The sequence below is a fragment of the Novosphingobium sp. FW305-C-111 genome (assembly GCF_058783565.1).
Map to the genome: position 1 here is coordinate 1 of NZ_JBYSYP010000013.1, position 54,798 is coordinate 54,798.

Annotated in this window: 52 protein-coding genes, 1 tRNA gene and 1 pseudogene (1 of these 54 only partly in view); 35 read left to right on the plus strand and 19 right to left on the minus strand. The window is 67.1% G+C overall.

The genetic code is table 11. The features are described from left to right. Nucleotides 1–16: 16 nt before the first annotated feature. The gene (locus AC3WLD_RS14465) at nucleotides 17–1,210 is read right to left on the minus strand and encodes an acyl-CoA dehydrogenase family protein (RefSeq protein ID WP_492557678.1); all 1,194 of its coding nucleotides are present in this window, start codon (nucleotides 1,208–1,210) and stop codon (nucleotides 17–19) included. A gap of 213 nt (nucleotides 1,211–1,423) precedes the next feature. Here AC3WLD_RS14465 and AC3WLD_RS14470 point away from each other — a divergent pair, with 213 nt between their 5' ends. Together AC3WLD_RS14470 and AC3WLD_RS14475 are read left to right on the plus strand one after the other, a co-directional pair. Continuing rightward, nucleotides 1,424–2,317, plus strand: a complete 894-nt coding sequence (locus AC3WLD_RS14470; RefSeq protein WP_492557679.1) for an enoyl-CoA hydratase — start codon at nucleotides 1,424–1,426, stop codon at nucleotides 2,315–2,317. Between the two features lie 7 nt (nucleotides 2,318–2,324). Then, on the plus strand, nucleotides 2,325–3,662 hold the full coding sequence (locus tag AC3WLD_RS14475) for an MFS transporter (protein WP_492557680.1): 1,338 nt from the start codon (nucleotides 2,325–2,327) through the stop codon (nucleotides 3,660–3,662). On the opposite strand, the gene AC3WLD_RS14480 is transcribed toward AC3WLD_RS14475, so the two are convergent. Then, the gene (locus AC3WLD_RS14480; RefSeq protein WP_492557681.1) at nucleotides 3,644–4,324 is read right to left on the minus strand and encodes a TetR/AcrR family transcriptional regulator; all 681 of its coding nucleotides are present in this window, start codon (nucleotides 4,322–4,324) and stop codon (nucleotides 3,644–3,646) included. The genes AC3WLD_RS14475 and AC3WLD_RS14480 overlap by 19 nt on opposite strands. A gap of 149 nt (nucleotides 4,325–4,473) precedes the next feature. On the opposite strand from AC3WLD_RS14480, the gene AC3WLD_RS14485 reads away from it, so the two are divergent. Both AC3WLD_RS14485 and AC3WLD_RS14490 read left to right on the plus strand, forming a co-directional pair. After that, entirely contained in the window at nucleotides 4,474–6,855 is a 2,382-nt protein-coding gene (locus AC3WLD_RS14485; RefSeq protein ID WP_492557682.1) for a CaiB/BaiF CoA-transferase family protein, read from the plus strand. A 36-nt stretch (nucleotides 6,856–6,891) separates the two neighbouring features. Then, the gene (locus AC3WLD_RS14490) at nucleotides 6,892–7,893 is read left to right on the plus strand and encodes an LLM class flavin-dependent oxidoreductase (protein ID WP_492557683.1); all 1,002 of its coding nucleotides are present in this window, start codon (nucleotides 6,892–6,894) and stop codon (nucleotides 7,891–7,893) included. A 45-nt stretch (nucleotides 7,894–7,938) separates the two neighbouring features. On the opposite strand, the gene AC3WLD_RS14495 is transcribed toward AC3WLD_RS14490, so the two are convergent. Next, a complete protein-coding gene (locus tag AC3WLD_RS14495) occupies nucleotides 7,939–8,136 on the minus strand; it encodes a ferredoxin (RefSeq protein ID WP_492557684.1) in 198 nt (65 codons plus the stop codon). 16 nt (nucleotides 8,137–8,152) lie between these two features. Further along, nucleotides 8,153–9,388: a cytochrome P450 gene (locus AC3WLD_RS14500; RefSeq protein ID WP_492557685.1), complete on the minus strand. Its 1,236-nt coding sequence runs from the start codon at nucleotides 9,386–9,388 to the stop codon at nucleotides 8,153–8,155. Nucleotides 9,389–9,559: 171 nt separating this feature from the next. Between AC3WLD_RS14500 and AC3WLD_RS14505 the strand changes: the two genes are divergently transcribed. From AC3WLD_RS14505 to AC3WLD_RS14520, 4 genes are read left to right on the plus strand one after another with little or no spacing between them, the layout of a single operon-like run. Continuing rightward, a complete protein-coding gene (locus tag AC3WLD_RS14505) occupies nucleotides 9,560–10,009 on the plus strand; it encodes a Zn-ribbon domain-containing OB-fold protein (protein WP_492557686.1) in 450 nt (149 codons plus the stop codon). After that, complete coding sequence (locus AC3WLD_RS14510) at nucleotides 10,006–11,202, plus strand: thiolase C-terminal domain-containing protein (RefSeq protein ID WP_492557687.1); 1,197 nt, start codon at nucleotides 10,006–10,008, stop codon at nucleotides 11,200–11,202. The genes AC3WLD_RS14505 and AC3WLD_RS14510 overlap by 4 nt, the downstream gene beginning before the upstream one ends. A gap of 2 nt (nucleotides 11,203–11,204) precedes the next feature. Next, the gene (locus AC3WLD_RS14515) at nucleotides 11,205–11,750 is read left to right on the plus strand and encodes a nuclear transport factor 2 family protein (protein ID WP_492557688.1); all 546 of its coding nucleotides are present in this window, start codon (nucleotides 11,205–11,207) and stop codon (nucleotides 11,748–11,750) included. After that, complete coding sequence (locus tag AC3WLD_RS14520; RefSeq protein WP_492557689.1) at nucleotides 11,747–12,475, plus strand: SDR family oxidoreductase; 729 nt, start codon at nucleotides 11,747–11,749, stop codon at nucleotides 12,473–12,475. The genes AC3WLD_RS14515 and AC3WLD_RS14520 overlap by 4 nt, the downstream gene beginning before the upstream one ends. Before the next feature lie 169 nt (nucleotides 12,476–12,644). Here the strand turns inward: AC3WLD_RS14520 and AC3WLD_RS14525 are convergent, their stop codons facing one another. The 4 genes and pseudogenes from AC3WLD_RS14525 to AC3WLD_RS14540 form a co-directional block, all read right to left on the minus strand. After that, nucleotides 12,645–12,977 carry a DUF6572 domain-containing protein gene (locus tag AC3WLD_RS14525; RefSeq protein ID WP_492557690.1) on the minus strand — a complete coding sequence of 111 codons (333 nt, stop codon included), beginning with the start codon at nucleotides 12,975–12,977 and terminating at the stop codon, nucleotides 12,645–12,647. Nucleotides 12,978–13,051: 74 nt separating this feature from the next. After that, a pseudogene (locus AC3WLD_RS14530) lies at nucleotides 13,052–14,205 on the minus strand (IS3 family transposase). Nucleotides 14,206–14,396: 191 nt separating this feature from the next. Next, nucleotides 14,397–14,900: a T6SS immunity protein Tdi1 domain-containing protein gene (locus AC3WLD_RS14535; RefSeq protein ID WP_492557691.1), complete on the minus strand. Its 504-nt coding sequence runs from the start codon at nucleotides 14,898–14,900 to the stop codon at nucleotides 14,397–14,399. Between the two features lie 401 nt (nucleotides 14,901–15,301). Continuing rightward, on the minus strand, nucleotides 15,302–17,062 hold the full coding sequence (locus AC3WLD_RS14540) for a cation:proton antiporter domain-containing protein (RefSeq protein ID WP_492557692.1): 1,761 nt from the start codon (nucleotides 17,060–17,062) through the stop codon (nucleotides 15,302–15,304). A 94-nt stretch (nucleotides 17,063–17,156) separates the two neighbouring features. On the opposite strand from AC3WLD_RS14540, the gene AC3WLD_RS14545 reads away from it, so the two are divergent. The 8 genes from AC3WLD_RS14545 to AC3WLD_RS14580 all read left to right on the plus strand — a co-directional run bounded on the left by AC3WLD_RS14545 (nucleotide 17,157) and on the right by AC3WLD_RS14580 (nucleotide 26,097). After that, nucleotides 17,157–18,269, plus strand: a complete 1,113-nt coding sequence (locus AC3WLD_RS14545; RefSeq protein WP_492557693.1) for an S-(hydroxymethyl)glutathione dehydrogenase/class III alcohol dehydrogenase — start codon at nucleotides 17,157–17,159, stop codon at nucleotides 18,267–18,269. A gap of 113 nt (nucleotides 18,270–18,382) precedes the next feature. Continuing rightward, nucleotides 18,383–19,213 carry an S-formylglutathione hydrolase gene (gene fghA, locus AC3WLD_RS14550; protein ID WP_492557694.1) on the plus strand — a complete coding sequence of 277 codons (831 nt, stop codon included), beginning with the start codon at nucleotides 18,383–18,385 and terminating at the stop codon, nucleotides 19,211–19,213. Nucleotides 19,214–19,334: 121 nt separating this feature from the next. Beyond that, nucleotides 19,335–20,234 carry a LysR family transcriptional regulator gene (locus tag AC3WLD_RS14555; protein ID WP_492557695.1) on the plus strand — a complete coding sequence of 300 codons (900 nt, stop codon included), beginning with the start codon at nucleotides 19,335–19,337 and terminating at the stop codon, nucleotides 20,232–20,234. Between the two features lie 69 nt (nucleotides 20,235–20,303). After that, nucleotides 20,304–20,723 carry an NAD(P)H-dependent oxidoreductase subunit E gene (locus AC3WLD_RS14560; protein WP_492557696.1) on the plus strand — a complete coding sequence of 140 codons (420 nt, stop codon included), beginning with the start codon at nucleotides 20,304–20,306 and terminating at the stop codon, nucleotides 20,721–20,723. Then, nucleotides 20,720–22,234, plus strand: coding sequence for an NADH-ubiquinone oxidoreductase-F iron-sulfur binding region domain-containing protein (locus AC3WLD_RS14565; protein ID WP_492557697.1), 1,515 nt, complete (start codon nucleotides 20,720–20,722; stop codon nucleotides 22,232–22,234). The genes AC3WLD_RS14560 and AC3WLD_RS14565 overlap by 4 nt, the downstream gene beginning before the upstream one ends. Continuing rightward, nucleotides 22,231–23,055, plus strand: a complete 825-nt coding sequence (gene fdhD / locus AC3WLD_RS14570; RefSeq protein ID WP_492557698.1) for a formate dehydrogenase accessory sulfurtransferase FdhD — start codon at nucleotides 22,231–22,233, stop codon at nucleotides 23,053–23,055. The genes AC3WLD_RS14565 and fdhD overlap by 4 nt, the downstream gene beginning before the upstream one ends. Further along, entirely contained in the window at nucleotides 23,045–25,882 is a 2,838-nt protein-coding gene (gene fdhF, locus AC3WLD_RS14575; RefSeq protein WP_492557699.1) for a formate dehydrogenase subunit alpha, read from the plus strand. Before fdhD ends, fdhF begins: the two co-directional genes overlap by 11 nt. After that, nucleotides 25,879–26,097 carry a formate dehydrogenase subunit delta gene (locus AC3WLD_RS14580; RefSeq protein ID WP_492557700.1) on the plus strand — a complete coding sequence of 73 codons (219 nt, stop codon included), beginning with the start codon at nucleotides 25,879–25,881 and terminating at the stop codon, nucleotides 26,095–26,097. Before fdhF ends, AC3WLD_RS14580 begins: the two co-directional genes overlap by 4 nt. Before the next feature lie 27 nt (nucleotides 26,098–26,124). Here the strand turns inward: AC3WLD_RS14580 and AC3WLD_RS14585 are convergent. Then, nucleotides 26,125–26,201 (minus strand) — tRNA-Pro (locus tag AC3WLD_RS14585). Nucleotides 26,202–26,310: 109 nt separating this feature from the next. Here AC3WLD_RS14585 and AC3WLD_RS14590 point away from each other — a divergent pair. Next, complete coding sequence (locus tag AC3WLD_RS14590) at nucleotides 26,311–26,598, plus strand: putative quinol monooxygenase (protein WP_492557701.1); 288 nt, start codon at nucleotides 26,311–26,313, stop codon at nucleotides 26,596–26,598. Between the two features lie 13 nt (nucleotides 26,599–26,611). Here AC3WLD_RS14590 and AC3WLD_RS14595 read toward each other — a convergent pair whose 3' ends face one another. The 4 genes from AC3WLD_RS14595 to ypfJ are packed head-to-tail and all read right to left on the minus strand — an operon-like array spanning nucleotide 26,612 to nucleotide 30,825. Continuing rightward, entirely contained in the window at nucleotides 26,612–28,849 is a 2,238-nt protein-coding gene (locus AC3WLD_RS14595) for a TonB-dependent receptor (RefSeq protein WP_492557702.1), read from the minus strand. Between the two features lie 45 nt (nucleotides 28,850–28,894). Then, nucleotides 28,895–29,299: a DUF2946 family protein gene (locus AC3WLD_RS14600; protein ID WP_492557703.1), complete on the minus strand. Its 405-nt coding sequence runs from the start codon at nucleotides 29,297–29,299 to the stop codon at nucleotides 28,895–28,897. Nucleotides 29,300–29,342: 43 nt separating this feature from the next. Next, nucleotides 29,343–29,945, minus strand: a complete 603-nt coding sequence (locus AC3WLD_RS14605; RefSeq protein WP_492557704.1) for a hypothetical protein — start codon at nucleotides 29,943–29,945, stop codon at nucleotides 29,343–29,345. A 4-nt stretch (nucleotides 29,946–29,949) separates the two neighbouring features. Then, nucleotides 29,950–30,825 carry a KPN_02809 family neutral zinc metallopeptidase gene (gene ypfJ / locus AC3WLD_RS14610; RefSeq protein WP_492557705.1) on the minus strand — a complete coding sequence of 292 codons (876 nt, stop codon included), beginning with the start codon at nucleotides 30,823–30,825 and terminating at the stop codon, nucleotides 29,950–29,952. An 89-nt stretch (nucleotides 30,826–30,914) separates the two neighbouring features. Between ypfJ and AC3WLD_RS14615 the strand changes: the two genes are divergently transcribed. The 5 genes from AC3WLD_RS14615 to AC3WLD_RS14635 all read left to right on the plus strand — a co-directional run bounded on the left by AC3WLD_RS14615 (nucleotide 30,915) and on the right by AC3WLD_RS14635 (nucleotide 36,654). Continuing rightward, nucleotides 30,915–31,700 carry a 3-hydroxybutyrate dehydrogenase gene (locus AC3WLD_RS14615; RefSeq protein ID WP_492557706.1) on the plus strand — a complete coding sequence of 262 codons (786 nt, stop codon included), beginning with the start codon at nucleotides 30,915–30,917 and terminating at the stop codon, nucleotides 31,698–31,700. Nucleotides 31,701–31,828: 128 nt separating this feature from the next. Next, a complete protein-coding gene (locus AC3WLD_RS14620) occupies nucleotides 31,829–33,337 on the plus strand; it encodes a M28 family metallopeptidase (RefSeq protein WP_492557707.1) in 1,509 nt (502 codons plus the stop codon). A gap of 80 nt (nucleotides 33,338–33,417) precedes the next feature. Further along, nucleotides 33,418–34,875, plus strand: a complete 1,458-nt coding sequence (gene guaB, locus AC3WLD_RS14625; RefSeq protein WP_492557708.1) for an IMP dehydrogenase — start codon at nucleotides 33,418–33,420, stop codon at nucleotides 34,873–34,875. Between the two features lie 10 nt (nucleotides 34,876–34,885). Beyond that, nucleotides 34,886–36,067 carry an RsmB/NOP family class I SAM-dependent RNA methyltransferase gene (locus tag AC3WLD_RS14630; protein WP_492557709.1) on the plus strand — a complete coding sequence of 394 codons (1,182 nt, stop codon included), beginning with the start codon at nucleotides 34,886–34,888 and terminating at the stop codon, nucleotides 36,065–36,067. 80 nt (nucleotides 36,068–36,147) lie between these two features. Beyond that, a complete protein-coding gene (locus AC3WLD_RS14635) occupies nucleotides 36,148–36,654 on the plus strand; it encodes a tetratricopeptide repeat protein (RefSeq protein WP_492557710.1) in 507 nt (168 codons plus the stop codon). Between the two features lie 41 nt (nucleotides 36,655–36,695). Here AC3WLD_RS14635 and AC3WLD_RS14640 read toward each other — a convergent pair whose 3' ends face one another. Both AC3WLD_RS14640 and AC3WLD_RS14645 read right to left on the minus strand, forming a co-directional pair. Beyond that, the gene (locus AC3WLD_RS14640; protein ID WP_492557711.1) at nucleotides 36,696–37,181 is read right to left on the minus strand and encodes an RNA pyrophosphohydrolase; all 486 of its coding nucleotides are present in this window, start codon (nucleotides 37,179–37,181) and stop codon (nucleotides 36,696–36,698) included. After that, entirely contained in the window at nucleotides 37,178–38,122 is a 945-nt protein-coding gene (locus tag AC3WLD_RS14645; protein WP_492557712.1) for an alpha/beta hydrolase, read from the minus strand. The genes AC3WLD_RS14640 and AC3WLD_RS14645 overlap by 4 nt, the downstream gene beginning before the upstream one ends. 202 nt (nucleotides 38,123–38,324) lie before the next feature. Between AC3WLD_RS14645 and AC3WLD_RS14650 the strand changes: the two genes are divergently transcribed. Together AC3WLD_RS14650 and AC3WLD_RS14655 are read left to right on the plus strand one after the other, a co-directional pair. Beyond that, entirely contained in the window at nucleotides 38,325–40,205 is a 1,881-nt protein-coding gene (locus AC3WLD_RS14650; protein WP_492557713.1) for a 2-oxoacid:acceptor oxidoreductase subunit alpha, read from the plus strand. A gap of 10 nt (nucleotides 40,206–40,215) precedes the next feature. Next, the gene (locus tag AC3WLD_RS14655; RefSeq protein WP_492557714.1) at nucleotides 40,216–41,265 is read left to right on the plus strand and encodes a 2-oxoacid:ferredoxin oxidoreductase subunit beta; all 1,050 of its coding nucleotides are present in this window, start codon (nucleotides 40,216–40,218) and stop codon (nucleotides 41,263–41,265) included. 101 nt (nucleotides 41,266–41,366) lie between these two features. Here AC3WLD_RS14655 and AC3WLD_RS14660 read toward each other — a convergent pair whose 3' ends face one another. Beyond that, complete coding sequence (locus AC3WLD_RS14660) at nucleotides 41,367–42,095, minus strand: phosphatase PAP2 family protein (protein WP_492557715.1); 729 nt, start codon at nucleotides 42,093–42,095, stop codon at nucleotides 41,367–41,369. A 94-nt stretch (nucleotides 42,096–42,189) separates the two neighbouring features. Here AC3WLD_RS14660 and AC3WLD_RS14665 point away from each other — a divergent pair, with 94 nt between their 5' ends. The 4 genes from AC3WLD_RS14665 to AC3WLD_RS14680 are packed head-to-tail and all read left to right on the plus strand — an operon-like array spanning nucleotide 42,190 to nucleotide 46,842. Next, nucleotides 42,190–43,176 (plus strand): hypothetical protein, encoded by a 987-nt coding sequence (locus AC3WLD_RS14665; protein ID WP_492557716.1) that lies wholly within the window; start codon nucleotides 42,190–42,192, stop codon nucleotides 43,174–43,176. A gap of 6 nt (nucleotides 43,177–43,182) precedes the next feature. After that, on the plus strand, nucleotides 43,183–44,151 hold the full coding sequence (locus tag AC3WLD_RS14670; protein WP_492557717.1) for a metal-dependent hydrolase: 969 nt from the start codon (nucleotides 43,183–43,185) through the stop codon (nucleotides 44,149–44,151). A 10-nt stretch (nucleotides 44,152–44,161) separates the two neighbouring features. Continuing rightward, a complete protein-coding gene (locus AC3WLD_RS14675) occupies nucleotides 44,162–45,529 on the plus strand; it encodes a cryptochrome/photolyase family protein (RefSeq protein ID WP_492557718.1) in 1,368 nt (455 codons plus the stop codon). Between the two features lie 44 nt (nucleotides 45,530–45,573). Next, entirely contained in the window at nucleotides 45,574–46,842 is a 1,269-nt protein-coding gene (locus AC3WLD_RS14680; RefSeq protein ID WP_492557719.1) for a class I SAM-dependent methyltransferase, read from the plus strand. Nucleotides 46,843–46,975: 133 nt separating this feature from the next. Here AC3WLD_RS14680 and AC3WLD_RS14685 read toward each other — a convergent pair whose 3' ends face one another. The 3 genes from AC3WLD_RS14685 to purF form a co-directional block, all read right to left on the minus strand. Next, nucleotides 46,976–47,338, minus strand: a complete 363-nt coding sequence (locus tag AC3WLD_RS14685) for a PilZ domain-containing protein (protein ID WP_492557720.1) — start codon at nucleotides 47,336–47,338, stop codon at nucleotides 46,976–46,978. Between the two features lie 81 nt (nucleotides 47,339–47,419). Continuing rightward, complete coding sequence (locus AC3WLD_RS14690; protein WP_492557721.1) at nucleotides 47,420–48,148, minus strand: SDR family NAD(P)-dependent oxidoreductase; 729 nt, start codon at nucleotides 48,146–48,148, stop codon at nucleotides 47,420–47,422. Further along, complete coding sequence (gene purF, locus AC3WLD_RS14695; protein WP_492557722.1) at nucleotides 48,148–49,632, minus strand: amidophosphoribosyltransferase; 1,485 nt, start codon at nucleotides 49,630–49,632, stop codon at nucleotides 48,148–48,150. Before purF ends, AC3WLD_RS14690 begins: the two co-directional genes overlap by 1 nt. A 344-nt stretch (nucleotides 49,633–49,976) precedes the next feature. Here purF and AC3WLD_RS14700 point away from each other — a divergent pair, with 344 nt between their 5' ends. The 7 genes from AC3WLD_RS14700 to AC3WLD_RS14730 all read left to right on the plus strand — a co-directional run. Further along, on the plus strand, nucleotides 49,977–50,879 hold the full coding sequence (locus AC3WLD_RS14700) for a hypothetical protein (protein WP_492557723.1): 903 nt from the start codon (nucleotides 49,977–49,979) through the stop codon (nucleotides 50,877–50,879). An 11-nt stretch (nucleotides 50,880–50,890) separates the two neighbouring features. After that, complete coding sequence (locus AC3WLD_RS14705) at nucleotides 50,891–51,769, plus strand: SIMPL domain-containing protein (protein WP_492557724.1); 879 nt, start codon at nucleotides 50,891–50,893, stop codon at nucleotides 51,767–51,769. A gap of 148 nt (nucleotides 51,770–51,917) precedes the next feature. Beyond that, complete coding sequence (locus tag AC3WLD_RS14710) at nucleotides 51,918–53,159, plus strand: lipoprotein-releasing ABC transporter permease subunit (protein WP_492557725.1); 1,242 nt, start codon at nucleotides 51,918–51,920, stop codon at nucleotides 53,157–53,159. Continuing rightward, the gene (locus tag AC3WLD_RS14715; RefSeq protein WP_492557726.1) at nucleotides 53,152–53,826 is read left to right on the plus strand and encodes an ABC transporter ATP-binding protein; all 675 of its coding nucleotides are present in this window, start codon (nucleotides 53,152–53,154) and stop codon (nucleotides 53,824–53,826) included. Before AC3WLD_RS14710 ends, AC3WLD_RS14715 begins: the two co-directional genes overlap by 8 nt. Nucleotides 53,827–53,898: 72 nt before the next feature. Further along, on the plus strand, nucleotides 53,899–54,165 hold the full coding sequence (locus tag AC3WLD_RS14720) for a hypothetical protein (RefSeq protein WP_492557727.1): 267 nt from the start codon (nucleotides 53,899–53,901) through the stop codon (nucleotides 54,163–54,165). A 67-nt stretch (nucleotides 54,166–54,232) separates the two neighbouring features. Beyond that, nucleotides 54,233–54,466 carry a hypothetical protein gene (locus AC3WLD_RS14725; protein WP_492557728.1) on the plus strand — a complete coding sequence of 78 codons (234 nt, stop codon included), beginning with the start codon at nucleotides 54,233–54,235 and terminating at the stop codon, nucleotides 54,464–54,466. After that, nucleotides 54,463–54,798, plus strand: the 5' portion of a protein-coding gene (locus AC3WLD_RS14730) for a glutathione peroxidase (RefSeq protein ID WP_492557729.1). The gene runs 144 nt beyond the window's last position; 336 of the gene's 480 nt are visible here — the first part of the coding sequence; the start codon lies at nucleotides 54,463–54,465; its stop codon lies off the right edge, out of view. Before AC3WLD_RS14725 ends, AC3WLD_RS14730 begins: the two co-directional genes overlap by 4 nt.

The window sequence follows — 54,798 nt, forward strand, 5'->3', positions numbered from 1 at the left end:
CATCTAGTTGTCTCGCTCAGTCCGTCGGCAGGCCCAGCTCGTGCCGGGCAGTGATGTTGTTCTGGACCTCGGTGCTGCCACCGTAAATCGAGTAGCACTTCGAATGCAGCCAATGGCTGGACAGCTCGAGCTCCTCGGCGGTGTAGCCGTCGCCAGCCCAGCCGAGGCTGTTCATTCCGGCCAGCTCGATCGCCAGTTCGCCGCGCTGCTGGCCGACCAGGGCCCCGATGTTCTTGAGCGTGGAAACCGGGGTCGTGGGCTTGGCGCCGGCATCCGCCTCCGCGCTGCGCCGCTCCAGTGTCAGGCGGTAGGCGTGGTCCGTCATCAGGTGATCCGCCAGCGTGGCGCGAAGGTCGCCGTCGAGAAGCCGGCCGGCGTTGTCGGTGCCCTGATATCGCCGGGCGATGTCCACCAGATCGACCACGCTCTGCTTGCGCCCGCGCAGGCGCGAGAGTCCGGTCCGTTCATGCTGGAGCAGCCGCTTGCCGATCGCCCAGCCGCCGTTGACGTCGCCAACGAGGTTTTCCTTTGGCACCATCACGTCGGTGTAGAAGACTTCGCAGAAGTGCGAGATGCCGTTGATCAGCTTGATCGGGCGGACCTCGATCCCCGGCGTGGCCATGTCGCACAGCAGGAAGCTGATCCCGCGATGCTTGGTGGACGTGTCGGTGCGGGCCAGCAGAAACCCCCACTCGGAATGGTGGGCGTAACTGGTCCAGATCTTCTGGCCGTTAAGCAGCCAGTGATCGCCCTTGTCCTCGCAGCGCAGGCGGAGCGAGGCGAGGTCGGAGCCTGCCCCCGGCTCTGAGAAGCCCTGGCACCACTGCACCTCGCTTCGGGCTATCCCGGGCAGGTGCCGCAGCTTCTGCTCTTCGCTGCCAAATTCGAGCAGCGTCGGGCCAAGCATCATCAGGCCCATCGACATGATCGGCTGGAACGCCCCGATGCGCTCCATCTCCTCGATGATGACGTCACCCTGCTCTTCGGCAAGCCCGGCACCGCCATAACGCACCGGCCACGTGGGGACCCCCCAGCCCTTGTCCGCAACAGCGCGCTTCCAGCGGGCATGGTCTTCGGCCGGTCCGTGAAGCTCGTCGTGTCCGCTGATCAGCCACGGGTGACCCTTGAGGTTCGGCGGAAAGTTGGCCCGCAGCCACTGGCGCACTTCTTCACGGAAGGCGTCGGTTTCAGGGGCGGCGATGGCGTTCACGGTCTCTCCCGGCGGCAGTGCTGGGCGATCCTGTCCGTCACCCGGCGAACCCTCCCTCGATTGCTCCGGTGTTGCCGATCCCGCCTCTCCAAGTCAATTGAATTTTGCACTTGGGGATAGGTTTCGGCCGGATTCTCGTTGTGGAAATCTGCAAGCACGTGTAACGATGCAGCCGTGCCTGAAAACAGTGCAGACAGGATCGGGAGCCTTCAGATGGAAACCTCAGCCGCGACTCAGGAAGCCGGAGCCGCATCGGAACCCTCGTTCATCACCTATGAGGTGCGCGATGGCGTGGCCTGGGTGATGCTGAACCGGCCGGAGTACGCCAACACCCAGAACTACCGCATGCTCAATCAGCTCGACGAAGCGTTTCGCGATGCCGTGGAGGACGAGGCGGTCAAGGTCATTGTGCTGGGCGGTCACGGCAAGCATTTCTCGGCCGGCCACGACCTCGGCACCCCCGACCGCGACCGCGACATGCCGCGCGAACGCAAACTGCTGTGGTACAGTCACCTCGGCCTCCAGGGCGCGGAGGCGCAATATGCGCTCGAACAGGACGCCTATCTCGGGTTTTGTCGCCGCTGGCAGGAATTGCCCAAGCCGATGATCGCGATGGTCCAGGGCGCATGCGTCGCCGGCGGACTCATGCTCGCCTGGGTGTGTGACATGATCGTCGCCAGCGAGGACGCGTTCTTCCAGGATCCGGTGGTCCGCATGGGTTTCCCCGGCGTCGAGTATTTCGCCCACGCATTCGAGCTGCCCCCGCGTATCGCCCGCGAGTTCCTGTTGCTGGGTGAGCGCATGCCGGCCTCCCGCGCCTATCAGTTCGGCATGGTGAACCGCATCCACCCCCGCGAGGACCTGCAGGCCGAGGTCGAGAAGATCGCGGTCGAGATGGCGGAGCGCCCGCGCTTCGGCATGGCGCTGTGCAAGCAGGCGATCAACAACGTCGAGGAGTTGCGCGGCAAGCGCAGCGCGATGGATTCCGCGTTCGGCATCCACCACCTCGCCCACGCTCACAACCAGCTTGTTTCGGGATCGCTCGCGGGCGGGTTCGACGGGAAGAAGATGGCCGCCGCCAACAAGAAGCAGGCAGGCGAAAGCTGAGACCTTGATGCCGGGCGAACAGGCGCGGCCGACGCCCGCGCAGCCATCGCTGGCGATGGCGTGGTGGATGGTCGCCGCGCTGTTCGTCATCTATGTGCTGGCGTGGCTCGACCGGCTGACCGTGTCGATGCTGGTCACCCCGATCAAGGCCGACATGGGGCTGACCGACTTCCAGATGAGCCTCGTCCTGGGGCCGGCGTTCGCGCTGTCCTATTCGCTGTTCGCGATACCGCTGGGCTGGGCGTCGGACCGGTTTCCGCGCCGGGCGGTTATCTTCGGCGGGGTTATGGTGTGGGCGGCGGCGACGCTTGCCTGCGGTTTCGCTTCGACTTTCGGCGAGCTGATGACCGCACGTGTCTTCGTCGGGATTGGCGAGGCGGCGCTGCTGCCGGCGGCCTACTCGATGATCGCCGACGCGTTTCCGCGCGACAAGGTGACGCTGGCGACCTCCGTCTTCCAGGCCGCGGGCAAGACCGGCTCCGCCGCGGCGTTCGGCCTTGGCGGGTTCACCATCGCGTTCGCCCAGTCGCTGAACGGGGTCGACTGGCCGATCCACGGACCTGCGCAGTACTGGCAGGTGACCTTCGCGCTGATCGGCATCCCCGGGTTTTTGCTGATGTTCCTGGCGTTCAGTTTTCCCGAACCGCCGCGGCGCGGGCGCGAGAGTGCGGCCGTCGCGGGACGGGACGGCCAGCTGTGGCCGTTCCTGCGGGCGAACGCCGTGCTGCTCGGCGGCATGACCTTCGCCTTCACCTGCCTCGCGGTGGTCGGCTATTCGATGACATCGTGGGTCCCGACCTACATGGACCGTCATTTCGGATGGGAGCCGGACCGCTATGGCGTGGCGCTTTCCGCGATGAACATCTTCGGCGCCCTGGCGCTGATCGCGATGGGGCGGATTGTCGACCGGCTGTTCACCAGGGGCATGCGCGATGCGCACCTGCGGTTCTACACCTGGACGATCATCGCCCTTTCGCCGGCGATCCTCTATGCCTTCTTCGCGGCGAACCCGTTCGTGTTTCTTGCCTGCTATGCGCTGATCCAGCTCGCGACAGTGCCGTTCATCGTCTACGGCTCCGCGATCATCGCGCTGCTCGCGCCGCCGACGCTGCGCGGACAGCTGCTGGGCATGCTGATGTTCGTCTACAACATCGTCGGGTTCGGGGCCGGTCCGGCGGTGGTCGGGTGGCTCACGACATACGTCTTCGCCGACGAGGCCAAGGTCGGCCATTCGCTCGCCGTCGTGGTCATCGGTGGCTGCGCGCTTGGCCTCATAGCGATGAAAGCGGTGCTGGGGCGGCTCGACCGGGCCGTGGCGGAGCGGGCTCAGAGCGCGGAGACGTAAGCCTCAGCCCCGTCCTTCGCGATGCGCCCGAGCGTGTGCTCGACCGAGGAACGGACAGCGGGGCGGACCGACCCGGCGAGCTCGGTCAGGACGGCCATGGCCATGCGGTCGATCATGTCTGCGTCGGCGACCCTTCCCTGAATCCAGGCATTGGCAACAAGGATCGTCTGCCCGACCATCATCTCGGCCAGGGTGGCCGGATCGACCCACGGCAGAAGCGCTCCGGCTCCGTCCAGCGCATCGACCGCTGCACGGTGCGGCCGCGACGACACTTCGTGCATCGCCTGCCACAGGTCCGGCGAGCGGCCGTAGTAGATCGTGATGAGCGCTGCGACGTAGTTCCGGATCTGCAGGTTACGGCGTCCGATACCGACAATGCGTTCGATCAGGCGGTCGAGACTCCCGGGCGCCGCACGATAGGGTATCGCGGCCTCGTACTCCTCGAAATAGTCGAGGATCGCGGCGGCAACGACCTCGTCCTTGCTGCCGAACGCGTAGTACAGAGTCTGCTTGGCCACGCCCGCGCGCTTCCCCAGCTCAAGCAGGCTCCAGCCCTCGATGCCCTTTTCGGAGACGAGCTCGCGGGCTGTCGCAAGGATGCGCTTTCGGCGCTCGGCCATAGCGGGGCTCGAGTAGCCTTCGCTGTCCTGCTGCTTTGCCATGGCGCCCTCCAGCCTTGCTTCTTGCACTGAACAGGATCCGGTGCAACAAAATTGGACCATAGTCCGAAATTGATTGCGCGAGGTTTCACTTCAGTGCAGATTTGATTCGGCGTCGCGGTTTTTCCGGAGTCGCCCATGGGAGAGTACGGATGTCTGGACCGCTCGCGCACCTGCGCGTCATCGAGGCTGCGACCGTCATGCCCGGCAGCATTGCCGGCATGCTGCTCGCCGATCACGGGGCCGAGGTGATCAAGGTCGAACCGCGCGGGGGCACCTATTTCGCCCACGATCTTACGCGCAAGGGCTGGGACCGCGGCAAGCGCAGCGTCGAGCTCGACATGGCCTCGCAAGTCGACGACCTGCGCAAGCTCCTCGCCGGCGCGGACATCTTCATCCATTCGCTGGAGGACGGCGAAGCCGCCGCGCTGGGTCTCGACATTGCCACGCTCGACCGCGATTTCCCTGCCCTCGTCGTCTGCAAGCTGTGTGGATACAACCGTGACACGCCCTATGCCGACCGACCCTATGGCGAATCGCTGGCCGCGGCGAAGCTCGGGACGATGGTCGACAAGGGCAGTTCGCATCGCGCCGGGCCGATGTACCTCGGCCATCCCGCGCTGCATTACGGGCAGGCGTTCCTTGCCGTGCTCTCCACGCTCGCGGCCGTCCGCGCCCGCCGGGCGATCGGGGTGGGGCAGGAGGTCGAGGCTTCGCTTCTCGACGCCTATCTCGCGCAGAGCCCGATGAACCACTGGTGGCAGGAAGAGGGCATCTCCTACATCAAGAAGGGCGATTCCGGCGCGGTCGACCGCTTTGGCAACGTCCGCCTCATCACCGGCATGTTCGAATGCGGCGACGGCAAGTTCCTCCAGTTCCACACCGGCTCGGGCGGGTTCAAGCCGGCGATGGACATCCTCGGCTTCGGTGACCGGATCCGGAAGGTCGACGGCCCCGAAATGGCGATGCCGCTCAGCGAAGACGAGTACTCGGCCGCCCGTGTCGAGGTGTTCGAAGCATTCAAGGCAAGGCCCCGGGACGAGTGGATCGCGCTGTTCCACGCCGCCGACGTGGCCGCGCTTCCGGTTCTCGAGCCCGCCGAAATCCTGCTCGACGAACAGGTCGAGTTCGCGCAGATGCGCATCGCGCTGCCCGATCCGGACTTCGGCACGATCCATCAGGCCGCGCCCGCCGTTCGCCTTGCCGATACGCCGTGCAGCACGCCGCAGCCCGCACCCGCCGTGGGTGCGGACAATGGCCGCCTCGCCGAGTTCCAGTCCGCCGCGCCGCGCACGGCAGCCGCGAAGGTGCGCGACATCGCGCGGCCGCTCGAAGGGCTCAAGGTCGTCGACTTCTCGTCGTTCTTCGCGGTCGGCTTCGGCGGCCGGCTGCTGAACGACCTCGGTGCGGACGTGATCAAGCTGGAGACACCGGGCGGCGACCAGATGCGTCCGCTGCCCGACTGCTTCGACGCCGCCGCGCGCGGCAAGCGCGACATCGTGCTCAATCTCAAGAACCCGGAAGCGCTCGAGGCGGCCAAGCGGCTCGTCGCCACCGCCGACGTGATCACCCACAACCTTCGCCCGGGCAAGGCCGACAAGCTTGGCATCGGATTCGAGGCGCTGAAGGCCGTCAACCCAAACCTCGTCTACGTGTACCTGCCGGGTTACGGCTCGAAGGGGCCGAAGTCGCTGCTCAAGAGCTTCGCGCCGCTGGTCTCGGGCTGGACCGGGCTGCTCTACGAAGGCGGCGGGGAGGGCAACACGCCCAACCGTTCGGTCTTCGGCAACGAGGACTACAACAACGGCTTTCTCGGCGCGGCGGCGGTCCTGATGGCGCTCGAAGCGCGTGACGAGCGCGGCGGCGGCGCGGAATACGTCGAGTGTCCGCAGCTTCATTCAAGCCTGTGGACCACCTCCGAACACTTCCTCGATGCCGATATGAAGCCGGTTTACGGCATGCGGCTCGATGCCGGGCAGCAGGGCTTCAACGCGCTCGACCGGATCTACCGGACCAGCGACGGCTGGGTCTGCATCGCCTGCCGGAGCGACGAACGGTTCGCCGCGCTCGCCCGTGCGATCGGGCAGGAGGAACTGGTAGCCCGCTATCCGTCCGTGCGCGACCGCGATGCCGCCGATGCGGAGCTGAAGGCGCTGCTGGACGGCTGGTTCGTGGCGCGGACCAGCGCCGAAGCCTTCGCCGGGCTCGATGCTGCCGGGGCACCGGCGGAGATCGTCTGCGAGGGCCCGTGGGTCGACGAGGCGCTGCTGTTCGACTGGATGGAGGCCACGGGCCGCGTCTGCGAGGATCGCCAGTCGCTATATGGCCATGTACGGATGCTCGGCCTGTTCAACCGCCTGTCGAAGACGCCGGGCCGGGCGCAGGGCTCGGCCCCGCGGCTGGGCCATCACACCAGCCAGATCCTGCGCGAGATCGGCTACACCGAGGCCGAGATCGCCAGCCTGCTCGAACGGCGCATCGCGCTGCAGGCGGCCGATCTGACCGGTCGCATTGCCTCCAAGGTCAACGCCTGACGCGCCGCTGCGCTCCGGCCAACGAGAGTACAGTCCATGCAGCTCAACCTGCGTTACGACATGAACAGCCCCAGCTTCGGGGCACCGCATCCCGCGCTTTACCGCACCGCGATCGAGCAGGCTGCATGGGCGGACAAGCTGGGCTTCACCCAGGTGTTCCTCGCCGAGCACCACGGCGCGGAAGACGGGTATTGCCCCTCGTCGATGGTCCAGGCGGCGTCGATCTTTGCGGTGACGCAGCGGATCTTCGTCCACCTTTCCGCGCTGGTCGTGACGATGCACGACCCGCTGCGCCTCGCTGAGGATCTTGCGGTGCTCGACAACATCTCGAACGGCCGCATCTGGCTGACGGCGGGGATGGGCTACCGGCCCCACGAGTTCGAGATGTTCGGCAAGGACATCACCAAGCGGCTCGGCCTCATGAACAAGGCGCTCGACACGCTCAAGAAGGCGTGGGGCGGGGAGCCGTTCGAATACGAGGGCCGCATGGTCCGGGTTACGCCAAAGGGCGTCCAGCCGGGCGGGCCGAAGATCTACATGGGTGGCTCGACCGACAAGTCGGCAATCCGTGCGGCCAAGGGCGGCTACCAGTACTTCCCCGGCCACCCCGGCTTGTGGGATCTCTATGCCGAGGAACGCGCGAAGCTCGGCTTCCCGCCGCCAGAGCCGATCGTCAAGTCGATCGCCAGTTTCCTCTACATCACCGACAACCCCGAGCGCGACTGGCCACGCGTCGCGCCGCATGTCGCTTATGCGACCAACACTTACGCCGAATGGGCCAAGGAACGCGGCGGCGGCGACACGCTCTACAAGGCGGCCGAAACGGTCGATGCGCTGAAGGCGATGCCGAATATCAAGGTGCTGACGCCCGAGCAGTGCTTCGAATGGCTCAAGACCCAGCCAGCCAACGCCGGGATCAACTTCCACGCGTTGCTCGGCGGTCTAGATCCGGACCTGTCGTGGGCCAGTCTGCTGCTGTTCGAGAAGGAAGTGCTGCCCCGTCTGGTCGAGGCCAGGATGGTCGAGCTCAACCGCTAATGCCGGCGAAGGGGCGCGGCCCGGACTGACCGGCAGGCCGCGCTCCTATTCCTCGAGCGTCAGCGCCCGCTCTGGGCAGGCCCTGACCGCGCGGCGGGCCTTGAGCTGCTTGTCCGGATCATTCGGCACCTCGATCGTCTGCGAAGGCAGGTAGCCCTCGTCGTCGAGGTCGAACATCTGCTCGTCCTGGGCCCAGCAGCGGGCATTCCCCTGGCACTTGGCCCCGTCCACGATCACGTGCATCGCCATGCCTCCCTTGTCAGTCCCACTCGAGCACGAGGTTGTCGACCCCGAACACGAAGCCGCCGAACACGATCGGCAGGTCGTCCTGCTTCAGCCGGAATTCCGGCACGCGGGCGAGAAATTCCTCCAGGCCGATCACCACTTCGCGCCGCGCAAGGTGCGAGCCGAGGCAGCGGTGCGGGCCATAGGCGAAGGCCACGTGGCGGTTGTCCTCGCGCTCGAAGTCGACGACCTCGGGATTGGGAAATTCGGCCGGATCGCGGTTCGCGGTCATCGACGGGCAGGCGACGAGGTCGCCGGCCTTGATCGTTACGCCGCGCAGCTCGACGTCGCGGGTGGCGCGGCGGACCGGGGTGACCGTGGGGAAGGCGCGCAGCATCTCCTCGGCCGCGAGCGTGATCCGCTTCGGCTCGCGGCGCAGCAGGTCCTGACGGTCCTTGTGCTGCGCGAGGTACAGCAGGTCGAAACCGAGTGCGGCTGCCACCGTGTCGAGCCCGCCGATGAACAGGAGTACGCTCATCGCCTTGACTTCGTGCTCCGAGAGCTTGCGACCCTCGATCTCGGCCTGGGTCACGAAGCTCATGAAGTCGTCGGTCGGGCGCTTGCGCCGCTCGGCCTGGAGCTCGTCGAGGAAGCCGACGACCTGCCTGGCGGCCCAAGTGCGCTGCTCCGGCGTCGAGTGCAGCAGGTTGTTCGCCCAATCGACAAACTCGTGCAACCGGTCGATCGGGATGCCGAGGAACTGGAGGAAGATCGCCACCGCGAAGGGGAACGCGAACTCGATCATCGCCTCGCACGAATTGCCATTGGCGCGGATGGCTTCGATCAAGTCGACGGCGCGAGCGCGGACCGCTGGCTCAAGATTCATGACCCGGCGCGGCGAGAGCAGCGGGTTGAGCAGCGAGCGATACTTGCCATGATCCGGCGGGTCGATCTCGAGCGGGATGACCGGCCAGGTTTCTCCCAGCGCAGAGGCGAAGATATTGCGGTTGGCGGAGAACGAAGCGCCGTCCTGCAGGACCTTGCGCTGGTCCTCGGCGCGAACGATGATCCACGCGCCCTCGCCGTTGCGAGTCATGTTGAGCGAGTAGAACACGGGCGGGCCGTCGAGCAGCCGGGCGATCGCCGTGTGTGGGTCGCCGAGCCTGCTGGGCAGCATCGACGGATCGTCCATCAGGTTGAAATCGCCCACGAGTTCAGGCGGGACATGGGCCGGGCGCGGGGCCGGCTGGATCTTCGAAATGGCTGACATCGGAACCGGCCTCTTCCCTTCAATTTTGCATTTGAGTGCAAGGTATGTTCCTCGACGGCGACCGTCAATCGCAAATCCGGGTGCTTGCGCATCGGGGTGAAAAGGCGCAGAGAGCCGGAATTGAAAATTGCACCGTAGTGCGAAATCGGTGCGAATCGTGAAGGGCCGGATGTGACGCTGGAAGCTCTCGACACCGATACCCCACTGCGCCCGATCCCCGTGGGGGACGAGGTCAGCGCGCCCTTCTGGGAAGCCGCCAACGCCGGCCGGCTCGATATCCAGCGCTGCGTGAAGTGCCGCCGCTGGAACCATGCGCCGAGCCTGGCCTGCCCGTCGTGCGGCAGCGAGGAACTGGCGTTCGAGACGGTTTCGGGCAAGGGCACGCTGTTCACCTGGTGCGTGCTCAAGGAAGCGCCCGCGCCGGGATTCAAGGGCCGTCTGCCGCTGGTCGTCGCCATCGTCGAACTCGACGAGCAGCCGCACCTGCTCGTCTCAACCAACATCGTCGGCGCGGAGGAGGGCGAACTGCGCCTCGGCCTGCCGGTCGAAGTCGAGTTCGACTCCATCACCTCCGACTGCGCGATCCCGCAATTCCGTCCGGTCCGGGAGAACGCTGCATGACCTGGGCTTTCAAGGACAAGATCGCCGTCGCCGGCATCGGCTACAGCCCGCTGACCCGCCGTTCGGAACGCTCGCTTGCCAGTCTCGCGGTCGAGGCGGTGGATGCGGCGCTGGCTGACGCCGGCCTCGGCCGCAAGGACCTCGACGGCCTAGCGACGTCTCCCTCGATGCCCCGCTATGGCGGGGTCCGCGGCACGATCGAGGGGATCGACGTGGTAACCCCTTGGGCGCTGGGCGAACAGCTCGGCACGCATCACCACAACCGCTGGACCGGCTCGACCAACGCGATGGTGACCCAGGCGTTCATCGAGGCGTGCATGGCGATCGCCAGCGGCGTGTGCAGCCACGTGATCGTGTACCGTGCGCTGCACGTGCCGCCCGGCAGCTACGTCAATTACGAGAACAAGTTCGCCGTCGGCAACGAGCAGTGGTTCGCGCCCTTCGGCTACTCCGGTCCGCCGTCCTGGGCGGCGACCGTGGTCAACCGCTACTTCCAGATGTTCGGCTACAGCCGCAAGGACTTCGCCCGCTACATCGTCGACAACCGCGCCAACACCTGCCGCAACCCCAACGGGTTCTGGCGGGGCAAGCCGCTGGTCGAGGAGGACTACCTGAATGCCCGCATGATTGCCGACCCGATGTCGATCCTCGACTGTGACATTCCCGTCGACGGCTGCGCGGCGCTGCTCCTGACCACGACCGAGCGCGCCCGCGACCTCCGCCAGAAGCCGGCGCTGGTTACGGGCTTTTCCGCAGGCACGCACTCGCCGCCGACCGGCGTGCCGATGACGCTCGACGACATCTGGACCGGCTGCGAGCAGGTCGCGGCGCGGCTGTGGGAGGCGACCGGCCTTGGCCCACGCGATTTCGACACCGCACAGCTTTACGACGGCTTCGCGCCGTTCGTGTACATGTGGCTCGAAGGGCTCGGCATCGTCCCGAAGGGCGAGGGGCTGGCGTTCCTGCGCGACGGGCATGGCGCGCTTGGCGGCACGCTACCGGTCAACACCGGCGGCGGCGCGCTCGGCGAAGGGCGGCTCCACGGCATGACCCAGCTCGCCGAGGCGGTGATCCAGGTGACCGACCGCGGCGGCGAGCGCCAGGTGCCGGGCGCGCGGCGCTCGATCGCGACGATCTCCAACGGACTGACCAAGGCGACGGCGTTCGCGATCAGCCGCGACGAAGGGCAGTGACCATGGCCGCCGACCTCGAGGCGCGGCTGGCGCGGGTCGAGGCGGTGCTCGCGGTCACGCAGCTCATCCACGCCGGCGCCCGCGCCAACGACCGCAAGGACGTCGCCGCAATGCGCGCCTGCTACTGGCCCGGGGCGACGGTCCATCATGGCGGCTACAGCGGCAGCGCCGACGGGTTCGTCGACTATGCCCTGCCGATCATGGCCCGCTGCCTGTGGGCGGCGCACCACGTCTCCAACACCACCGTCGAGGTGAGCGGCGTGCGCGCGCTGGCCGAAAGCCACTACTTCGCCCACCACCGCCGCACGGCAGCAAACGGTGAGGGCGAGGAGGACGCCTTCTTCGAGGGCCGCTACATCGACCTGCTCGAATGCCGCGCGGGCGAGTGGCGCATCCTCCACCGCCGCGGGATCTCGGACTACACAGGTGCCGTCCCGGCGACGAACCGGCACGGCGACTGGCCCACGGGCACGCACAGCGAACCGTTCCCCGACGACGATTACTACCGCCTCGTCGACGCCTTTCGCAGCGAAGCCGCGCTGCCATGAGCGGGCGGCTCGCCGGCAAGGTTGCGATCGTCACCGGCGGGGCGATGGGCATCGGCGCCGCCATCGCCGGCCTGTTCACCCAGGAGGGTGCGCATGTGATCGTCGCCGACGTCGCCGACGGCCTTGCGACGCCCGGTCTCTACGTCCGTCATGACGTCTCCGACGAGGCGGCGTGGGACGCGCTGGCGGCCTTCGTGATCGAGCGGTTCGGCCGGCTTGACGCGCTCGTCAACAATGCCGCGATCCAGATCCCCGCTTCAATCGAGGATGCGACGTTCGCCGATTGGGAGCGCATCCAGTCGGTCAATGCAGGCGGCGCGTTCCTCGGCTGCCGCATGGCGGTGCGGCTGATGAAGCAGGCGGGCGGCGGATCGATCGTCAACATCGCCTCGGTCGCCTCGCACAGCGGCGAGGCGGACGGCGCGGCCTATTCCGCGTCCAAGGGCGCAGTCCGCTCGCTGACCAAGTCGGTCGCGGTGCATTGCCAGACGCACGGCTATGCGATCCGCTGCAACTCGATCCACCCTGGCACCTTCGACACCCCGATGGTGCGGTCGATGCGCGAAGGCATGGGCCTCGCCCCGCAAAACCCAGGCGCGGGCGACCCCCGCCAGCTGGCCTATGCAGCGCTTTACCTCGCTTCCGACGAGGCGCTGCTGGTCAACGGCGCGGAACTGCTGGTCGATCAGGCCCGAACGGTGACACCGCCTTCGCCGCGGGGGTAGGGAGCCGACCGCGATTTAGGGGCAGGACGCCGGCGCGATGAACGTCTCGGGCGGGCGCTCAAATCCATCTTCGCTGTGGGCGCTGGTGACGGCTTTAGGACCGCGCGTTTGAAAAGCCGCCGTTCCGGAGCCGCCAACATTGCGGACGTCGGGAGTTCCACCTTCCTAGTTAATAACTGGACGGCAACTCACCATACCAAAGCTCGATGCCCCTTGATCGCAGTTGGTGGGTAAGTCCATCAAGGATGGGCATTACTTCCGGTGGCGGAAAAAACTTATTATAAATTGCTATCTTCAGATTTCTTCCTGCAGCATCGGCTATCTGCTCTGCGATTTGGTCGTTCTCGATGAAGGTCAGGTAGGCATTTACCTTGCGCTCTAGTGCTTGAAGATGGGTGCTGATATCCGACCAATCGAGATGGTCAGAAATGGATAAGACCACTTTCCCAGTGTGCTTTTCCAAGCCTAGCGCGTCGATTTTATCGTCATGCTCAATCGTCATTCGCTGAAGATGCCAACTGCCGATCCGCCTAGCAATGTCCACTCCCCCTGACCTGCCCCCCGCTGGTCCCGCGGTCATAACGAGAGTCCGCCGGTTTGATATTCGTGCTGAGGCACCGGCACAAGCGCGTCGGGCGTTCCTGCTTGATGGAGGCGTCACACCCGACGCGCTTGTGCCGGTGTTCGGTTCCCCAGCGATGAGTGCGGCCGGACGTTGTTGTAGTCGTAGCGCCAGGCAGCAAGCTTGCGCCGAGCGTCGGGCAGGCTGTCGAACAGCTCCTCATTCAGGAGCTCGTCGCGGAGCGACCCATTGAACGATTCAATGAACGCATTCTGCTGCGGCTTGCCCGGATCGATATAATGCCACTCGACCCGGTTCTCGCTGGCCCACTTGAGGATTGCCCTGCTGGTAAACTCGGTTCCGTTATCGCTGACGATGCAAGCGGGTTTGCCATACAGGCGCACCAGCGTGTCCAACTCGCGGGCTACCCGAACGCCGGAGATGCTGGTGTCCCCCACCAGGCACAGGTTCTCGCGGCAGGCGTCATCGTTGATCGCCAGGATGCGCAGCCGACGGGAAGCGCCGAACGTGTCGGCCACGAAGTCCATCGACCAGCGGTCGTTCGGCCGCAGCGGCACGGGCATCGGCGTGCGACTGCCGCGAGCCCGCTTGCGCCCGCGCCGACGGCGGACCGACAGACCCTCCTCCCGATACAGCCGGTAGAGCTTCTTGTGGTTCATGATGTGCCCCTTGCGTTCGAGCATGACGCCGACACGGCGATAGCCGAACCGCCGACGCAGGCCGGCGATCTTGCGCATCTCCTCGCGGATCACAGCATGGTCGGGCGGACGTTCTCGCCGGACCGTCTTGGGGTCGACGCCGATCAGCACGCAGGCACGGCGCTGCGAGACCTGGTAGTCCCGCATCACGCCGAGCGCTGCGTCCCGTCGCTGGCCTGGCGTCGTCAGACTTTTCCCAACAGGTCCTTCAGGATCGCATTGTCCAGCACGCTCTCCGCCAGCAACCGCTTGAGCTTGCCATTCTCATCCTCGAGCTGGCGCAGCCGCCGGGCATCCGACACCTCGAGGCCGCCGTACTTCGCCTTCAGCTTGTAAAACGTCGCTGGGCTTAGGCCGTGCTTGCGGCAAACCTCCACCGTCGGCAGGCCCGCCTCCTGCTCCTTGATCATCCCGATGATCTGTTCCTCGGAAAAACGGCTCTTCCTCATTCGTCTGCTCCTTCGTCGGGGCAGACTCTACATCAGATCGAGGGACCCAGCGGGGGGCAGGTCACCCCCAACATTTCTGCCGTTGAGGGCTTGCTCCAGCGAGCCTGCCTCCGGACAGTCCACTTTCAGCAGCGGGGTTCACAGGCGTTAAGGTCTGGAATGTTGGGGGGGAGCGGACCTTGGCTCGGTAGCTAGTCAGAAATTGTAATGCCGCTGATTTTCGCTCCCACTGGCAAGCCACGAACCTGTGCGAGCAACTGCCCCGAGATGGTCCAGTAAACGTCTAAATCGACCAATTCCAAGTTGGTAACGTCGTCGGCTCCACCGAGATAGAGCGGCTTCATATAGCCAATGCATTCGTCATATCCAGGCGGTGCGCCACCATTGGCAAGCCATTGTTTGAAGAACGAATGGGCGACCGCTGCGTCCGCCGCTTGTGCCAGTTCAACCTCATGGAAGGCCCCCACGTCCACTGGAATTTCCAGAGCCTCGCCAGTGCCCGGTTCAAGCATCAAAACTTGCGGTCGGCCGTCAGCGACACGGAGTTTGTCGATCGCAAACTGGCGCCCGAGCCAGTCGGCGCCGAAGCACTCAATGCGTTCCACAAACTCAGGAAAGGCAACGACTGCAAGTTCGGTAAACCGATCTACGTCCTCGGGTCTATGCTGTCGATACGCGCCGTCTAGGTAAATCACAGGCGAAAGTCTCCTTCCGACAAGGCTTAGCTTGGATCGCGACGTCCGCAATGTTGGCGTGTCCGGAACGGCAGATTTTACCGCAAAGTTGGGGGCAGCTGCCATTACTGGTTACCAACCAGCCCAACCTTATGAAGTGCCGATCTCGCCCGAAATCGCACTCTTGCGCAGCGTTCGGTCACATCTTTCGGAGCATCAGGTGGGCAATCGCAGCGGGTCGAGAGCCATTTGACATCAACGGGGTCGAGCCAGATGGCAATGCGACCAGCGTTGCGTTCCTCGTTTTCATCTGTGGGCACGAACTTTTTCATCGAACGAACTTAGCTCCAGATCGCCAACGACAGCAATGTTGGCGCATCCCGACAGACCGCTTTCTAACCAAGCACCGCTTCTGCTCCCCTTCACCGCGACGTCGGGGCCTGCCGTTCGGTGATGATCCGCTCGCGCCCGGTGCGGATGTCGCCGCTGTCGATCTGGATGCGCAGGCGTTCCTTGTCGCGGGCACGGTACATGTCTTCGGCGCGGTTGATCGCGTCGAGCGAGACGCCGGTTTCCTCGAGCGCCAGCCGGGCCATCTTCACCGCCGATTCCAGCACCTCGCGCACGACCCACTTGGCGGGGGAGGGGCGCAGGCGGATCACCGCGCGGCGGTCGTAGGCGCGGACATAGATCGCGGCGTTCGGGAACGCCTCGTGGACCGCCTCGATCAGCTCGGCGGACAATTGGTCGCCGTCGATGCAGAACAGGATCAGCTCGGCCTCGTCCGCGCCGGCCTGGCGGAGAAGGTCGATGCGGGTGCCGTCGCCGAAATAGACCTTCGAGCCGAACTCCCCGGCGACGTCGATCATCTCGATGTCGGTGTCGATCAGGGTCACCGGCACGTCGCTCGCCATAAGGATCTGGGCGACGGTCTGTCCGAACCGGCCATAGCCGACGATGATCGCGTTGGCCCCGTCGGCCTGGGGCCCCTCGCGCTCGCTCTGGACCACGTCCGGCTGCTCGCGAAAGCGGCGGGTGGCCATCATCAGGAACGGGGTGGTCGCCATCGAGACGGTGACGATCGCCCCGAACAGGCTCGCCGCATCGGGCGCGATGAGGAAGGCGTTCTGGGCCTGCGTGAAGAGCACGAACCCGAACTCGCCGCCCTGGCTGAGCAACAGGCCAAGCGCGAGCGCGCCGCGCCATCCCATCCCGAAGGCCTTGCCGATCAGGGTGATGACGCCGGTCTTTACCGCAACCAGCGCGATCGCCATGGCAAGCACGAACAGCGGCCGCTCGGCGATGGCCTGAAGGTTCAGCATCATCCCCACGGCGAGGAAGAACAGCCCAAGGAGGATTGAGCGGAACGGCTCGACATCGGCTTCCAGCTCGTGGCGATAGGGGCTGTCGGCGAGCATCACGCCGGCGATGAACGCGCCGAGCGCGGTCGATAGGCCGAGCAGCTCCATCACCGCGGCCGAGGCCATGACGGTGAACAGCGCCGCGACCACGAACATCTCGCGCTCGCCGAGGTTGCCGATCAGGCGGAATAGCGGGCGAATCACGAAGCGGCCTGCGGCGATCAGCCCGGCGATGGCGGCGATGGTCTGCAGCGCGAGGATCCATCCCGAAGGACCGCCCGCGTCCGCCGGATTGCGGCTCATCGCCGCGATGATCGTGATCAGCGGGATGATCGAGAGGTCCTGAAACAGCAGCATGGCGAACGCCCGCTCGCCGAACGGGGTGCGCAGCCGTCCCGAGCTTTGCAGCATGGGGAGGACCTGCGCGGTCGACGACAGCGCCAGCGGCAGGCCGAGCGCAAGCGCGGCCTCGATCGAGAAGCCGGTGGTCAGCCAGATCATCGCCGCGAGCGCGAGTCCGCAGGCGGTCACCTGGAGGAGGCCCAGGCCGAGGATGTCGCGCTTCATCCGCCACAGCCGGGTCGGATTCAGCTCCAGCCCGACGATGAACAGCAGCAGGGTGATGCCGAGTTCCGCGATGCCGAGCTTCTGCTCGGCCTTGCCGACCAGTCCCAGCACTTGCGGGCCGACGACGGCGCCGGCGAGGAGGTAGCCCAGCGTCGCGCCCAGCCCGAGACGGCGGAACACCAGCACGAACACCAGCGCGAAGCCGAGCAGGAGGAACCCGTCGTGAAGCAGCGACTGCTGGCTGGCGTGTTCCATGGGCGCTTTCCGACGTCTGCGAAACGGTGGCCGGGATAGACCGCCCGGAAGGCCTCGGCTAGTGGGACGCGAAGACTTTTGGAGGATTCCGCCGATGAAGACCCGCGCCGCCGTCGCCTTCGCTCCCAAGCAGCCGCTGGAGATCGTCGAACTCGATCTCGAGGGCCCCAAGGCGGGCGAGGTTCTGGTCGAGATCATGGCGACGGGCGTCTGCCACACCGATGCCTACACGCTCGACGGATTCGACAGCGAGGGCATCTTCCCGAGCATTCTCGGCCACGAGGGCGCAGGCGTGGTGCGCGAGGTCGGCCCGGGCGTGACCAGCGTGAAGCCCGGCGACCACGTGATCCCGCTCTACACGCCCGAGTGCCGCCAGTGTAAGTCGTGCCTCTCGGGCAAGACCAACCTGTGCACCGCGATCCGCGCGACGCAGGGGCAGGGCCTGATGCCCGACGGGACGTCGCGCTTCAGCTACAAGGGCCAGACCATCTTCCACTACATGGGCTGCTCGACGTTCAGCAACTTCACGGTCCTCCCCGAGATCGCGGTGGCGAAAATCCGCGAGGACGCGCCGTTTCAGTCGAGCTGCTACATCGGCTGCGGGGTGACCACCGGGGTCGGCGCGGTGATCAACACCGCCAAGGTCCAGGTCGGCGACAATGTCGTGGTGTTCGGGCTCGGCGGCATCGGCCTCAACGTGATCCAGGGCGCGCGGCTCGCTGGCGCGGGCAAGATCGTCGGCGTCGACATCAACCCGGACCGCGAGGAATGGGGCCGCAAGTTCGGGATGACCGACTTCCTCAACTCGAAGGGCCTGAGCCGCGAGGAGACCGTCGCGGCAATCGTCGCGCTGACCGACGGCGGCGCCGACTATACCTTCGACGCCACCGGCAACACCGAGGTCATGCGCACCGCGCTCGAGGCCTGCCACCGCGGCTGGGGCACCTCGATCATCATCGGCGTGGCCGAGGCGGGGAAGGAGATCAGCACCCGGCCGTTCCAGCTGGTCACCGGTCGCAATTGGCGCGGCACCGCGTTCGGCGGAGCCAAGGGGCGCACCGACGTGCCCAAGATCGTCGATATGTACATGACCGGCAAGATCGAGATCGACCCGATGATCACGCACGTCATGGGCCTCGAAGAGATCAACACCGCCTTCGACCTGATGCACGCGGGCAAGTCGATCCGCAGCGTCGTGGTTTTCTGACAAATCCCCCTCCTGCTTACGGGAGGGGTCAGGGGTGGGCCTGTAACGGGAACTGCTCCATCATCTACAGACCACCCCGGCCCCTCCTGCACGCGGGAGGGGGGAGTAACACCATGGAACAAGTCTCCGCCAATCGCGCCCACGGCGGCACGCAGTACGTCCACACGCACCAGTCGGCGGAAACCGGCACGGCCATGACGTTTTCGGCCTTCGTCCCGGACCATGCGCCTGGCGCGAAGCTGCCGGTGCTGTGGTATCTGTCGGGCCTGACCTGCACCCATGCCAATGTCACCGAAAAGGGCGAGTACCGCGCGGCCTGCGCCGAAGCCGGGGTCATCTTCATCGCCCCCGACACCTCGCCCCGGGGCGACGACGTGCCGGACGACGACGGTTACGACTTCGGCAAGGGCGCGGGTTTCTACGTCGATGCCACGCAGGAGCCGTGGGCGGCCAACTTCCGGATGCGCAGCTACATCGAGCGGGAGCTTCCCAAACTGGTCGCGGCGCAGTTCCCGGCCGACATGGACCGGCAAGGGATCACCGGCCACTCGATGGGCGGTCACGGCGCGCTGACCATCGCGCTTCGCAATCCCGGACGGTTCCGCTCGGTCAGCGCATTCGCCCCGATCGTTTCTCCGCTGAATTGCCCGTGGGGCGACAAGGCGCTCGGCGGCTATCTCGGTTCCGATGCGGGCGCGTGTCGCGAATACGACGCCTGCGCGCTGATCGACGACGGCGCACGCCTGCCCGACCTGCTGGTCGACCAGGGCGAGGCCGACGGCTTCCTCGCCGAACAGCTCAAGACGCATCTGCTCAAGGAAGCGTTCGAGCGCGCCGGCCAGCCCGCGACGATCCGCATGCAGCCGGGCTACGACCATTCGTACTACTTCATTTCGACGTTCATGGCCGAGCACGTCGCGTGGCATGCCCGCCACTTGCGCTGAACCAGCCGGCGGAATGACGTCAGGGCCGGGCGCCGCGACCTGACGCGACAAGCTTGCGGTGAAGATCGACGCGGACCAAGGAAGGTTCTGTGTCGATCGAACAACCGGGCGAGGTACTGCCATGCAGATCCAGCACCTCAGATATTTTGTCGCAGTCGCCGAGAAGCAGCACTTTGCGACCGCGGCCGCCGCGTGTTCGGTTTCGCAGCCGACGCTGTCGGCCGGGCTCAAGACACTCGAACAGGAACTGGGCAAGCGACTGGTAGACCGCGATCAGCGGTTTATCGGCCTGACCGAGCACGGCGAGGCCGTTCTGCCGTGGGCGCAGCAAGTGCTGGGCAGCATGCGCGGGCTGGTGCAGGCGGCGGGGGCGCTTTCCGCGCCGCTGCTCGGAGAATTCCAGCTCGGTGCGATCCCGGCGGCGCTGCCTCTGGTCGGACGGTTCGGCGAGGCCTTGCTGTCCCGCAACCCCGGCCTGACCCTGGCGGTCCGTTCGGCGACGTCGCGCGAGATCGAGCGCGGGCTCGTCGCCAATTCGTTCGACGCCGGGATCACCTATCTCGATCACGAACCGCCTTCCAACGTCCTCAGCGTGCCGCTGCACGAAGAACAGTACCTGTTTGTCGCGCCCAGGGACTCGGAATTTGGCCAGCGAGAAAGCGTGGATTGGAACGAGATGACGGCGCTACCGCTGTGCCTGCTGCATCAAGGCATGCAGTTCCGCCGGATCCTCGACCGGCAATTTGCAGAGCGGGGGCTGGCAGTGACCCCCGCAGTGGTGGCCGACAGTTACGTCTCGCTCCTGTCGCTCGTCCGCACCGGGCGGTTCGCGACGATTGTCCCTGCCGGCTACGCCCGGCTGTTCGCGGGCCTCGAATGGTGCGTGATGCTGCCGACAGCGGACCCGGCGCCGGTACGCCGCGTGGGCCTGGTAGTCATGAGCCGCAGCCCGCTGGGGCCGATGGCACAGGCCGCCGTGACCGCGGCGCAATTTGCCGGTTCGGCGGACGGCCTAGTCTGATAGATAACGTCTATCACTTGTTGGCGCATTTGATTTGACCACGCGTTGCCGGATCGGCAACCGTTCGGCATGACGACAGCGAGCCTAGAGGACATTCTCGCGCGCCACGAACGGCGCAAGGGAGCTCTCCTGCCTATCCTCCACGATGTTCAGGCTGCTTTCGGCCATGTCTCCGAGAGCGCGATGCAGACCGTGGCGGCAGCGCTCAACCTGAGCCGGGCAGAAGTCTACGGGGTCGTCAGTTTCTACCACGACTTCCGGCTCATTTCGGACGATCGTCGGGTGCTGAAGATTTGCCGGGCGGAGGCCTGCCAGGCGCGTGGGGTCGAGGCGCTGGTGGCGGATTTGCCCGAGCAATCCCGCATCAAGATAGAGACAGTCTATTGCCTCGGCATGTGTTCGGTGGGCCCGTGTGCACTGGACGGCGGCGCGGTCCATGCCCGGCTGGATAGGCCGAAGCTTGATGCCCTGATCGGGAGCCTCTCGTGACAATCGTACGGATCAGCGACGATTCGCTCGCGGTCGCCTGCGGGGCAGATGCCGTGGCAGCGGCGTTTGCGGCGGCGGGCTGCACGGTCGAGCGCGTGTCCAGCTGGGGCCTGCATTGGCTGGAGCCGCTTGCCGAAATCGACGGCTTCGGTTTCGGGCCGCTGGCTCCGTCCGACGTGGCCGGTGTTCTCGCCGGGACGAGTGCGCTGGCCATCGGGCGGATCGAGGAGCACCCGTTCCTCGCCGGACAGCAGCGCTTCACCTTCGCCCGCGCCGGACGCACCCGCTCGCTGAGCCTTGACGACTACGCGGCGACCGGCGGGTGGCAGGGCCTGGCGCAGGCTCGCCGGGTCGGACCTGCCGCGACGCTTGCGGAAGTGACTGCGTCCGGTCTGCGCGGCCGGGGCGGGGCGGGTTTCTCCGCAGGGGTCAAATGGCAGACCGTCGCCGACGCACAGGCCGGGCATAAATACATCGTCTGCAACGCCGACGAGGGCGACAGCGGCACTTTCGCCGACCGCATGGTCATGGAAGGCGATCCGTTCATGCTGATCGAGGGCATGGCCATTGCAGGTCTCGCGGTCGGAGCGGACGAGGGCTTCGTTTACATCCGCAGCGAGTACCCGCGCGCCATTGCCCAGATGGAGCAGGCGGTGGCGCTGGCCGCTGCAACGATCGCGCCGTTCCGCATCGAGATCAGGACGGGCGCCGGAGCCTATGTCTGCGGTGAGGAAACGGCCCTGCTCAACAGCCTCGAGGGCAAGCGCGGGGTGGTCCGGGCCAAGCCGCCGCTGCCCGCGCTGGAGGGCCTGTTCGGCAAGCCGACCGTGGTCAACAACGTCCTCACCCTTGCCGCCGTGCCGTGGATCATGGCCAACGGCGCCGCGGCGTATGCCGATGTCGGCTTCGGCCGCTCGCGGGGTACGATGCCGGTGCAGCTCGCCGGGAACATCAGGCACGGCGGCCTCTACGAGGTTGGCTTCGGCGTGACCCTCGGCCAGCTGGTCCACGAGATCGGCGGTGGGACAGCGAGCGGCCGGCCGGTCAAGGCGGTCCAGGTCGGCGGTCCGCTCGGCGCATACCACCCGCCCGCGGACTTCGACCTGCCGCTCGATTACGAGAGTTTCGCCGCGGCTGACGGGCTCATCGGCCATGCCGGGATCGTGGTGTTCGACGACACCGCCGACATGGGCGCGCAGGCGCGGTTCGCGTTCGCGTTCTGCGCCGCCGAATCCTGCGGGAAGTGCACGCCGTGCCGGATCGGCTCCACCCGCGGGGTCGAACTGATCGACCGGCTACGAACGGGGGCATCCCATCCGGTCGGCAGCGTCGAGGCGCTTCCGCAGATGCGCAACGCGCGCAAGGCGGCTGGCAGCCGGCAGGACGATCTGAACTTGCTCGACGACCTGCTCGAAACCATGAAGTTCGGCTCGCTCTGCGCGCTCGGCGGGTTTACCCCGTATCCGGTGGCCAGCGCACTGCGGCATTGGCCCGAGGATTTCGGCGAATGAAACCGGGCAGCGCTCTGATCGAGGTACGCGAGACCGCTTACAGCGCGCAATCGCGCCGCGGCGAGCGCACCGTCCCGGTCGAGATGCCGGTCGCGATCGAGGTCAACGGCATCACTTACGCGGTGATGATGGCGACGCCGACCGATCTCGAGGATTTCGTCACCGGCTTCGCGATGTCCGAAGGACTGGCGCGTGCGGACGAGGTCGGCGAGATTACCTTGCACGAGGTGCTGGACGGCACCGGTCTCGTGGCACGGATCAGCCTGCCGGCGGAACGGCTGCCGATCATCCTCGAGCGCAGCCGGCGGCGTCTGGGCGACAGCTCCTGCGGGATCTGCGGGATCGAGAGCGTCGAGGCGGCGCTGCGCCCGCTCCCGCCGCTCGCGGTGCCCTGTGCAATCGACCCCGGCGCGATTCGCCGGGCGCTGGGGCAGATGCATGAGCGCCAGAGCCTGGGATCCGCGACGGCGGCCAGCCATGCCGCCGCGTTTGCTTCGGCGACCGGCGAGGTCAGGATCGTCCGCGAGGATGTCGGCCGGCACAACGCGCTCGACAAGGTGATCGGTGCGCTGGCCCGTGGCGGGGATGAGGCCTCTACCGGTTTCCTGCTGGTCACCTCGCGCTGTTCCTATGAACTGGTCGAAAAGGCGGTGCGAGCCGGCTGTCCTCTGCTCGTATCCATCTCCGCGCCGACCGACCTCGCGGTTCGCCGGGCCCGGGCGGCGGGCCTGGCGCTGGCGGTGCTGGCGCGGGGCGACACGATGCACTGGGCCTCCGGGCCGGCCCTCGAACACGAAACGGAGTCCGCTGATGGGCTATGAACTGCAGGCTGACCTGGGCACGCCGCCCCGCAAGGGAGAGCCCGCCGTCACCCTCACGATCGACGGCCGCGCCGTGACCGTGCCCGAGGGCACGAGCGTGATGCGCGCCGCCGCCGAGATCGGCGGGGCCATTCCCAAGCTTTGCGCGACCGACCAGGTTGAGGCGTTCGGCTCGTGCCGGATGTGCTTCGTGGAAATCGAGGGCGTGCGGGGGATGCCGGCGAGTTGCACCACGCCGGTCCGCGAAGGCATGGTCGTGGCGACCCAGACCGCGCGGCTCGAGAAGATCCGCCGCGGGGTGATGGAACTCTACATCTCCGATCACCCGCTCGATTGCCTGACCTGCAGCGCCAACAACGACTGCGAACTGCAGGATACCGCTGCCCAGGTGGGCCTGCGTGACGTTCGCTATGGATATGACGGGGCGACCAACCTCGACCAGCAGGTCGATACCTCGAACCCCTATTTCGAATTCGATCCGGCCAAGTGCATCGTCTGCTCGCGCTGCGTGCGTGCCTGCGAGGAAGTGCAGGGCACGTTCGCGCTGACCATCGACGGGCGCGGGTTCGCCTCGAAGGTTTCGGCAGGGCTGGGTTCGGATAATTTCCTGTCGTCCGAATGCGTCTCGTGCGGCGCCTGCGTCGCCGCGTGCCCGACCGCGACGCTCAACGAAAAGGCGATCAAGGAGATCGGCAAGCCCGAGCGCGCTGTGGTCACGACCTGCGCCTATTGCGGGGTCGGCTGTACCTTCCGCGCCGAAATGCGGGGCCAGCAGCTGGTGCGGATGGTGCCGTGGAAGGACGGCAAGGCCAATCGCGGGCACTCCTGCGTCAAGGGTCGGTTCGCCTGGGGCTATGCCAACCACGCTGACCGGATTACGCAGCCGATGATCCGCGATTCCATCGCTGAGCCATGGCGCGAGGTCAGCTGGGACGAGGCGATGGCCTTCACCGCGCAGCGCCTCAACGCGATCAAGGCCGAGCACGGACCGGGCGCGCTCGGCGGGATCAGCTCGAGCCGCTGCACCAACGAGGAGGTCTGGCTCGTCCAGAAACTGGTGCGCGCTGGCTTCGGCTCGAACAACATCGACACCTGCGCGCGGGTCTGCCACTCGCCCACCGGCTACGGCCTGTCCAAGGCGTTCGGCACCAGCGCGGGCACGCAGGACTTCGACAGCGTCGAGGACAGCGACGTCATCCTGATCATCGGGGCCAACCCGACCGACGGGCACCCGGTCTTCGCCAGCCGGATGAAGCGGCGGCTGCGCCAGGGGGCCAAGCTGATCGTCATCGACCCGCGGCGGATCGACATGGTCCATTCGCCGCACATCGAGGCCGACTACCACCTCCCGCTCCAGCCAGGCACCAATGTCGCGATCATGACCGCTCTGGCGCACGTGATCGTCACCGAAGGGCTCGCCGACGAGGCGTTCATCCGCGAACGCTGTGACTGGGATGAGTACCAGGACTGGGCGCGCTTCGTCTCCGACCCGCGCCATGCGCCGGAAACGCTCGAGGCAGTGACCCGGGTGCCCGCTGCCGAAGTCCGCGGTGCGGCGCGGCTGTTCGCGACCGGTGGCAACGGTGCCATTTACTACGGCCTCGGTGTCACCGAACACAGCCAGGGCTCGAGCACTGTGCTCGCCATCGCCAACCTGGCGATGGCGACCGGCAATATCGGCCGCCGCGGGGTCGGGGTGAATCCCCTGCGCGGCCAGAACAACGTCCAGGGCTCGTGCGACATGGGATCGTTCCCGCACGAACTGCCCGGCTATCGCCATATCGCCAACGGTTCGGTCCGCTCGCTGTTCGAGCAGGACTGGGGCGTCGCGCTCGATCCCGAACCGGGCCTGCGCATCCCCAACATGCTCGATGCGGCGGTCGATGGCACCTTCAAGGCGCTGTACGTGCAGGGCGAGGATATTCTCCAGAGCGATCCGAACACCCGCCATGTCGCCGCGGGGCTCGCGGCGATGGAGCTGGTCATCGTCCACGACCTGTTCCTCAACGAGACCGCCAATTACGCCCACGTGTTCCTGCCGGGCAGCACCTTCCTTGAAAAGACCGGCACCTTCACCAACGCCGAACGGCGCATCCAGATGGTGCGGCGGGTGATGGATCCGGCCAACGGGTACGAGGACTGGGAGGTCACGCAGCTCCTCGCCAACGCGATGGGGCTCGATTGGAACTATGACCACGCCTCGCAGATCATGGACGAGATCGCGCGCCTGACGCCGACCTTCGCGGGCGTCAGCCATGCCCGGCTCGATGCCGAGGGCGGGCTGCAGTGGCCGGTGAACGAGAGCGCGCCGGACGGCAGCCCGATCATGCACGTGGGCGGCTTCGTGCGCGGCAAGGGCAAGTTCGTGGTGACCGAATACATCCCCACCGACGAGAGGACCGGCCCCCGTTTCCCGCTGCTCCTGACCACGGGCCGCATCCTCAGCCAGTACAACGTCGGCGCCCAGACCCGGCGCACCGCCAACTCGGTCTGGCACGAGGAGGACGTGCTCGAAATTCACCCCACCGATGCCGAAAACCGCGGGCTGCAATCCGGCGACAGGGTCCGGCTGGCCTCACGGGCAGGGGAAACCACCTTGCGCGCGCTTGTCACCGACCGGGTCGCTCCCGGCGTGGTCTATACGACCTTCCATCACCCGGACACCCAGGCCAACGTGGTCACCACCGAAAACTCCGACTGGGCGACCAATTGCCCGGAATACAAGGTCACGGCGGTCCAGGTCTCGGCCTCGAACGGCCCGTCCGAATGGCAGCGTGACTATGCCGCACAGGCCCGCGAAGCGCGGCGGGTAGAGCACGCCGGATGAGCGCCGGCAGCACGGCCCATATCGTCCGGATGGCCAACCAGATCGCCGCGAACCTCGCTGCCCGCGGGCACGACGAGGCGGTTCGTGAAACTGCGGTGCATATCCGCCAGTTTTGGGATCCCCGGATGCGCGCCGCGTTGATGGCCGTCGATGCGGACGAACTGTCGCAAATCGCGCAGGAAGCGCGGCAGCAGCTTCAGGTAGAGGCCGGATAAGACCACAAAGCGCGCGGCTGTTGCGAGTGGTCGGGGAGACAGGATTCGAACCTGCGACCCTCTGCTCCCAAAGCAGATGCGCTACCAGGCTGCGCTACTCCCCGACTGGGGCTGCGCCTTAGGCGATTGCGGCGGGGCGGCGCAAGCGTTACCTCGGTCCGCGTGCGCCGCCGATGCGGGCATGACCTGACCATGCGCAAAAGGAATGCCCGAATGCTCGCAGTGATCGCCACCCTGCCGGTCAAGCCGGAAGCCGCCGCCGAATTCGAAGCGGCTTTCGCCGAGCTTGCCGCCGAGGTCCGCAAGGAAGAGGGCAACCGGCTGTACCAGCTTGCCCGCAAGCGGGACGCCGAAGATGTCTATGTGGTGATGGAGCTTTACACCGATCAGGACGCACTCGATTTCCACGGCAAGACCCCGCATTTCGGCGCGTTCTTTGCCAAGGCCGGAGGCATGCTGGCAGGCAAACCGGTGATCGAAATGCTCGACACGGTGGGCTGACCCGCCAGCCGCTTCACAGCTTCCAGCGAACCGAGCCCGTGACCGACCGCTGCGGGAACGGGTGGAACAGGAAGTAGCGGTCGTTGCCGAGGTTATCGATGCCGACCGCCAGTTCGACGTGGTCGCTCACCGTCCAGGTCATCCGCAGGTCGACCACCGCGTACTTGTAGAAACCCTGCCAGGTGTTTCCGACCGTGTCGGCGTTGTCGAGCGTGCCGTAGTTGCGGCTCGACATTCGGGCAGCCGCCGTCAGCGAGACCGACGGAACCGGACGCCAGGTGACGACCGCGTTCGCCTTCCAGTGCGGCACGCTCGGCAGCAGCTTGCCGATGGAAGCGGGAAAAGCGGCATTCGCGCTGGTCACGGCGTCGGCGTACGTCACGCTCGCGGCGAGATCGAGGCCGGGGAAGACGTCGCGGCGGTCGATGGCGACCTCGACCCCGCGGGCGCGGGTGCGGTCGACGTTCTGGACGAAGCTGACCGAGGTGGTGACGTTCGATCCGTTGGGCTGGGTGACGGTGACCGGCGCGGATTGGGCGATCAGCGCGTCGTCGATCACTTCGTCGAACAGGGCGATCCGGGCGAAACCGTGGCCATCGCGGTATTCGGCCGCCAGCTCGCCCGACCGCGCGCGTTCGGGCCGCAGGTTCGGGTTAGGATTGGCGAGGACGGTGCCGACGGTCGTCGCCTGGTAGAGCTCGCCGACGGTTGGGAAGCGCCACGCCTGCCCGAACGAGGCGCGGATCGTCCAGGCCGGTGCAGGCCGCCACGCCAGCGTCGCCTTGGGCGAGAACTTCGCCGCGCTGCGTTGAGGTTGGGCGATGCCGGGGTTGGCGGCGGACGTCTGGTTGAACCCGCCGAACGCGCGCCACCACTCCTGCCGTGCGCCGAGGGTGAGCGTCAGCGGTTCGGCGAGCCGCCATTCGTCCTGCAGCCACAGCGCGGCCGTGCGGGTCTTGCCGAGCGAGGCGGCGGTGCGGGTGCCGGCTACTGGCTCGCGCCAGTCGGCCACGGCAAAGGTCCGCGTCCGGAGGTCGTAGCGGTCGATGTGTCCGCCCAGCGATACCGCATGGTCGCCCTGCCGCAGCGTGCCGCGCGCGTCGAGCGTCCACCACCCGGTGCCGTCCTGCCGCTGTTCCTGCCCTGCTCCGCCGCCGAGCGATGCGGGGAGGGCGGTGGCCGGGCTGGCCTGGCGGTCCTTGGCATAGTCGAACAGGGTGCCGATCACCTGCCAGTCGAACCGCTCGCCGCGCCCGTCGAAAGCCAGCGCGTGTGACAGGTGGCGCTGCTCGCGGCGATAGACGCCGGCGTTGAAGCCGCTGGTGAAGACGGCGTCGCCCGCGGCGTTGCGCAGGTAGCTCTCGGCCCGCGCGTCGGTGGTGTGGAACACGGCGGCCAGCGTGTAGCTCGCCCGCACGGTGTCGGTGAGGTCGTAGGCCAGCTTGAGCCGGGCAGTGGTCTCTTCGTGGTGGTCGATGTCGCTGGCGCCCAGCACCTTGGTGGGGGCGCCGAGCCGGGTCAGGCCGGGTATTGCTCCCGTGGTGCCGGCGGGCGCGCTGGCCGCGACGACATAGGAGACCGGCTGGCCGTTGCTGATCGTATGGGCCGCGGACAGCGTCCACGCCAGCCGCCCGCTGCGGTCTCCCAGCGATGCCGAGAACTGCCCGGTCGGCAGCTTCAGTTTCGTGCCGTACTGTTCGTGCCACTGATGGTTGAACAGGGCAGTTGCTTGCGCCTCGAGGCTGTCGGGCATTCGCGTGGTAATCGCGACGACGGTGCCGATCGAGTTGCCCGAATAAGCAGCGGAGAACGGGCCGTAGAGCACGTCGATCCGCTCGACCTGCTCGGTCGCGACGAGGTTCCACCTGGGGCTGGCGTTGCCGTTGTTGTTGCCGATCAGTGCCGACAGCAGCGCGCCGTCGGCGTAGATCAGGCTGCGCGCGCTCGCGCCAAGCCCCGAGGTACGCGTGGCGATCGGTGCGAAGTTGTCGCCGATCGAGCGCTTGCGGATGACCAGGCTCGGCAGGTACTTGAGCGTGTCCTCGATACTGACCGCGTTGACCTGCGCGGCGATGCGCTGGGCGTCGATGCTGACGCTCGTCGCGGGTGTTTGCGCAGCCGTCTGGTCGGGCTTTTCGCCGGTGACGATGATGCCGGGGCGCTCGATGTCCTCGACTTCGGCGGCATAAGCGGGTGTGGAAACGAGGGCCAGCGCGCAGGCAAGCGCGCGGTGCGAAGTGTACATGGACATGTCCTGAACTCGACTGAGGGTGCGCCGAAGCGGCGCAAACGGGGCTCAGGCGAGGGCAGGCGGTCCCCTCAAGGGCGGACGGACATGGGCGCGGCCGAGAAGCGCCAGGGGCCGGGTCGCGGCAAAGCCCAGCGCAATGATGAACGCCAGGGCGAGGGCAAGCTGGAACGCATCGGCTCCGGCGAGCGGCGTGTATGCCGACCCGGCCCACGGGCAGTGGTCCTTGGCCTGCTTGGCCGCATCGCTGCCTGCGTCATGCTTCATCGGGATGGCGATGGCCTTCGAAATGGTCTGCCCCATCGCTTCGGCGCAGATCTCGATCTGGAAGACCTTGCTCTGGCTGCCGACCATCATCCCCGTCGGCACCACCACCTTCATGCACAGCGCCAGCGCGATCACCGTGAAGGCGATCCACCGGCGGGCATGGAGGAAGGCGCGCAAGCGATGCATGGCCGCGCCGCTAGCCGAAGCTGGCAGCCCTGTCACCAGCGGATCAGCGCCGCTCGTCCTTCTTCTTCTTCTGCTTCTTCGCATCCTTGGCGGCTTCGGCGGCGAGCCGGTCCGCTTCGCGCTTGGCGGAGATCTCCGCCGACTCGCGGGCGGTGGCGGCGCGCGCGGGGTAGTTGCAGCCCTTCTGCTGGCCGACGCCTTTCAGGAAAGCCCGGCGCACCGAGCCCGCATAGATCGCGGCGTTCCATTCGCGCTGGGCGGCGTTGGCTCCCGATACTTCGCGGATGATTCCGCCGAACGGGATCAGCGAGCCGACGATGGCCTTGCCGATGTTGCCGGCGGAATTGCCGCGCTTTTCGCCGTCGGTCTTGGGATCGACCACGTCGATGTCGTCGCCGAGAACCCCGTCAAGCGCCACAATGGCCGAGCCAATCGCCGAGCACCGGGTCAAGCCGGTGAGATCATAGGGTTTGGCCCGCGCCTCGACGAGCAGCGGCGGGATTTCGTCCTTCTTGATGTTCATGTCGCTGAGCGGCTTGGTCGCAACATCCTCCGCCGTGACGTTTTTGGGATCGATCGCCGTCTGGGCGGCAGCCGGAACAGCGGACAGGACTAGCATAGCGGCGAAGGCGGGGCGCAGTTTCATTATATCAGTTCCTCAGGTCGCCGAAGGTGTCGCAGGCGTCTTCGTTGCCGCTCTCGATGCCCTTGCGCAGCCATTCCATGCGCTGGGCGCTCGATCCGTGGGTGAAGGCGTCCTCGACCGGCCGCTGGCCGGCGCTCTTCATCAGCGTATCGTCGCCGATCTGGTGCGCCGCGGTCAGGCCCTCCTCGAGGTCACCGGGCTCGATCCGGTCGCGGTTCTTGGCGGCCCAGACGCCGGCATAGCAGTCGGCTTGTAGCTCCAGCCGCACCGAGAGCTGGTTGGCGCGCGAGGGATTGGCCCGCGACGCGCTCTGCACCTGGCCCGAAAGGCCGAGGATGTTCTGGATATGGTGGCCATATTCGTGGGCGATCACGTAATCGCGGGCAAAGTCGCCCTTCGCGCCGAAGCGCTGGTCGAGTTCCTTGTAGAAGTCGGTATCGAGATAGATGCCATTGTCGCTGGGGCAGTAGAACGGCCCCATCGCGCTTTGCGCTGCGCCGCACCCGGACCGGCCGGACTGCGCATAGAATACCAGCTTGGGCGTCTCGAGCCGCTGCCCGGCCTGGGCGAAGATCGTCCCCCAGGTCTTGTTGAGCGAGGACAGCGCGTCGCAGCTTTCCTTGCTGAATTCATCGACGGTGCAGCTTTCTTCCAGGCTTTTGCCGCCTTGCGGGCCCGCGGCCTGGCCGCTGCCGGCCTGCTGCTCGACGCTGCCGAGCATCTGCATCGGATCGACGCCGAATATTACCGAGGCGATCAGGACGATGACGAGCGTTCCGCAGCCGAGCTTGCCCCCGCCGCCGAACGGCAGGCCGAAGCCGCCGCCGCTGCCGCGCTGGTCCTCGACCTTGATCGAGTTGTCGAAATCGTCGAGCCGCATGTTTTCTGGTCCCCTTTGCCGCTGGACAACTTGCTGCAGTGCAGCGATTGCCGGTGGCCATATTTGCACACAAATCACGGAGTCGGCGAATGTTCCTTCAGGGCAAAACAGCGCTTGTCACTGGCTCGACTTCGGGCATCGGCCTGGCCTGCGCGCGGGCACTGGCAGCGGAAGGCGCGAACGTCGTCGTCAACGGCTTTGGCGAGGCCGACGCGATCGCGGCAATCTGCTCTGAACTGCAGGCGGTGAGCGGCGCCGGGGCGATCCACATCGGGGCGGACCTGACGAAGCGCGATGGCACCGAAGCACTGATGGCCGGCGCGGCCGAGGCGTTCGGCGGGGTCGATATCCTCGTCAACAACGCGGGCATGCAGCACGTCGCCCCGATCGAGGAATTCCCGGTCGAAAAGTGGGACGCGATCATCGCGCTCAACCTCACTGCCGCGTTTGACGCTTGCCGGCTCGCCGTGCCGCACATGAAGGCGAAGGGCTGGGGGCGGATCATCAACACCGCCAGCGCCCACTCGGTTACCGCTTCGCCGTTCAAGGCAGCCTATGTCTCTGCCAAGCACGGGCTGATGGGCCTGACCCGCACGCTCGCCCTGGAACTCGCGACCGACGGGATCACCGCCAACTGCATCAGCCCGGGCTATGTCTGGACACCGCTGGTCGAAAACCAGATCCCCGACACGATGAAGGCTCGGAACATGAGCCGCGAGGAGGTGATCCGCGATGTCATGCTGGTCCGCCAGCCGACCAAGCAATTCGTGCAGCCCGAACAGGTGGCGGCGATGGCGCTGTTCCTGTGCGGGGACGCGGCGGCGCAGATCACCGGCGCGAACATGAACATGGACGGGGGCTGGACCGCCGAATAGCCGCAAATCGGGGTGATGCCGTAAAGCCGCGCTTCATCCGCGAAGCGCCATTGCGGACGAGGCGGAACTTGCGCCGTCCTCGCGCTTTTGTCAGCACGAGTGCCACGACGAAGCGAGAGGACTGGGCGATGAGTCGTTGGCGGCACGGTGGGTACGCGGGGCGCGTTGCGCTTGCGCTCGCCGCGCTGTCTCTCATTGCGGCGGCGCCCCGAGCCAAGGTCGATCCGGTCGAGGCCGAACTGCGCGCACACATCGAAACCCTCGCCAGCGACGACTTCGACGGGCGCGAGCCGGGGACCGATGGCGAAAGCAAGACGCTGCGCTATCTCGCGCGGACCTGGTTCGACCTCGGGCTCGTGTCCGGCACCAACACCCCCGGCAAGGACTGGTTCGCGCCGGTCGAACTGGTCGAGCGCACGCCGCTTGCCAGCCGCGTTACCTTCATGCGTGGCAAGAAGAAGATCGCGCTGCCCGAAGGCGCGGTGTTCCTGGTGACGTCGGGCCTGCGCGGGCTCGTCCAGAACGCGCCGGTCCTGTTCGTCGGCAACGGCACCGGCCCGGTCCCGCCCCGCGCGGAACTGTCGGGCCGCATCGCCCTGATGCTCGACAAGCTTCCTGCGGGCATGGAACCGTCCGACCGCGCGGGGCAGCTGCTCGACGGCGGCGCGGCGGCGGTCATCACCGTTCTCGACGGCGAGCACGTCCTCGAAGACATCATCGCCCGCCGCCAGCGCGCCGGTTACGCGCTCGTCGGAGACAGCCTTGGCGGCGATCTCGAGGCGTTCGTCTCGACCACCACCGCGGCCACGCTGCTCGGCGGTGGCAGCGATGTGGCGACGCTCCAGAAGCAGGCCGCCGCACCCGATTTCGCGCCGCGGCTGCTCGGCTTCACCGCAACGCTCGAGGCGACCAGCCGAGAAACCCGCATCGCCACGCACAACCTGATCGGGCGGATTCCCGGCAGGAACCCCGCTGCCGGCGCTGTCCTGCTGCTCGCTCACTGGGATCACTTCGGCGAATGCGCCTCGCCCCCTGCCGAGGACCTGATCTGCAATGGGGCGATCGACAACGCCAGCGGCGTTGCCTCGATCACCGAGGTGGCGCGGGCGATCTCGCGCGGGCGGCAGCTCGACCGCGACGTCTATGTCCTCGCCACTACCGGGGAGGAGCTTGGCCTGCTCGGCGCGAAGGCCTTTGCCGAAAACCCGCCGCTGCCGCTGGGCAAGATCGTCGCGGCGTTCAACGTCGACAGCAACGCCCTAGTGCCCAAAGGCCTGCCCTTCACGATCATCGGTCGCGGCATGACCGGCCTCGACGGCGATATCGAGAAGGTCGCTAGGCGGATGAAGCGCAAGGTTGTCGCCGACGACAGCGCGAACATCTACGTCCGCCGCCAGGATATCTGGGCGCTGATGCAGCACGACGTGCCGACGGTCATGGTCAGCACCGCCTATTCCGATCCCGAGCGGCTCAACCGCTTCATGGAAAACACCTACCACCGCCCCACCGACCAGGCCGGGGCAATCGAGCTGGGCGGAACGGTGGACGATGTCGCCATGCTCACCGAACTGGTGCGCTGGTTTGGCAGCACGAAGAGCTATCCCGGCCCCACTGCAAAGCCGGCCAAAACCCCCTAGCCACCGCGCGCTCGCCTGTTTACATGGGCCGCCACGAATCTCCCCGGGCCTGCCCGGTATGCAACGGAAGTGGCGCACACATGGACATCCCCCTCGGCCTGACCTTCGACGACGTGCTGCTGCGTCCGGCCGAGTCCGACATGCTGCCCACCCAGGCCGATACCCGCACCCGACTGACTCGGGGCATCTCGTTGAACATGCCGGTGATTTCCTCGGCAATGGACACCGTGACCGAAGCCGACATGGCGATCGTCATGGCCCAGATGGGCGGGATCGGCGTGCTCCATCGCAACATGACGATCGAAGAGCAATGCGCCGCGGTCCGCGCGGTCAAGCGCTTCGAGAGCGGGATGGTCGTCAACCCGATCACGATCGCCCCCGACGCCACGCTGGGCGAGGCGCAGGCGATCATGAAGGCCAACCGGATCAGCGGCATCCCGGTGGTTGAGGCATCGGGCAAGCTGGTCGGCATCCTCACCAACCGCGACGTCCGGTTTGCCGACAACCCGGCCCAGCCGGTGCGCGAGCTGATGACGCATGAGAACCTTGCGACCGTCCGGCTCGGCTCCAGCGGCGACGAAGCGCGCCGCCTGCTCCACCAGCGGCGGATCGAGAAGCTGCTGGTCGTGGATGACGCCTTCCACTGCATCGGCCTGATCACGGTCAAGGACATCGAAAAAGCGGTGACCTTCCCCAACGCCACCAAGGATGCCGCCGGCCGCCTGCGCGTCGCCGCCGCGACCACGGTCGGCGACAAGGGCTTCGCCTTCACCGAAGCGCTGATCGAGGCGGAGTGCGATGTCATCGTCATCGACACCGCTCACGGCCACAACAAGGACGTTGCCCGCGCTGTCGAGCGGGTCAAGAAGCTGTCGAACGCGGTCCAGATCGTCGCCGGCAACGTCGCCACGGCGGAGGCGACTCGCGCACTGATCGAGGCCGGGGCCGACGCGGTCAAGGTCGGCATCGGGCCGGGCTCGATCTGCACCACCCGCATCGTCGCCGGCGTCGGCGTGCCCCAGCTCACCGCGATCATGGACTGCGCAGGCGAAGCCTCGAAGTCGGGCGTCCCGGTAATCGCCGACGGCGGCCTGCGCACCTCGGGCGACGCGGCCAAGGCGATTGCCGCCGGGGCCTCGACGATCATGGTCGGCTCGATGCTCGCCGGTACCGAGGAAGCGCCGGGCGAGACGTTCCTCTACCAGGGCCGCGCCTACAAGTCGTACCGCGGAATGGGCTCGGTGGGCGCAATGGCGCGTGGCAGTGCCGACCGCTATTTCCAGCAGGACATCAAGGACACGATGAAGCTCGTGCCCGAAGGGATCGAAGGCCAGGTGCCCTACAAGGGCCCGGCCAAGGACGTGATCCACCAGCTCGTCGGCGGGATCAAGGCGGCGATGGGCTATACCGGCTGCCGCACGATCGACGAGCTGCGGACAAACGCCCAGTTCGTCCGCATCACCGGCGCCGGCCTGCGTGAGAGCCACGTCCACGACGTGACGATCACCCGCGAGGCGCCCAACTACAAGGTAGGTTGAGGAGCGGGGCATGACCCCCGCCGCCCGGGTCCAGTCGGCCATCGAGATCCTCGACGAGGTCATCGCCTCCGCGCGCCGGGGCGGGACTTCGGCGGACCGGATTGCGGCCGAGTGGTTCCGCGCCCACCGCTTTGCCGGGTCCAAGGACCGCCGTGCGATCCGCGACCTGGCATGGGCCGCCATCCGCGCCTGCGGTGAGGTGCCGGTGTCGGGCCGCGCCGCGATGCTGCGGCTGGCGGAAGGCGATGCGACCCTCGACGCGCTGTTCTCGGGCGAAGGGTATGGCCCTGCGCCGATCTCGCCAGGCGAACCGGTCGCCGAAGCCGGCGCCGCGCCGCGCTGGCTCGCGGAACGCCTCGCTGCGTCGGCGCTGGATCACGCCGAGCAGGCCGCGCTGCTCACCCGCGCCCCGCTCGACCTGCGCGCCAACCGGCTCAAGACCTCGCGCGGGGAACTCGCCGCCAGCCTCCCGGAGCAGGCTGAATTCACCGCCGCGCCCGATGGCCTGCGATTGGCCCACGGCACCCCGGCGGAAAGCTGGCCTCAGTTCGCCGCGGGCCTGTTCGAGGTGCAGGACGCCGGCAGTCAGATCGCTTGCATGGCGCTCGATGCCCGGCCCGGCGAGCGGATCGTCGATCTCTGCGCCGGGGGCGGGGGGAAGACGCTCGCGCTGGCGGCGGCGATGGACAATCGCGGCGAGTTGCTCGCCTGCGACATCGACCGGGCGCGGCTTTCGCGCCTGCCGGATCGCGCGGCGCGCGCCGGGGCGGCGGTCGAAACCCGGCTGCTCGATCCCGGCAAGGAAACCGCGATGCTGGCCGACTGGGTGGGCAAGGCGGACGGCGTCCTGGTCGACGCGCCGTGCTCCGGAACGGGGACCTGGCGGCGCAACCCGGAGGCGCGCTGGCGGCTGTCGCCCGAGGCGCTCGGCCGGTACGCCGCGATGCAGGACGGCGTGCTCGACATTGCGGCAGGACTCGTCCGGCCCGGTGGGCGGATCGGCTTCATCACCTGCTCTCTGCTCGACGTAGAGGGCGCGGACCGGGTTGAGGCGTTCCTCGTCCGCCATCCCGGCTGGACCGCCGAGGCGCTTTCCCCGCCATTAGGCCGCGCGCGGGGGCAGGGCTGGCGGCTGACCCCGCTCCACGACGGAACAGACGGGTTTTTCTTCACGCGACTGAGGCGGCTGTGATAGAGCCCATTGCCATGGACGAGGGATCGCATAGTCTGCGCCCCGGGCCCGGTCGCGGGTCCCGGCTCAAGGAGTTCGTGATGCGCTATTACCCCGCTGCCCTGGCCCTCTCGCTGCTCGCCGGCGTGACCGCGAGCATGGGGTCGGCCAAGGTCGCAGACGCGGTCGATCCGCGCGCGCAGGCCCTGCTGACGAGCGGACGGGCACTGCTCGCACAAGGCCAGGTGTCGGAAGCGACCGACCAGTTCGAGGCCGCGCTGGCGGTCGATCCGGGCTATGTCGGCACCTACCTCGCGCTGGCCGAGGCGGCGCGCAAGGACGGGCTGCAGGGCAAGGCGATCCATTACTACCGCGTGGCGCTGTCGCGCGACCCGAACAACCTCGCCGCGATCTCGGGCGAGGGCGGGGCACTGGTCGAAAAGGGCGCGGTCGAAAAGGCCCGCCGCAACCTCGCCCGGCTCGAAGGTCTGTGCGGCAAGCGATGCACCGAAACCCAGCAACTGACCGCCGCGATCGCCAAGGGCCCGCAGCCCAAGGTACTGTCGGCCGAAGCGGTCACGCCGGAACCGACGGTCGAAGCGAACTGATCCAAGGCAGCGCCCCCGCCTTCGCGGGGACACCGTTGCATTCAGATCAACCCGCGAAACGCCTCGAGCACCTGCCGGTAAACCCGCCGCTTGAACGGCACGATCAGCTCTGGCAGCTCCTCCGGCTCGACCCACCGCCAGTCGCAGAACTCGGCCGGATCGTGCGCGTCGAGGCGGATGTCCTCGTCTGCCCCGTTGAAACGTAGCAGCAGCCAATGCTGGCGCTGGCCGCGATAGCGCCCCTTCCACAGCTTGCCGATCAGGTGATCGGGAAGATCGTAGAGCAGCTCGTCCTGCGTCTGTGCGATGACCGAAACGAGATCGGGCGAGACGCCGGTCTCCTCCATCAGTTCGCGCATGGCCGCAGGGTGAAGCGCCTCACCGTCATCGATCCCGCCCTGCGGCATCTGCCAGGCGTCGCCCTCCTTGCTGTCGATGCGCTTCCCGACGAACACCCGGCCTTCGGCGTTCACCAGCATGACGCCGACGCAGGGGCGGTACGGCAGGGCGGCGTGCGGGTCGCTCATGCGTTTCGCTCGAGCATGTAGCGGATCGCCTTGACGATCCGCGCGAGGTCGTCGTTGGCGCTCGGCAGGGCCTTGCGCAGGGTCGTGAAGCCGTGGACGGTGCCTTTCATCTCGATAAAGGTCACGTCTGTCCCGGCGCGGATCAGCTGGGCGGCATAGGCACGTCCGCTGTCGCGCAGAGGGTCGAGCGAAGCGGTGACGAGAACCGTCGGCGGCGCCTTGGCGTGGTCGCCGGCGATCGGGAACGCGCGCGGATTGCCGACCTCGCCCCTGTAGCTCGACATGAAGTATTCCATCGTGTCCCGCGTCAGGATGAACCCGTCCGAGAACGCGGCATAGCTTTCGTGCCCCTCGCGTTCGTCGGTGGCGGGGTACATCGCGACCTGGAGGATGACCGGCACCGCGGCCGGCTCGTCGGCCAGAGCCTGGGTGACCACGATCGCAAGGTTTCCGCCGGCGCTGTCGCCGATCGGGATGAGGCTGGTTACCTCGCGGCCCAGCTCTGCCGGGCTGCCGGCAATCCACCGCGTCGCGGCCTCGGCATCGTCGGGCGCGGCGGGGAAGGGGTTTTCCGGCGCAAGGCGATAATCGACCGCCACCAGCGGCAGGTCGAGCTCGGCCGCGAGTTCGCGGCACAGGCTGTCGTGGGTGTCGAGATCGCCGATCACGAACCCGCCGCCGTGGTAGAACACCAGCGCCGGGCCAGGGCCGCGGCTCTCGCGTGGGTCGTAGAGCCGCAGCGGAATATCGCCCGTCGGGCCGGGGCAGGTGAAATCCTTCACGGTGGCCAGCGGGCGCGCCTCGACATCGCCGATGGCCTTCAAGGCGCGGTATCCGCCGCGGCCTTCTTCAGGTGTCAGCTGGCTGATGGGGGGAGCACCGTTGTTGTTGAGGAAGTCCAGAAAAGCCCTGACATCGGGACGGACAAACGGTTCGCTCATGAGAATCGCTCTCTCGGTGTGGATATGCTTTGCCGCCGTGACGTAGGTTGCCAATTGCGCCTTGACTACCCGTGCGTATGCGAATCTAGCTGCAGGACCCTGTTTGCCGGGAAAGAGTTTTTCTACTTTGCCCCGGCCCAGGCAAAGAACGATAGGCGACGTCGGCTACCGGGTGCAGACCGGCGCGCAGCAGAGGAATTTCATGGCTACTCTCGTTGATGGACCGGAAGCGCTGACGGGCGGCAAGGACGCCCCGGCTCCGGAAGCGGTTGTCGTCCGTTTCGCCGGCGACTCCGGCGATGGCATGCAGCTCACCGGCGGCCAGTTCACCTTGTCGACCGCGCTGGCCGGCAACGACCTCGCCACGTTCCCCGATTTTCCAGCCGAGATCCGCGCGCCGCAGGGCACGCTGTTCGGCGTCTCCGCGTTCCAGATCAACTTCGGCTCGACCGACATCGAGACCGCGGGCGATGCGCCCGACGTGCTGGTGGCGATGAACCCGGCGGCGCTCAAGACCAATGTCGGCGCGCTCAAGAAGGGCGGCCTGATCATCGTCGATACCGGCGAGTTCACCAAGCGCAACCTCGAGAAGGCGAAGTACGAGGTCAGCCCGATCGACGACGGCAGCCTCGCCGCGTGGCAGGTGCTGGCGTTCGACATTTCCGCGCTGACCGTCGAGGCGGTGAAGCCCTTCGGGCTCGGCAACAAGGACGCGCTGCGCTGCAAGAACATGTGGACGCTCGGCCTGGCGCTGTGGATGTTCGACCGTGACCGGCAGCCGCTGATCGACTGGCTCAACCAGAAGTTCGCCAAGAACAAGGTGCTGGCCGACGCCAACGTCGCGGCGCTCAACGCCGGTCACGCCTATGGCGAGACGGCGGAGATCGCCGGACCGCTCAAGCAGTATCATATCGAGCCTGTTAAGAGCGAGCCGGGCCTTTACCGTACGGTGACCGGCGCGGAATCGATCAGCTATGGCCTCGTCGCGGGCGCGCAGCTGGCCGGCCTGCCGATGTTCTTCGGCGGTTACCCGATCACCCCTGCTTCGGCGATCCTGCACCACCTCGCCCGGCTCAAGGAGTTCGGCGTCACCACCTTCCAGGCGGAAGACGAGATTGCCGCGATCTGCTCGGCGATAGGTGCGAGCTATGCGGGCCAACTCGGCGTCACCAGCTCGTCCGGCCCCGGCATCGCGCTCAAGGGCGAGGCGATGGGCCTTGCCGTGATGACCGAGCTGCCGCTGGTCATCGTCAACTCGCAGCGCGGCGGGCCCTCCACCGGCCTGCCGACCAAGACCGAGCAGTCGGACCTCTACCAGGCGGTCTATGGCCGCAACGGCGATACCCCGATGCCGGTCATCGCCGCGCGCTCCGCTTCCGACTGCTTCGAGGCGGCGATCGAGGCCTGCCGCATCGCGGTTCAGTTCATGACCCCGGTCATGCTGCTGACCGACGGCTACATCGCCAACGCCGCCGAGCCGTGGAAGGTGCCCGATCCCTCGACGCTCAAGCCGTTCCCGGTCTCGTTCCTCGAGACGGAAAACGGTGAGGGCCGCGTGCTCCCCTACAAGCGCGACGAGCGCGGGGTGCGGCCGTGGATCAAGCCCGGCACACCGGGCCTGATGCACCGCATCGGCGGGATCGAGAAGGCGGTCGACACCGGCGATCTCGACTATTCGCCGGCGGTTCACCAGCTCCAGACCGATGCCCGCAAGTCCAAGGTCGATGGCGTCGCCGCCTCGATCCCCGATCAGGGCGTGGAACTGGGCGAGACCAGCGGCAAGCTGGTCGTCGTCGGCTGGGGTTCGACTTACGGCCCGATCCACCAGGCCGTGCGCCGCGCCCGCCGCAAGGGGCTCGAGGTCAGCCACGTCCACATTCGCCACATCTGGCCGATGCCGAACAACCTCGGCGACCTGCTGCGCGGCTACGAGCGCATCCTGGTGCCCGAAATGAACACCGGCCAGCTCAAGACCGTGCTGCGCGACCAGTTCCTGGTCGACGCCAAGCCGCTCAACAAGACCAGCGGCCAGCCCTTCACCATCGCCGAGCTTGAAGCGGCGATCGCCAACGCGCTGGCGTGAGGACTTTCCGATGAACGACATGACCCCCATCGCCAAGCTGACCATCAAGGACTGGGAAAGCGACCAGGAAGTTCGCTGGTGCCCGGGCTGCGGCGACTACGCGATCCTCAAGGCCGTGCAACGCACGATGGTCGATCTCGGCAGCGATCCGGCGCAGACCGTGTTCGTATCGGGCATCGGCTGCTCGAGCCGGTTCCCGTACTACATGGCCTCTTACGGCTTCCACACGATCCACGGCCGCGCCCCGGCGTTCGCCACCGGCATCAAGCTCGCCAACCCGGAGCTCGACGTCTGGCTGGTGACCGGTGACGGCGACGGCATGAGCATCGGCGGCAACCACACGATGCACGTCATCCGCCGCAACCTGAACACCCAGATCCTGCTGTTCAACAACGAGATCTACGGCCTGACCAAGGGCCAGTACTCGCCGACCAGCCGGGTCGGCACGGCCTCGCCATCGACCCCCGGCGGCTCGGTCGACCGGCCGGCGCAGCCCTGTGCGTTCGCGCTCGGCGCGGGCGGGCGGTTCATCGCGCGCGGCTTCGATGTCTCGAAGCACCTGCCCGACGTGCTCAAGGCCGCCCACGCCCACAAGGGCGCGGCGTTCGTCGAGATCTTCCAGAACTGCATCGTCTACAACAAGGACCGCTTCGAGGACTTCGCCGCCCCCAAGGGCGCGGAAGACCGCCAGCTCTGGCTCAAGGACGGCGAACCGATGCTGTTCGGCAGCGAGAAGACCGGCGGGATCAAGGGCATCGCCCTCGATACCGAGCGCCTGACGCTCAAGGTCGTCGATGTGGTCGATGGTGACTGGCAGGCGGCGGGCGTGATCGTCCACAATGTCACGAACAAGGCCGTCGCACACATGCTGGTGGAAATGCCGTTCGGCCCGTTCCCGATGGCGCTCGGCGTGATCTACGACGACCCCGCGCCGTCGTTCGAGGACTCGGTCCTCACCCAGAACCGCAAGCTGGCGGAAGGCAAGAAGGCGGACCTCGCCAAGCTGCTGGCGACCGGCCAGACCTGGACGGTCAGCGGCACGGCTGCCGATCCGATCTGAGACCTTGCTGGTCCCCGCACAGGCGGGGACCTTGTGCCGCAAACGGGAAGCCCGATTGATGGAGGTCTCCGGCTTCGCGGGGACGCGTTTGCGGTTGGTGGCTAGTTTTCAGGATGCGGCGTCACCGCGTCCAACTGTTCTGAGGCCTGCTCCGCCATCGCCCTCGCCGGCCTGTGCAGTAGCGCCGACGCCGCGAAGGCCCAGCCGGCGCCGCCCAGCCAACCGGCGGCAACGTCGGTGGGGAAGTGCACGCCGAGCCACACCCGGCTCACCGCGATTCCCAGCGTCAGGACGATTGCGCACGACACCAGCGTCCAGCGCACCGCATGGCGTGGGCTCATCGCCGCGAAAGCGAGGGCGATGGCGATATAGACCACCGCCGAATTGAAGCTGTGCCCGCTGGGGAAGCTCATCCCGCCCGCCTCGGTCAGGTGCGGCACGATCTCGGGCCGGGCGCGGCCGACCGAGACCTTGACCAGGGTGTTGACGATCCACCCGCTGGCGATGGTCGCGGCGAGCAGCACCGCCTCGCGCCGCAGCCGCAGGAACAGCAGCGCGGCGAGCACGCCCAGCGTCACCAGCGAGCGCAGCAGCACGCCGCCGAGCGCCGTGAGGTCGCGCACCGCTTCGAGCAGCCATTTCGGGCCGTCGGGCGAAAGGTCCGGCCCGGCGCGCCAGAACAGCAGCCCGAGCTCGTCGATCCCGGTGCTGCGACCGCTTTCGACCAGCCACACGACCACCGCGAACCCCGCCCAGCACACGGCGGCGGCCATCCACGCATGGCGCGGGTCGATGCGATAGCTGCGAGCTTGCGGCGCGGGCGAAGTCATTGCGGGGGCAATGCTCGCACGCCGCCCCGGTTCCGGCAACCGGAGCGGAGGTGATCCGGCTTGCGCAGCGGCGGGCAGGGTGCGAGCAAGCGGCATGGGCTTGCTTCGCTCCGTGCTGATGACCATGGCCGCGCTCTTTCCGGTCGCGGCATCGGCCGACGACAGGCCGGCCTATTCGCTGGTCGCGGCCGGTTCGGTCAGCACGACGCCATCGTACGAGTCGGCCTGCGGCGACGATGCGATCTGCGACCGGCTTTCGTGGGGCGCATTCCTCGGCTCGCGGACGCTGGCCGGGCCGGACCTCGGCGAGCACTTCGGCGCGGCCATCGTCGTGCACCTTCCGGTCCGCAATGAGCCGATGCTGGTGGTGGTCGAGCCGCTGGGGGGCGGTGAGTTTCGCGTCGCCGCGCGCGGGCGTTGGAACCCGGAAACCGGCCTTGCCTGTGTCGACGGGCGCGAGCTCGACCGGATCGGTTTTCACCCCATGGGCGATGGGATCATCGAGAGCGACTTCGGCCCCTGTGCGAAGATCGAGCGACTGGGCGGCCTCGCCTCGATTGCCACGCCGGTCATGGCGATCACCGCCGAGCAGGTTGCGGAGCTTGGGAAACCGGCTGCCGCGCCGCCCTTCACGCTGGCGAAGCACAGCGAAGAGTCGGGTCCGGTCGTTCTTGCCGAAATCCGCACCCGGCGCGGCTATCCCAACGGCGAATGGTGGTGCCCGCCCGACACCGACTGGGAAACCGACATCTGCCTGGGAGCGAGCATCATCATCGCGCCTGGAAAGCTAATCCGCCGGCTGGGCGCGACGCCCGATGCCGATGCGATCTACGAGCGGGGCAAGTTCAAATTCATCGGCGGCCACGCCATCCGCTATGTCGACGGCGGTCACTATGTCGCCGCGGTCGAGCAGACCGACGAGGATTACTGGTACATCCAGTGGCAGGTGCCAGTGCGAAAAGGCCGGTTCTGCCTCTCGCCGGACGCCATCGTGCACTACGGCATGACCAGCGACCTGCCCGCGACCATCGACGAGGACGGCGGGCGCTGCTTTTCCCTGCGTGACGCGAAGAGGCGATAGGACGGCATGGACAACCTCACCCATTCGCTGATCGGCGCCGCGCTCGGGCAGGCGGGGCTCAAGCGCAAGTCGGGGCTGGCGATGCCGGCGCTGATCCTCGCCGCGAACCTGCCCGACATCGACGCGCCCTGCGCGCTGTGGGGGATCGAGGCTCTGGCGATGCGGCGTGGCCTCAGCCACGGGCCGATCGCGCTGCTGCTCCTCCCGCCGTTGCTGGCGTGGCTGCTGGTGCGATTCGACGCTTGGCAGGCAGCGCGGGGCAAGCGGCCGCCGGGACGTGAGCCGGTGCGTTTCGGCTGGCTGGTGGCGCTCTGCTATATCGGCGCGCTGACCCATCCGCTGTTCGACTGGTTCAACAACTACGGCATCCGCCTGCTCGAACCGTTCTCGCGCCGCTGGTTCTATGGCGACACGCTGTTCATCGTGGACGTCTGGATCCTTGCGATACTGGGGGCCGGCGTCGGCCTCTCGATCTGGCGTGAACGACGGGGCCGATCCTGGCGCTGGCCCGCGGTCGGCGCGATTGTCGGCTTAACCGGCTATTGCGTCCTCAATATGCTCACGTCTGCTGGCGTGCTGATGACTTTGCAAATCAATTCGAAAGGGCCCGTGAACAAGGGCTTCCCCCGATACGAAACCGCGATCGCGCTGCCCCGGCCGATCTTCCCGTGGAAGCGGGACATTCTGGTCGGCGCCAATCACGAATGGGTCGTGATCGCTGCAGAAGATGTCCCGAGTCTCAGCAATGCCCGCCGACTGACGACAAATCTGTGTGCCTGGCCTGACGTCGACCGGCTCAAGCAGTCCCGACCCGAGCTGGCCGCATTCCTGTTCTGGTCAAGAGCACCCTTCGTGGAACGCGAAGGCACCGGGATCGTATTTCGTGATGCTCGGTTCTACGATCCCCGCATCCGGGACAGGTTCTCGGTGACGGTCCCGGAAGAGCCCTGCGGGCCCGCAAAAAGCCAGTGGTGATCTCCGCCCCATGACTTCCCCCGTCATCGTATGGCTGCGCCGCGACCTGCGCCTGGCCGACCAGCGCGCGTTCCTTGCTGCTGCCGAGGCCGGGCCGGTGATCCCGGTCTATGTCCTTGACGACGATACGCCCAGGCATCGGCGGATGGGCGGGGCCTCGCGCTGGTGGCTGCATCACAGTCTTGCCAGCCTCGACGCGGATCTCAGGAAACTCGGCTCGCGGCTGGTCCTGCGGCGGGGGAAGAGCGACGAGGAACTGGCGGCAGTGGCGCAAGAGGCCGGGGCAAAGGAAGTCCACTGCCTCGCCCACTACGAACCGTGGTGGCGCAATGCGGAAAAGGCAGTGGCGAAGCGGCTCACGCTCCATTGCCATGACGGCAACTACCTTGCCCCGCCCGGCACGATCCGCACCGGGAGCGGCGGCCTGTTCAAGATCTACACCCCGTTCTGGCGCGCGCTCTCCACCCATATGCCGCCGCCCGAGCCGCTGGCTGCGCCGACGAAACTCGCCGCGCCGGTCAAGTGGCCGCGCAGCGTTGCGCTGGACGACTGGCAGCTCCTACCGGCCAAGCCCGACTGGGCCGCCGGCTTCCGCGCCGAATGGATCCCGGGGGAGGGCGGCGCGCACGATCGCCTCGCCGACTTCGCCCGCATCGCTGCCCGATATGAGCAGCAGCGCAACCTCCCTTCGATGGAAGGCACTTCGCGCCTTTCCCCGCATTTCCACTTCGGCGAAATCTCGCCGGCCGCCTGCTGGCACGCCGCAATGGGCAAGGGCGGATCGGTCGGCACCTTTCTCGGCGAGCTCGGCTGGCGCGACTATGCCCAGAATGTGATCCTCCAGTATCCGGACTATGGCGCTAACAACGCCCGCGAGGCCTATGACGCGCTGCGCTGGCGCGACGGCGCGGAGGCCGACCGGGACCTCGCCGCGTGGCAGCAGGGCCGCACCGGCTACCCGATCGTCGACGCCGGGATGCGCCAGCTCTGGACGACGGGATGGATGCACAACCGCGTCCGGATGATCGCGGCCTCGTTTCTGGTGAAGCACCTGCTGATCGACTGGCGGCGCGGCGAGGAGTGGTTCTGGGATACTCTGGTCGATGCCGACTATGCCTCGAATGCGGTCAACTGGCAGTGGACGGCGGGGACCGGTGTCGATTCCAACATGTTCGTGCGGATCATGGCCCCGCTCACCCAGTCCGAAAAGTTCGATGCGGCGGGTTATATCCGTGAGTGGGTGCCGGAACTGGCACACCTTCCCGACAGCGAAATCCATGACCCCGCGCGCCGGCCCAAGGGTTATCCCGCAATGATCGTCGGTCACCGCGAGGCGCGTGAGCGGGCCCTTGCCGCACATGCCGCGATGAAGGCGTGACAGAGGCGATTGCAGGCGGACGAACGACGCGCCATATCGCCCCCATGAATGCGCACGGTTCGCTCAGGGGGAAAGAGCTTGTCGGCGGGGGCCGCGCTGCGCAGGCAGGCGCAGGCTGGCTCGCACGGCTCATCGCGGGAGGCTTCCGCAAGGTCATCGACCGTATCGACGCGGGGCTGGAGGCCGGTTCGATCCTCGCCACCCTGCCCGACGGTTCGACCCGACTCGTCGGCGGTCGCGGTCCCGGCCCCGCGGCCGAAATCGCGATCCGCGACTGGCGCGCGCTGGTGCGGCTGGCGACCGGCGGCTCGGTCGGCTGGTACCAGGCGTGGGAACTGGGCGAGTGGGACTCGCCCGATCCCGTGCCGATCTTCGACCTGTTCATGCGCAACGCCGCGACGCTGGGATCGACGGGCCGCGCCAAGGGGCCGTGGCGGCTCGCCGGCAAGCTGGTCCATCTGGCGCGCCGCAACAGCCGCAAGCAGGCCAAGCAGAACATCGGCGCGCACTACGACCTCGGCAACGATTTCTATCGCCAGTGGCTCGACGAGACGATGAGCTATTCGAGTGCGCTGTGGGATGGCCTGCCGGCAAGTGCCCCGCTGGCCGAGGCGCAGCGGCGCAAGGTCGATGCGCTGGCGGACCGGCTGGCGCTGTCGCCCGGCGACAGGGTTCTCGAGATCGGCTGCGGCTGGGGCTATCTCGCCCGGCGGCTGGCGGAGACGAAAGGCGCGAGCGTTCTCGGCATCAGCCTTTCGGACGAGCAACTGGCATGGGCGCGCGAGCACCTGCTGGCGGGCCTCGCCGGGCAGATCGAATATCGCCACGAGGACTACCGCGATGTCACCGGCAGCTTCGACGCGGTCGCCAGCGTCGAGATGGTCGAGGCGGTCGGGCGCGAATACTGGCCGTCGTGGTTCGACTGCGTGGCCCGTTCGCTGAAGCCCGGCGGGCGCGCCGCGGTGCAGTACATCTCGATCCGCGACGACCTGTTCGAGGACTACGCGGCCAGCGCCGACTTCATCCAGACCTATGTCTTCCCCGGCGGCCTGCTGATCCGCACCAGCGAGTTCCAGCGGCTTGCCGCGGAACGAGGCCTGTCGTGGCAGGATCAGCTCGACTTCGGGCTCGACTATGCCGAGACGCTCCGGCTGTGGCGCGAACGGTTCGATGCGGCGGTCGAGGACGGGCGGCTCCCCGCCGGGTTCGACCAGCGGTTCGTGCGGCTCTGGCGGTTCTACCTGATGTACTGCGAGGGCGGCTTCCGCGGCGGCGGGATCGACGTGTCGCAGGTGACGCTGGTGAAGGGCTGACTTGCCCCGTCACCAAACCGCTCGTCATTGCGAGGCCTCAGGCCGAAGCAATCCAGAGCGACTCGGATGCTCCTGGATTGCCGCGTCGGCTTCGCCTCCTCGCAATGACGACAGGAAAGGAACGAGTTGCGGTTCAGCCCAGCACCGAACGGAACACCCCGTCGCCGCGATAGCGGGTCAGGATGTTGTCGTGGACGATCGGGCTCAGCAGGTTCTGGAAGGCGCAGCCGACGAGGCCGTTCTGCCACCACACCACTTCGGCCTGGAGCGACTCGAGGCCCGGCAGGGTCAGCCAGCACAGCGAGCCGGGGAACATCTTGTTCACCGCGACTGCCGAAAAGCCGCTGAGCGACAGGTCCTGCACCGTCGTCGTGAACGATTTCGAACCCGACGGACGCAGGGATGCGGGGATCGAAATGCGGAAGCGCGGCGCGCTGCGGTCTTCCTGCGCGGCGATCTCGTAGCGGTTGCGCGAGCTGGTGGTGAACGCGTTCATATGCCTTGCCCTTCCATGCCTTCTCCCCGGTTGCCCGGAAGGCTTGGCGGACTATGACAGTTTGCAGTTACGCAGAACTTCTCAGGGATGGTTAACGCGTGTCCGGTGCGGGCTGGCGAACTGTTCACCAAGCAGCGTAACCACGCGCTCTGCCACGACCTCCGGGGCCTTCACTGTCGCGGGATCCTCGCCCGGATAGGCGCGGGCTCGCATCTTGGTGCGGGTCGCGCCGGGATCGAGGATGGCGACGCGGATGTTCGAGACATTCCGGCTTTCCTGCCCATAGCAATCGAGCAGGTTCTCCATCGCCGCCTTCGATGCGCCATAGGCGCCCCAATAGGCGCGCGGGGCCGAGCCGACGCTGCTGGTCACGCCGATCACGCGGGCATCCTTGCTGCGGCGGAGCATCCCGTCAAAGTTGGCGATGAGCGCCTGCGTCGCCATGACGTTGAGCGTCATGATGGTGTTGAACTCGCGGCTCTCGATCTGCGCGACGGAGGAAAGATGTCCCAGCGTCGCCGCGTTGATCACCAGCACGTCGAGCGCCTGCCACCGGCCCGACAGCGCGGCCGCGAGACGGGCGATGCCGTCCGGTTCGGCAAGGTCGACCGGGGCGATGGTGGCGTTTCCGCCGGCCTCGAAGATTTCCTGCTCGACCGTTTCGAGATCGCGAGCGGTGCGGGCGACGAGAACGACGTGCGCGCCCGCGGCGGCGAGCGCCTTCGCCGTTGCCGCCCCGATCCCGCGGCTCGCCCCGGTGACGAGCGCAAGCTGGCCGGCGAGCGGCCCGGTGGCTTCGCCTTCCGCCATCACGCGACCTTTTCGACCGGCAGCGTGTACTGGTCGGGGTCCTCGCGCTCGGCGAGGTCGGTCAGGCGGGTCGGATAGTCGCCGGTGAAGCAGGCGTCGCAGTACTTCGGGCAGGCCTTCTTGCGCTCGCTCTCCCCGACCGCACGGTAGAGGCCGTCGATGGAGACGAAGGCGAGGCTGTCGGCCTGGATGAACTCGGCCATGGCGGCGACGTCCATCCGCGCGGCGAGCAGCTTCGAGCGTTCGGGCGTGTCGACGCCATAGAAGCACGAATGCTCGGTCGGCGGGCTGGCGACGCGGAAGTGGATTTCCTTGGCCCCGGCGTCGCGCATCATCTGGACGATCTTGAGGCTGGTGGTGCCGCGCACGATCGAATCGTCGATCAGCACGATCCGCTTGCCCTCGACCAGCGCGCGGTTGGCGTTGTGCTTGCGCTTGACGTCGGCGTTGCGGGCACCGTCGCTCGGCTGGATGAAGGTGCGCCCGACATAGTGCGAGCGGATGATCCCGAGCTCGAACGGAATGCCCGACTGCTGGGCATAGCCGATCGCCGCGGGCACGCCGCTGTCGGGCACCGGCACGATGAGATCGGCCTCGACCGGGCTTTCGATGGCGAGCTGCGCGCCGATTTCCTTGCGGACCTGGTAGACCGAGCGGCCATCCACGATGGAATCCGGCCGGCTGAAATAGACGTGCTCGAAGATGCACGGCCGGGCCGGGGTGTTGCCGAACGGGCGGTGGCTGCGCACGGTGCCGTCGAAATCGACCTCGACCAGCTCGCCCGGCTCGATCTGGCGGACGAATTCCGCACCGACCACGTCGAGCGCGACGGTCTCGCTCGCCAGCACCACCGCGTCACCGACCCGGCCCATCACCAGCGGGCGGATGCCGAGCGGGTCGCGGCAGGCGATCATGCCGAGCGGGGTCATGCAGATCAGCGCATAGGCGCCCTCGACCAGCCGCAGCGCGTCGACGAACCTGTCGAGCAGGGTGGGATAGCGGCTGGTGGCGACGAGGTGGATGATCACCTCGGTGTCCGACGTCGACTGGAAGATCGCGCCCTTGCGGACGAGGTCGCGCTTCAAAAACATCGCGTTCGAGATGTTGCCGTTGTGCGCGATCGAGAAGCCGCCGCTGGCGAGGTCGGCGAACAGCGGCTGGACGTTGCGCAGGCCGGAGCCGCCGGTGGTCGAGTAGCGGACATGGCCCGAGGCCATCTCGCCGGGCAGTTCGGCGAGCGCCGCGCCGCTGGAGAAATTGGCCGCGACGTGGCCGGTCCCGCGCGTGGCGTAGAATTCCTGTCCGTCGAAGCTGCAGATGCCGACCGCTTCCTGGCCGCGGTGCTGCAGGGCATGGAGGCCGAGCGCGACGGTCGCGGCGGCGTCGCGTGCGCCGATCACGCCGAAGATGCCGCATTCCTCGCCGAGCTTGTCGCCGTCGACATCCCACGGAGTTTCGTCGCGGGCGGGTTCGATCATGGTCATGGGTTGCCGGGACTCGCAGGCGGCGCGCCGTGCGCCGGTCATCGTCGCGGCCCAAATGGCGAGTCTTGCCCGCAAACGCAAGTCCGGCGGCAGGGGGCCTCGCAAACCATTGTTTCTCGGCGAAGTTGACAAAGTTGACACGGTCCTGGGCAAAAACCGGATTCGATCAGTTGCGGCGGTCTTATCGATCTGGTCGATCAGCAACGCGGCACGGGTGGCAGGCATCGCGGCGTCATGCCATCAGCCGGGCGTGTAGGACAGCGCCGCTTCGGTCGAGCCTGCGCTTGACGGCGGGCGCGGCTGCGCTCCACACTCGGGGCTCAACGGGACGGGATCTTAATGACATGCGCGCATTTCGCCTTGCCGGGCTCTTGCTGGCGATGCCTCTGGCCGGGGCCGCGTTCGCCGCGCCGGCTGCGCCGGGGCAGCTGGTCGAACTGCACATCGACGCGCTCGGGATGGCGTTGCCGGATCGGGTCGAACTGGGCGTCAAGATCGCCAAGGTCGCCGCCACGCGCGAGGAGGCGCTGAAGCAACACGCCGACGCACAGGCCGCACTGATCGCGGACCTCGCCAAGGAGGGTGTTGCCGGGAATGCGGTTGGCTTCGCCGCGGCGACGTTCGAAGAGGCACGGGTCAACTGCTATTCGGAATACTGCACGGTTTCCGGGATGCCGGAGATTTCGATCGAGCGCAGCAAGCTGCCCGACAGCCTGTTTGAAAAGGCGGGCGAGGGTCCGGCGGAGATGCCTGCGGAAAACGCTGCGGACGCGCCTGATGTCGCGCTTGCGGAAGGCGTCCCGCCCCCGCCGGTGATTATGCCATACCCTGTCGCGGTCGCGTCCGATGCCTACGGCGGTGAATCCGCCAAGGTCTGGGTCGCGCGCTCGGCTGGCCATGTCGAACTGGCGCCGATCGCCAGGTACGCGGCGGTGACCGAGTCCATCAGCGCGAAGGCGACCTTGAACAACAGCGAAACCAGGTTCCTGTTCGACGACCGGGCCAAATCGCACCGCGCCGCGCTGGCCGATGGCCTCAAGAAGGCGCGGGCCGAAGCCGATGCCTATGCCGCGTCGATCGGGTACCGGGTGGTGCGGATCACCGGCCTGTCGAACCGCCCCGCGCCGTTCAACCTGCCCGACATCCTGACGATGATGACCCGCTTCGACGGGCCGAAGAAGGATCCCGCGTTCCTCTCCGCCGATTTCGCGCCGGTCGCGGTCGATTTCGTGCTGGCCCCGAAGTGAGGATGCGCAACATGGCCCTGAAGCACTTCCTCGCCGCCGCCGCGTTCGGCATGTCCGCGCCTGCCTTCGCCGCGCCCGGCGAGATCATGCTCCACATCGACGGAAAGGGCGAAGTCGCGCCCGATATCTACACGCTCACGCAGATGATCAGTGCCGAAGGCGAGAGCAAGGCCGCCGCCGAGGCCGAAATGGGCGAGGCGTGGAAGGTCACGCAGGAGCGAATCCGCACTGCCGGTTTCGACCCTGCGACGGCCTCGCTGGGCCCGGTAACCACCAGCGAAACCCCGGCTGTCTGTCATTCCGCGAGCGAGTGCGACGTCTATGCAACCCTCTCGGACTATTCCGATAGTCCGGAGGGCGCGGCGGCGGTAGCAGCGGCAGCGGCAATGGATGCCGCGACGTATGACGACAGCAAGCCGCAAAAGAAAAAGAAGCTCTCCAAGGCCGAACGCAAGGCCCGCGACGAGCGCATCGCGAAGTTGATGAAGCCGACCTGGCAGGCGGTCGCGACCTTTGACCTGACGATCCCCGTCGCGGACATTCCCAAGCTCGACGCCTCGGGCCTCGTCGATCAGGACCAGACCTACCTGCGCATGTCGGGCAGTCCGTTCGGCGGGCGCGGCTTCGGCCTCAAGGACCGCGAGGCGGCGCGCAAGACCGCGATCGAACGCGCTACCGCCAACGCCCGCGCCGAGGCCGATGTCTACGCCGCCGCTCTCGGCTACAAGGTCGTGCGGATCGAGAAGGTCAGCAGCGCCACCCCGCCGTTCTCCAGCCAGGACTTCGTCGGTTTCATCACAAAGATGGCGTCTTTCGGCAAGGACAGTGGCGGCGCGCTGGCCGGGGAAACCGCCTTTATCGGCGTGGACTTCGTCATCGCCCCGAAGTGACGCGGGAACCGGATGTGAGCGGCCGGGTTGTCAGCGCAAACCGGGCCCGGGGTCGCAACCGAGTTCCTGACGCCAAGTCCTCCCATTGCTCCGGCGCGCGCCTGCGCCTACACGCATCGACCATGACCGCCCCACAAAGAGCGACCGCTTGATCCTCTCCCGCTTCGAATGGACCATTGCCAAGCGCTACATGCTGCCTGGCAAGGGCGAGGCGTTCATCGCGCTCGTCGCCGGGATCAGCCTTGCCGCGGTGATGCTTGGAGTCGCCGCGCTGGTCATCGTGATGAGCGTGATGAACGGCTTCCGCGCCGAGCTGCTCGACAAGATCGTCGGCCTCAATGGCCACGCTGTGATCCAGGCCTATGGCGGGCGGCTCGACGACTGGCAGTCGATCCTCAAGAAGGTCGAGGCGACGCCCGGCGTGACCCACGCCTCGCCGTTGATCGAGCAGCCGCTGCTGTCCACCTTCAACGGCCGGGTCGAGGCGGTGCTGGTGCGCGGCAACACCCAGGGCGACATCAAGCGGCTGGAGGACAAGCGCGTCTCCGGCTCGCTGGCGACGCTCCAGCCCGGTAGCGGCAATGTCGCGCTGGGCTCGCGGCTCGCCGAAAACCTCGGCGTGCGGCTGGGCGACACGATCACCATCATCAACCCGCAGGGCCGCTCGACCCCGTTCGGCACCGTGCCCCGCGAGATCGGCTACAAGGTCACCGCGATCTTCGAGATCGGGGTCTACGACTACGACCAGGCCTATGTCGTCATGCCCATCCCCGATGCGCAGACCCTGCTGCTGACCGGCGATACCATCGGCATGATCGAGCTTACCACGACCGATCCCGACACCGTCGGCGAGACGCTTGCCCCGCTCACCAGGGAGCTGGAAGGCCGCGCCGTGGTGCAGGACTGGAAGACCATCAACGCCTCGCTGTTCGAGGCGCTGGCGGTGGAACGCGTGGCGATGTTCGTGGTCCTCTCGATCATCGTGCTGGTCGCGGTGTTCAACATCCTCTCGTCGCTGATCATGCTGGTCCGCGCCAAGACCCGCGACATCGCGATCCTGCGCACAATGGGCGCCACGCGGAAGTCGCTGCTCAAGATCTTCGTGACCATCGGCTTCGTCATCGGCACGCTGGGGACGATGGTCGGCCTCGCGCTCGGTTTCGTGTTCCTGTTCTTCCGCCAGCCGATCGTCCACGCGATCGAGATCCTGACCGGGCAGAACCTGTGGGATCCCTCGATCCGCTTCCTCACCGAACTGCCGAGCCGGCCCGACCCGGTGGAGATCGTGACGATCAGCGTGATGGCGCTGGTGCTGTCGTTCCTTGCCACGCTCTACCCCGCGCTCAAGGCGGCGAGCACCGATCCCGTGCAGGTGCTGCGCTATGAGTAATCCCGTCGTCCGGCTCACCGGGCTCACCCGCAGCTTCAGCCAGGGCGGAGAGACCATCGAGGTCCTGCGCGGCGTCGATCTCGACATCCGTCCGGGCGAGATCGTCGCCCTGCTCGGCCCCTCGGGTTCGGGCAAGTCGACCATGCTCCAGGCCATCGGGCTGCTCGAAGGCGGGTTCGAGGGCAAGATCGAGATCGCCGGGACCGATGCGTCCTCGCTGTCGGGGGATGCGCGCACCACGCTGCGCCGCGACCACCTCGGCTTCGTCTACCAGTTCCACCACCTGCTGCCCGATTTCAACGCGATCGAAAACGTGCTGCTGCCCCAGCTGGTCGCCGGGAAGGACGAGGCCGCGGCGCGGGAGCGCGCGGTCGAACTGCTCTCCGCGCTGGGACTCGCCAAGCGGCTCGAGCATAGGCCCAGCCAGCTCTCCGGCGGCGAGCAGCAACGCGTCGCGGTGGCGCGCGCGCTCGCCAACCGGCCCGAGCTGGTGCTGGCCGACGAGCCCACCGGCAACCTCGACGAGGCGACCGCCGACAAGGTGCTCGACGAATTCCTCCGCCTGGTCCGGGGCGAGGGCAGCTCGGCACTGGTCGCGACGCACAACGAGCGGCTGGCACTGCGGATGGACCGGGTCGTGCGGCTCCACGAGGGCCACCTTCAATGACCGATTTGTAACCCGGCGACGGGAAACCGCCGGCTCCGTGTGGCGTTTCTCCAGCAAAAGGAGAAACCGCTCATGGCCCCCACCACCTTCCGCGCCGAACCCGCCGACTGCGCCGGGATCGACTGGAACGACCACGCCTCGATCCGCCGCGCCGGCTCCGGCGGGGTGTTCCACGAGTTCAAGTCCCTCCACCACGGCACTTTTGCCGAAATGGTCGCGATGGTCGCGCGGATGAACGAAAGCGAACGGTCCGGGCTGGTCATCGAAAAGGCCGGCGACCGCGAGTTCGGGCCGGAAGAGATCGTCGAGCTCTACAAGTGCGCCAACTTCCCGCGCTAGCTGGCTGCGCCAGCTTGCCAATCGGCCCCATGCGTGCGAACCGTTCGCGCCTGATCAGGGGGACCGAATGAATACTGTCGACTGGAACGCTGCCGCCACGCTGATCGAGCGCGACGACGGCGGTTCGGAACTGCACTACCATTTCCGCGAGGTGAAGAAGGGCACGCTCGGCGCGCTCGTGCGCGAGGTGGCGGCGATGGACGCCGCAGCCCGCGCCCGCCTCGTCATCGACATCGCCGGGGCCTCGACCATCAACGTCGGCCAGATCATGGAGCTGGCCGGGCGGGAGGACCTGCCATGAAGACGCTCGCCGACTTTACCGCGAAACTGCCGAGCGGGACCGAGATCGACCTCGCCGACAAGCTCGGCAAGGTCGTGCTGGTCGTCAACACCGCCAGCAAGTGCGGTTTCACCCCGCAGTACGACGGGCTCGAGGCGCTGTGGAAGAAGTACAAGGATCGCGGGTTCGAGATCCTTGCGTTCCCGTGCAACCAGTTCGGCGGGCAGGAGCCGGGCACGGCCGATGAGATCGAGAGCTTCTGCAAGGTCAACTTCGGGGTCAGCTTCCCGCTGATGGCCAAGATCGAGGTCAATGGCGAGAACGAAACCCCGCTCTACCACTGGCTCAAGGGC

What these genes read in the sequence shown, in the direction of transcription:
- AC3WLD_RS14540 (WP_492557692.1), bottom strand. Translation starts at nt 17,062, where the DNA reads ATGGAACACGCCAGCCAGCAGTCGCTGCTTCACGACGGGTTCCTCCTG.
- AC3WLD_RS14595 (WP_492557702.1), bottom strand. Translation starts at nt 28,849, where the DNA reads ATGTCCATGTACACTTCGCACCGCGCGCTTGCCTGCGCGCTGGCCCTC.
- AC3WLD_RS14705 (WP_492557724.1), top strand. Translation starts at nt 50,891, where the DNA reads ATGGCCCTGAAGCACTTCCTCGCCGCCGCCGCGTTCGGCATGTCCGCG.
- purF (WP_492557722.1), bottom strand. Translation starts at nt 49,632, where the DNA reads ATGACCATGATCGAACCCGCCCGCGACGAAACTCCGTGGGATGTCGAC.
- AC3WLD_RS14650 (WP_492557713.1), top strand. Translation starts at nt 38,325, where the DNA reads ATGGCTACTCTCGTTGATGGACCGGAAGCGCTGACGGGCGGCAAGGAC.
- AC3WLD_RS14485 (WP_492557682.1), top strand. Translation starts at nt 4,474, where the DNA reads ATGTCTGGACCGCTCGCGCACCTGCGCGTCATCGAGGCTGCGACCGTC.
- AC3WLD_RS14645 (WP_492557712.1), bottom strand. Translation starts at nt 38,122, where the DNA reads ATGAGCGAACCGTTTGTCCGTCCCGATGTCAGGGCTTTTCTGGACTTC.
- fghA (WP_492557694.1), top strand. Translation starts at nt 18,383, where the DNA reads ATGGAACAAGTCTCCGCCAATCGCGCCCACGGCGGCACGCAGTACGTC.
- AC3WLD_RS14720 (WP_492557727.1), top strand. Translation starts at nt 53,899, where the DNA reads ATGGCCCCCACCACCTTCCGCGCCGAACCCGCCGACTGCGCCGGGATC.
- AC3WLD_RS14680 (WP_492557719.1), top strand. Translation starts at nt 45,574, where the DNA reads ATGAATGCGCACGGTTCGCTCAGGGGGAAAGAGCTTGTCGGCGGGGGC.
- AC3WLD_RS14670 (WP_492557717.1), top strand. Translation starts at nt 43,183, where the DNA reads ATGGACAACCTCACCCATTCGCTGATCGGCGCCGCGCTCGGGCAGGCG.
- AC3WLD_RS14580 (WP_492557700.1), top strand. Translation starts at nt 25,879, where the DNA reads ATGAGCGCCGGCAGCACGGCCCATATCGTCCGGATGGCCAACCAGATC.
- AC3WLD_RS14475 (WP_492557680.1), top strand. Translation starts at nt 2,325, where the DNA reads ATGCCGGGCGAACAGGCGCGGCCGACGCCCGCGCAGCCATCGCTGGCG.
- AC3WLD_RS14470 (WP_492557679.1), top strand. Translation starts at nt 1,424, where the DNA reads ATGGAAACCTCAGCCGCGACTCAGGAAGCCGGAGCCGCATCGGAACCC.
- AC3WLD_RS14725 (WP_492557728.1), top strand. Translation starts at nt 54,233, where the DNA reads ATGAATACTGTCGACTGGAACGCTGCCGCCACGCTGATCGAGCGCGAC.
- AC3WLD_RS14685 (WP_492557720.1), bottom strand. Translation starts at nt 47,338, where the DNA reads ATGAACGCGTTCACCACCAGCTCGCGCAACCGCTACGAGATCGCCGCG.
- AC3WLD_RS14600 (WP_492557703.1), bottom strand. Translation starts at nt 29,299, where the DNA reads ATGCATCGCTTGCGCGCCTTCCTCCATGCCCGCCGGTGGATCGCCTTC.
- AC3WLD_RS14665 (WP_492557716.1), top strand. Translation starts at nt 42,190, where the DNA reads ATGGGCTTGCTTCGCTCCGTGCTGATGACCATGGCCGCGCTCTTTCCG.
- AC3WLD_RS14655 (WP_492557714.1), top strand. Translation starts at nt 40,216, where the DNA reads ATGAACGACATGACCCCCATCGCCAAGCTGACCATCAAGGACTGGGAA.
- AC3WLD_RS14515 (WP_492557688.1), top strand. Translation starts at nt 11,205, where the DNA reads ATGGCCGCCGACCTCGAGGCGCGGCTGGCGCGGGTCGAGGCGGTGCTC.
- AC3WLD_RS14640 (WP_492557711.1), bottom strand. Translation starts at nt 37,181, where the DNA reads ATGAGCGACCCGCACGCCGCCCTGCCGTACCGCCCCTGCGTCGGCGTC.
- AC3WLD_RS14555 (WP_492557695.1), top strand. Translation starts at nt 19,335, where the DNA reads ATGCAGATCCAGCACCTCAGATATTTTGTCGCAGTCGCCGAGAAGCAG.
- AC3WLD_RS14690 (WP_492557721.1), bottom strand. Translation starts at nt 48,148, where the DNA reads ATGGCGGAAGGCGAAGCCACCGGGCCGCTCGCCGGCCAGCTTGCGCTC.
- AC3WLD_RS14490 (WP_492557683.1), top strand. Translation starts at nt 6,892, where the DNA reads ATGCAGCTCAACCTGCGTTACGACATGAACAGCCCCAGCTTCGGGGCA.
- AC3WLD_RS14615 (WP_492557706.1), top strand. Translation starts at nt 30,915, where the DNA reads ATGTTCCTTCAGGGCAAAACAGCGCTTGTCACTGGCTCGACTTCGGGC.
- AC3WLD_RS14525 (WP_492557690.1), bottom strand. Translation starts at nt 12,977, where the DNA reads ATGACGATTGAGCATGACGATAAAATCGACGCGCTAGGCTTGGAAAAG.
- guaB (WP_492557708.1), top strand. Translation starts at nt 33,418, where the DNA reads ATGGACATCCCCCTCGGCCTGACCTTCGACGACGTGCTGCTGCGTCCG.
- ypfJ (WP_492557705.1), bottom strand. Translation starts at nt 30,825, where the DNA reads ATGCGGCTCGACGATTTCGACAACTCGATCAAGGTCGAGGACCAGCGC.
- AC3WLD_RS14635 (WP_492557710.1), top strand. Translation starts at nt 36,148, where the DNA reads ATGCGCTATTACCCCGCTGCCCTGGCCCTCTCGCTGCTCGCCGGCGTG.
- AC3WLD_RS14660 (WP_492557715.1), bottom strand. Translation starts at nt 42,095, where the DNA reads ATGACTTCGCCCGCGCCGCAAGCTCGCAGCTATCGCATCGACCCGCGC.
- AC3WLD_RS14590 (WP_492557701.1), top strand. Translation starts at nt 26,311, where the DNA reads ATGCTCGCAGTGATCGCCACCCTGCCGGTCAAGCCGGAAGCCGCCGCC.
- AC3WLD_RS14700 (WP_492557723.1), top strand. Translation starts at nt 49,977, where the DNA reads ATGCGCGCATTTCGCCTTGCCGGGCTCTTGCTGGCGATGCCTCTGGCC.
- AC3WLD_RS14520 (WP_492557689.1), top strand. Translation starts at nt 11,747, where the DNA reads ATGAGCGGGCGGCTCGCCGGCAAGGTTGCGATCGTCACCGGCGGGGCG.
- AC3WLD_RS14630 (WP_492557709.1), top strand. Translation starts at nt 34,886, where the DNA reads ATGACCCCCGCCGCCCGGGTCCAGTCGGCCATCGAGATCCTCGACGAG.
- fdhF (WP_492557699.1), top strand. Translation starts at nt 23,045, where the DNA reads ATGGGCTATGAACTGCAGGCTGACCTGGGCACGCCGCCCCGCAAGGGA.
- AC3WLD_RS14480 (WP_492557681.1), bottom strand. Translation starts at nt 4,324, where the DNA reads ATGGCAAAGCAGCAGGACAGCGAAGGCTACTCGAGCCCCGCTATGGCC.
- fdhD (WP_492557698.1), top strand. Translation starts at nt 22,231, where the DNA reads ATGAAACCGGGCAGCGCTCTGATCGAGGTACGCGAGACCGCTTACAGC.
- AC3WLD_RS14675 (WP_492557718.1), top strand. Translation starts at nt 44,162, where the DNA reads ATGACTTCCCCCGTCATCGTATGGCTGCGCCGCGACCTGCGCCTGGCC.
- AC3WLD_RS14620 (WP_492557707.1), top strand. Translation starts at nt 31,829, where the DNA reads ATGAGTCGTTGGCGGCACGGTGGGTACGCGGGGCGCGTTGCGCTTGCG.
- AC3WLD_RS14560 (WP_492557696.1), top strand. Translation starts at nt 20,304, where the DNA reads ATGACGACAGCGAGCCTAGAGGACATTCTCGCGCGCCACGAACGGCGC.
- AC3WLD_RS14495 (WP_492557684.1), bottom strand. Translation starts at nt 8,136, where the DNA reads ATGCACGTGATCGTGGACGGGGCCAAGTGCCAGGGGAATGCCCGCTGC.
- AC3WLD_RS14605 (WP_492557704.1), bottom strand. Translation starts at nt 29,945, where the DNA reads ATGAAACTGCGCCCCGCCTTCGCCGCTATGCTAGTCCTGTCCGCTGTT.
- AC3WLD_RS14545 (WP_492557693.1), top strand. Translation starts at nt 17,157, where the DNA reads ATGAAGACCCGCGCCGCCGTCGCCTTCGCTCCCAAGCAGCCGCTGGAG.
- AC3WLD_RS14510 (WP_492557687.1), top strand. Translation starts at nt 10,006, where the DNA reads ATGACCTGGGCTTTCAAGGACAAGATCGCCGTCGCCGGCATCGGCTAC.
- AC3WLD_RS14500 (WP_492557685.1), bottom strand. Translation starts at nt 9,388, where the DNA reads ATGTCAGCCATTTCGAAGATCCAGCCGGCCCCGCGCCCGGCCCATGTC.
- AC3WLD_RS14715 (WP_492557726.1), top strand. Translation starts at nt 53,152, where the DNA reads ATGAGTAATCCCGTCGTCCGGCTCACCGGGCTCACCCGCAGCTTCAGC.